The sequence below is a fragment of the Streptomyces sp. NPDC088197 genome, assembly GCF_044741185.1.
GTDB lineage: Bacteria > Actinomycetota > Actinomycetes > Streptomycetales > Streptomycetaceae > Actinacidiphila.
This window is the reverse complement of sequence record NZ_JBIUSD010000009.1, coordinates 283,362-339,460: the sequence shown is the minus strand read 5'-3', so window position 1 is coordinate 339,460 and position 56,099 is coordinate 283,362. Positions and strand designations below refer to the sequence as shown.

The 56,099-nt window shown below is 72.8% G+C and carries 50 protein-coding genes (2 of these 50 cut by a window edge); 19 read left to right on the top strand and 31 right to left on the bottom strand.

Annotated features, from left to right (window positions below; translation table 11 throughout):
- The 8 genes from ACIOC1_RS23330 to ACIOC1_RS23295 all read right to left on the bottom strand — a co-directional run.
- Window positions 1-639: the 5' portion of an NADP-dependent oxidoreductase gene (locus tag ACIOC1_RS23330; RefSeq protein WP_401856237.1), read on the bottom strand. 267 nt of this gene lie to the left of the window's left edge; the window shows 639 of its 906 coding nt (coding positions 1-639); its start codon is at window positions 637-639; its stop codon lies off the left edge, out of view.
- A gap of 189 nt (window positions 640-828) precedes the next feature.
- Window positions 829-1,416: a GNAT family N-acetyltransferase gene (locus tag ACIOC1_RS23325; RefSeq protein ID WP_401716394.1), complete on the bottom strand. Its 588-nt coding sequence runs from the start codon at window positions 1,414-1,416 to the stop codon at window positions 829-831.
- Between the two features lie 110 nt (window positions 1,417-1,526).
- Complete coding sequence (locus ACIOC1_RS23320) at window positions 1,527-3,269, bottom strand: amidohydrolase family protein (RefSeq protein WP_401856236.1); 1,743 nt, start codon at window positions 3,267-3,269, stop codon at window positions 1,527-1,529.
- 48 nt (window positions 3,270-3,317) lie between these two features.
- On the bottom strand, window positions 3,318-4,442 hold the full coding sequence (locus ACIOC1_RS23315; protein WP_391043245.1) for an LLM class flavin-dependent oxidoreductase: 1,125 nt from the start codon (window positions 4,440-4,442) through the stop codon (window positions 3,318-3,320).
- A 111-nt stretch (window positions 4,443-4,553) separates the two neighbouring features.
- The gene (locus ACIOC1_RS23310; RefSeq protein WP_355337686.1) at window positions 4,554-5,336 is read right to left on the bottom strand and encodes a glucose 1-dehydrogenase; all 783 of its coding nucleotides are present in this window, start codon (window positions 5,334-5,336) and stop codon (window positions 4,554-4,556) included.
- A gap of 56 nt (window positions 5,337-5,392) precedes the next feature.
- Complete coding sequence (locus tag ACIOC1_RS23305) at window positions 5,393-6,349, bottom strand: TIGR03619 family F420-dependent LLM class oxidoreductase (protein ID WP_391043239.1); 957 nt, start codon at window positions 6,347-6,349, stop codon at window positions 5,393-5,395.
- Window positions 6,350-6,352: 3 nt separating this feature from the next.
- The gene (locus tag ACIOC1_RS23300; RefSeq protein WP_355337681.1) at window positions 6,353-7,615 is read right to left on the bottom strand and encodes an amidohydrolase family protein; all 1,263 of its coding nucleotides are present in this window, start codon (window positions 7,613-7,615) and stop codon (window positions 6,353-6,355) included.
- 97 nt (window positions 7,616-7,712) lie between these two features.
- Entirely contained in the window at window positions 7,713-8,474 is a 762-nt protein-coding gene (locus ACIOC1_RS23295) for an AMP-binding protein (RefSeq protein ID WP_355337678.1), read from the bottom strand.
- 601 nt (window positions 8,475-9,075) lie between these two features.
- On the opposite strand from ACIOC1_RS23295, the gene ACIOC1_RS23290 reads away from it, so the two are divergent.
- Together ACIOC1_RS23290 and ACIOC1_RS23285 are read left to right on the top strand one after the other, a co-directional pair.
- On the top strand, window positions 9,076-12,009 hold the full coding sequence (locus ACIOC1_RS23290; protein WP_401856235.1) for a BTAD domain-containing putative transcriptional regulator: 2,934 nt from the start codon (window positions 9,076-9,078) through the stop codon (window positions 12,007-12,009).
- A gap of 157 nt (window positions 12,010-12,166) precedes the next feature.
- Entirely contained in the window at window positions 12,167-12,328 is a 162-nt protein-coding gene (locus tag ACIOC1_RS23285; protein WP_355337672.1) for a hypothetical protein, read from the top strand.
- A 352-nt stretch (window positions 12,329-12,680) separates the two neighbouring features.
- Here ACIOC1_RS23285 and ACIOC1_RS23280 read toward each other — a convergent pair whose 3' ends face one another.
- Window positions 12,681-14,399 (bottom strand): FadD3 family acyl-CoA ligase, encoded by a 1,719-nt coding sequence (locus ACIOC1_RS23280; protein WP_401856234.1) that lies wholly within the window; start codon window positions 14,397-14,399, stop codon window positions 12,681-12,683.
- 101 nt (window positions 14,400-14,500) lie between these two features.
- Here ACIOC1_RS23280 and ACIOC1_RS23275 point away from each other — a divergent pair, with 101 nt between their 5' ends.
- From ACIOC1_RS23275 to ACIOC1_RS23260, 4 genes are all read left to right on the top strand, one after another.
- The gene (locus ACIOC1_RS23275; RefSeq protein WP_401856233.1) at window positions 14,501-15,655 is read left to right on the top strand and encodes a lipid-transfer protein; all 1,155 of its coding nucleotides are present in this window, start codon (window positions 14,501-14,503) and stop codon (window positions 15,653-15,655) included.
- An 8-nt stretch (window positions 15,656-15,663) separates the two neighbouring features.
- Window positions 15,664-16,113, top strand: a complete 450-nt coding sequence (locus ACIOC1_RS23270; protein WP_355337663.1) for an OB-fold domain-containing protein — start codon at window positions 15,664-15,666, stop codon at window positions 16,111-16,113.
- On the top strand, window positions 16,110-16,886 hold the full coding sequence (locus ACIOC1_RS23265; RefSeq protein ID WP_401856232.1) for an enoyl-CoA hydratase/isomerase family protein: 777 nt from the start codon (window positions 16,110-16,112) through the stop codon (window positions 16,884-16,886). The genes ACIOC1_RS23270 and ACIOC1_RS23265 overlap by 4 nt, the downstream gene beginning before the upstream one ends.
- An 84-nt stretch (window positions 16,887-16,970) precedes the next feature.
- Complete coding sequence (locus tag ACIOC1_RS23260; protein ID WP_401856231.1) at window positions 16,971-17,540, top strand: hypothetical protein; 570 nt, start codon at window positions 16,971-16,973, stop codon at window positions 17,538-17,540.
- A gap of 12 nt (window positions 17,541-17,552) precedes the next feature.
- On the opposite strand, the gene ACIOC1_RS23255 is transcribed toward ACIOC1_RS23260, so the two are convergent.
- The 3 genes from ACIOC1_RS23255 to ACIOC1_RS23245 form a co-directional block, all read right to left on the bottom strand.
- Entirely contained in the window at window positions 17,553-20,186 is a 2,634-nt protein-coding gene (locus tag ACIOC1_RS23255; RefSeq protein WP_401856230.1) for a serine/threonine-protein kinase, read from the bottom strand.
- Between the two features lie 554 nt (window positions 20,187-20,740).
- Window positions 20,741-21,916, bottom strand: a complete 1,176-nt coding sequence (locus ACIOC1_RS23250) for an acyl-CoA dehydrogenase family protein (RefSeq protein ID WP_401856229.1) — start codon at window positions 21,914-21,916, stop codon at window positions 20,741-20,743.
- Window positions 21,913-23,061: an acyl-CoA dehydrogenase family protein gene (locus ACIOC1_RS23245; RefSeq protein ID WP_401856228.1), complete on the bottom strand. Its 1,149-nt coding sequence runs from the start codon at window positions 23,059-23,061 to the stop codon at window positions 21,913-21,915. Before ACIOC1_RS23245 ends, ACIOC1_RS23250 begins: the two co-directional genes overlap by 4 nt.
- A 177-nt stretch (window positions 23,062-23,238) precedes the next feature.
- Between ACIOC1_RS23245 and ACIOC1_RS23240 the strand changes: the two genes are divergently transcribed.
- Window positions 23,239-24,390 (top strand): acetyl-CoA C-acetyltransferase, encoded by a 1,152-nt coding sequence (locus ACIOC1_RS23240; RefSeq protein ID WP_401856227.1) that lies wholly within the window; start codon window positions 23,239-23,241, stop codon window positions 24,388-24,390.
- 6 nt (window positions 24,391-24,396) lie between these two features.
- On the opposite strand, the gene ACIOC1_RS23235 is transcribed toward ACIOC1_RS23240, so the two are convergent.
- The 5 genes from ACIOC1_RS23235 to ACIOC1_RS23215 form a co-directional block, all read right to left on the bottom strand.
- Window positions 24,397-24,906, bottom strand: a complete 510-nt coding sequence (locus tag ACIOC1_RS23235) for a VOC family protein (protein WP_401856226.1) — start codon at window positions 24,904-24,906, stop codon at window positions 24,397-24,399.
- Window positions 24,907-25,003: 97 nt separating this feature from the next.
- Window positions 25,004-26,077, bottom strand: a complete 1,074-nt coding sequence (locus tag ACIOC1_RS23230; protein ID WP_401856225.1) for an NAD(P)H-dependent flavin oxidoreductase — start codon at window positions 26,075-26,077, stop codon at window positions 25,004-25,006.
- Window positions 26,074-26,889, bottom strand: coding sequence for a CoA-transferase subunit beta (locus tag ACIOC1_RS23225; RefSeq protein WP_401856224.1), 816 nt, complete (start codon window positions 26,887-26,889; stop codon window positions 26,074-26,076). The genes ACIOC1_RS23230 and ACIOC1_RS23225 overlap by 4 nt, the downstream gene beginning before the upstream one ends.
- Entirely contained in the window at window positions 26,886-27,758 is an 873-nt protein-coding gene (locus ACIOC1_RS23220) for a CoA transferase subunit A (RefSeq protein WP_401856223.1), read from the bottom strand. The genes ACIOC1_RS23225 and ACIOC1_RS23220 overlap by 4 nt, the downstream gene beginning before the upstream one ends.
- The gene (locus ACIOC1_RS23215; protein WP_391043208.1) at window positions 27,755-28,504 is read right to left on the bottom strand and encodes an enoyl-CoA hydratase family protein; all 750 of its coding nucleotides are present in this window, start codon (window positions 28,502-28,504) and stop codon (window positions 27,755-27,757) included. Before ACIOC1_RS23215 ends, ACIOC1_RS23220 begins: the two co-directional genes overlap by 4 nt.
- A gap of 111 nt (window positions 28,505-28,615) precedes the next feature.
- Here ACIOC1_RS23215 and ACIOC1_RS23210 point away from each other — a divergent pair, with 111 nt between their 5' ends.
- Both ACIOC1_RS23210 and ACIOC1_RS23205 read left to right on the top strand, forming a co-directional pair.
- Window positions 28,616-29,398 carry an SDR family oxidoreductase gene (locus tag ACIOC1_RS23210; protein ID WP_401856222.1) on the top strand — a complete coding sequence of 261 codons (783 nt, stop codon included), beginning with the start codon at window positions 28,616-28,618 and terminating at the stop codon, window positions 29,396-29,398.
- A gap of 4 nt (window positions 29,399-29,402) precedes the next feature.
- A complete protein-coding gene (locus tag ACIOC1_RS23205; RefSeq protein WP_355337624.1) occupies window positions 29,403-30,050 on the top strand; it encodes a TetR/AcrR family transcriptional regulator in 648 nt (215 codons plus the stop codon).
- Between the two features lie 270 nt (window positions 30,051-30,320).
- Here the strand turns inward: ACIOC1_RS23205 and ACIOC1_RS23200 are convergent, their stop codons facing one another.
- On the bottom strand, window positions 30,321-30,806 hold the full coding sequence (locus tag ACIOC1_RS23200) for a nitroreductase family deazaflavin-dependent oxidoreductase (protein WP_355338068.1): 486 nt from the start codon (window positions 30,804-30,806) through the stop codon (window positions 30,321-30,323).
- Window positions 30,807-30,853: 47 nt separating this feature from the next.
- Entirely contained in the window at window positions 30,854-32,080 is a 1,227-nt protein-coding gene (locus ACIOC1_RS23195) for an acyl-CoA dehydrogenase family protein (RefSeq protein WP_355337621.1), read from the bottom strand.
- A 283-nt stretch (window positions 32,081-32,363) separates the two neighbouring features.
- Here ACIOC1_RS23195 and ACIOC1_RS23190 point away from each other — a divergent pair, with 283 nt between their 5' ends.
- The 3 genes from ACIOC1_RS23190 to ACIOC1_RS23180 all read left to right on the top strand — a co-directional run bounded on the left by ACIOC1_RS23190 (window position 32,364) and on the right by ACIOC1_RS23180 (window position 34,869).
- Entirely contained in the window at window positions 32,364-32,630 is a 267-nt protein-coding gene (locus ACIOC1_RS23190; RefSeq protein ID WP_355337618.1) for a hypothetical protein, read from the top strand.
- A gap of 53 nt (window positions 32,631-32,683) precedes the next feature.
- Window positions 32,684-33,862 (top strand): thiolase C-terminal domain-containing protein, encoded by a 1,179-nt coding sequence (locus ACIOC1_RS23185; RefSeq protein WP_401856221.1) that lies wholly within the window; start codon window positions 32,684-32,686, stop codon window positions 33,860-33,862.
- Between the two features lie 74 nt (window positions 33,863-33,936).
- Window positions 33,937-34,869: a trypsin-like serine peptidase gene (locus tag ACIOC1_RS23180; RefSeq protein WP_401856220.1), complete on the top strand. Its 933-nt coding sequence runs from the start codon at window positions 33,937-33,939 to the stop codon at window positions 34,867-34,869.
- A 27-nt stretch (window positions 34,870-34,896) separates the two neighbouring features.
- Here the strand turns inward: ACIOC1_RS23180 and ACIOC1_RS23175 are convergent, their stop codons facing one another.
- Window positions 34,897-35,367: a Zn-ribbon domain-containing OB-fold protein gene (locus tag ACIOC1_RS23175; protein ID WP_401856219.1), complete on the bottom strand. Its 471-nt coding sequence runs from the start codon at window positions 35,365-35,367 to the stop codon at window positions 34,897-34,899.
- Window positions 35,331-35,783: a DoxX family protein gene (locus tag ACIOC1_RS23170; protein WP_355337606.1), complete on the bottom strand. Its 453-nt coding sequence runs from the start codon at window positions 35,781-35,783 to the stop codon at window positions 35,331-35,333. Before ACIOC1_RS23170 ends, ACIOC1_RS23175 begins: the two co-directional genes overlap by 37 nt.
- Window positions 35,784-35,967: 184 nt before the next feature.
- Between ACIOC1_RS23170 and ACIOC1_RS23165 the strand changes: the two genes are divergently transcribed.
- The 4 genes from ACIOC1_RS23165 (at window position 35,968) to ACIOC1_RS23150 (ending at window position 41,577) form a co-directional block, all read left to right on the top strand.
- Complete coding sequence (locus ACIOC1_RS23165) at window positions 35,968-37,149, top strand: flavin-containing monooxygenase (protein WP_401856218.1); 1,182 nt, start codon at window positions 35,968-35,970, stop codon at window positions 37,147-37,149.
- Between the two features lie 311 nt (window positions 37,150-37,460).
- Complete coding sequence (locus ACIOC1_RS23160) at window positions 37,461-39,638, top strand: acetate--CoA ligase family protein (RefSeq protein WP_355337600.1); 2,178 nt, start codon at window positions 37,461-37,463, stop codon at window positions 39,636-39,638.
- A gap of 196 nt (window positions 39,639-39,834) precedes the next feature.
- Entirely contained in the window at window positions 39,835-40,695 is an 861-nt protein-coding gene (locus tag ACIOC1_RS23155) for an enoyl-CoA hydratase-related protein (protein ID WP_355337597.1), read from the top strand.
- A gap of 171 nt (window positions 40,696-40,866) precedes the next feature.
- Entirely contained in the window at window positions 40,867-41,577 is a 711-nt protein-coding gene (locus ACIOC1_RS23150) for a flavin reductase family protein (RefSeq protein ID WP_401856217.1), read from the top strand.
- Here the strand turns inward: ACIOC1_RS23150 and ACIOC1_RS23145 are convergent.
- Complete coding sequence (locus tag ACIOC1_RS23145; RefSeq protein ID WP_401856216.1) at window positions 41,567-43,063, bottom strand: MFS transporter; 1,497 nt, start codon at window positions 43,061-43,063, stop codon at window positions 41,567-41,569. The genes ACIOC1_RS23150 and ACIOC1_RS23145 overlap by 11 nt on opposite strands.
- A 19-nt stretch (window positions 43,064-43,082) precedes the next feature.
- Between ACIOC1_RS23145 and ACIOC1_RS23140 the strand changes: the two genes are divergently transcribed.
- Entirely contained in the window at window positions 43,083-44,078 is a 996-nt protein-coding gene (locus ACIOC1_RS23140) for a GlxA family transcriptional regulator (RefSeq protein WP_401856215.1), read from the top strand.
- Window positions 44,079-44,138: 60 nt separating this feature from the next.
- Here ACIOC1_RS23140 and ACIOC1_RS23135 read toward each other — a convergent pair whose 3' ends face one another.
- The 4 genes from ACIOC1_RS23135 to ACIOC1_RS23120 all read right to left on the bottom strand — a co-directional run bounded on the left by ACIOC1_RS23135 (window position 44,139) and on the right by ACIOC1_RS23120 (window position 48,280).
- Window positions 44,139-45,188 (bottom strand): Zn-dependent alcohol dehydrogenase, encoded by a 1,050-nt coding sequence (locus tag ACIOC1_RS23135; protein ID WP_401856244.1) that lies wholly within the window; start codon window positions 45,186-45,188, stop codon window positions 44,139-44,141.
- 127 nt (window positions 45,189-45,315) lie between these two features.
- On the bottom strand, window positions 45,316-46,197 hold the full coding sequence (locus tag ACIOC1_RS23130; protein ID WP_401856214.1) for an SDR family oxidoreductase: 882 nt from the start codon (window positions 46,195-46,197) through the stop codon (window positions 45,316-45,318).
- Window positions 46,194-47,360 carry an acyl-CoA dehydrogenase family protein gene (locus tag ACIOC1_RS23125; protein WP_401716461.1) on the bottom strand — a complete coding sequence of 389 codons (1,167 nt, stop codon included), beginning with the start codon at window positions 47,358-47,360 and terminating at the stop codon, window positions 46,194-46,196. Before ACIOC1_RS23125 ends, ACIOC1_RS23130 begins: the two co-directional genes overlap by 4 nt.
- An 8-nt stretch (window positions 47,361-47,368) precedes the next feature.
- Window positions 47,369-48,280 carry an SDR family oxidoreductase gene (locus ACIOC1_RS23120; RefSeq protein WP_401856213.1) on the bottom strand — a complete coding sequence of 304 codons (912 nt, stop codon included), beginning with the start codon at window positions 48,278-48,280 and terminating at the stop codon, window positions 47,369-47,371.
- 135 nt (window positions 48,281-48,415) lie between these two features.
- On the opposite strand from ACIOC1_RS23120, the gene ACIOC1_RS23115 reads away from it, so the two are divergent.
- Window positions 48,416-49,342, top strand: a complete 927-nt coding sequence (locus ACIOC1_RS23115; RefSeq protein WP_401856212.1) for a cyclase family protein — start codon at window positions 48,416-48,418, stop codon at window positions 49,340-49,342.
- A gap of 143 nt (window positions 49,343-49,485) precedes the next feature.
- On the opposite strand, the gene ACIOC1_RS23110 is transcribed toward ACIOC1_RS23115, so the two are convergent.
- From ACIOC1_RS23110 to ACIOC1_RS23090, 5 genes are all read right to left on the bottom strand, one after another.
- Window positions 49,486-49,899 (bottom strand): ATP-binding protein, encoded by a 414-nt coding sequence (locus ACIOC1_RS23110; protein ID WP_355337579.1) that lies wholly within the window; start codon window positions 49,897-49,899, stop codon window positions 49,486-49,488.
- A 375-nt stretch (window positions 49,900-50,274) separates the two neighbouring features.
- A complete protein-coding gene (locus ACIOC1_RS23105; protein ID WP_401856211.1) occupies window positions 50,275-51,300 on the bottom strand; it encodes an acyl-CoA dehydrogenase family protein in 1,026 nt (341 codons plus the stop codon).
- Window positions 51,285-52,505, bottom strand: a complete 1,221-nt coding sequence (locus tag ACIOC1_RS23100; RefSeq protein ID WP_401856210.1) for an acyl-CoA dehydrogenase family protein — start codon at window positions 52,503-52,505, stop codon at window positions 51,285-51,287. The genes ACIOC1_RS23105 and ACIOC1_RS23100 overlap by 16 nt, the downstream gene beginning before the upstream one ends.
- A gap of 7 nt (window positions 52,506-52,512) precedes the next feature.
- On the bottom strand, window positions 52,513-53,421 hold the full coding sequence (locus ACIOC1_RS23095; RefSeq protein WP_401856209.1) for an SDR family oxidoreductase: 909 nt from the start codon (window positions 53,419-53,421) through the stop codon (window positions 52,513-52,515).
- The gene (locus ACIOC1_RS23090; protein WP_391162446.1) at window positions 53,411-54,601 is read right to left on the bottom strand and encodes an amidohydrolase family protein; all 1,191 of its coding nucleotides are present in this window, start codon (window positions 54,599-54,601) and stop codon (window positions 53,411-53,413) included. The genes ACIOC1_RS23095 and ACIOC1_RS23090 overlap by 11 nt, the downstream gene beginning before the upstream one ends.
- A gap of 177 nt (window positions 54,602-54,778) precedes the next feature.
- On the opposite strand from ACIOC1_RS23090, the gene ACIOC1_RS23085 reads away from it, so the two are divergent.
- A protein-coding gene (locus tag ACIOC1_RS23085; protein ID WP_401856208.1) for a class I adenylate-forming enzyme family protein crosses the window boundary here: on the top strand, window positions 54,779-56,099 show its 5' portion. It continues 212 nt past the right edge of the window; 1,321 of the gene's 1,533 nt are visible here — the first part of the coding sequence; its start codon is at window positions 54,779-54,781; its stop codon lies off the right edge, out of view.

The window sequence follows — 56,099 nt, the reverse complement described above, 5'->3', positions numbered from 1 at the left end:
GGGGAGGGCGCCGCTCCCGGCGACGTCGAGGGCGGTGTCCACGCCGTCGGGGGCGAGCGCGCGGACGCGGTCGGAGAGACCGTCGCCGTACGAGACGGGTTCGGCACCGAGCGAGCGGAGGAAGTCGTGGTTGGCCGGGCTCGCGGTGCCGATGACGCGGGCGCCGCGCGCCACGGCGAGCTGCACGGCGGCGGCGCCGACGCTCCCGGAGGCGCCGTTGATCAGGACGGTGCCGCCGCGGACGCCGAGCTGGTCCAGGCCGCGCGCCGCCGTCTCGACGGCGGACGGCAGCGCGGCGGCCCCGGCGAAGTCGAGCGACGCCGGGATCGGCGCGTAGAAGGAGAGCACCGCCAGCTCGGCCTGCGCGGCGCCCTCGGCGCAGAGGCCGAACACGCGGTCGCCGACGGCCACATCGGTGACCCCTTCGCCGACCTCGTCGACGACGCCCGCCGCCTCGTACCCCAGGGTCTGCGGAAGCTCCTCGTCCATGAGGCCCTTCCGCTTCTTCCAGTCGCTCGCGTTGAGTCCCGCCGCGCGTACCGCGATACGGATCCGGCCGGGGCCCGGGTGCGGATCGGGAAGGTCCACGATCTCCAGGACCTCGGGTCCCCCGAACCGGCTGAAACGGGCCGCCTTCATCACTTCGCTCCGATCTCGGCGCACGGGGGCAGGAGGGCGGGAGCCAGGGGTGCCGCGAATGCCGCGCGTACGCGCCAGTCTGTCAGTCCCGCCGGGCCCGGGGCCCAGGACCGGAGTCCGACGCGACGACGGATGCGAAGACCGACGGGACGACCGACGCGACGACCGACGCGGACCGGCGGCCGTACCTCAGTGGTCCCACGCGCGGGGCCTGCTCAGCGCCTCCCACTCGGGGCGGAGCAGCGAGAGGACAGCGGCGTCGTGGCGGCGGCCCCGGTGCTGGCACCAGGAGCGGCGCACGCCCTCGTGGACGAAGCCGGAGGCGGCGAGTACGGCGAGCGCGGGCGTGTTGGTGGTGTGGGTGACGGCCTGGAGGCGGTGCAGCGGAAGGTCGCCGAAGGCGAGGTCGATCAGCGCGTCGAGGGCGGCGGTGGCGTGGCCGCGCTCGCGGTGGGCGGCGTCGAGCAACAGGTACAGCTCGGCGGTGCCGTCGGCGAGGTCCTGTTCGATCAGGGCGACGTGCCCGATCGGGGTGCCGTCCGGCAACAGGACGAGAAAGTCGTCGCGGTCGTTGTCGTCGATGTCGCGCTCCACGCGCTCGCGCAGCCAGGACAGCGGGCGCGGCCAGATGCCGATCTCGTGGGTGGCCACCGGGTCCGCCCGCCACTCGTGCAGCAATTCGGCGTCGTCCGCCTCCAGCGGGGTGAGCGCGACGCCCCGCCCGCGCAGCACGGGCACCCGCCGCCGCTCGCCCTCTTCTTCCCCGTCCTCGGTCACGCTCGCATGCTAGGGAGCCGACGATCGTGTCGGCGACGGGATTTCGGCCCCCGCGCACCGCCCAGCACGGCAGCGCCCAGCACGGCACCGGCCGCGCGGCCCCCCGCCGGTCAGGGGGTGGTTCGGACGGTTGCCGTGTCGCGGCCGGATCTCAGGACGGTGCCGGGGACGGCACCGGTGACGGTGTCGTCGCGGATCGTCTCGACGCCGTTGACGCGGACGCTGAGGATGCCGGTGGCGCGGGAGTCGAGGCGGGGGCTGTCGCCGGGGAGGTCGTGGAGGAGGGTGGCGGGGCCCGCGTCGATGCGTTCGGGGTCGAAGAGGACGAGGTCGGCGGCGTTGCCCGGGGCGATCACGCCTCGGCCGCGCAGGCCGAAGAGGCGGGCGGGGTCGGCGGTGAGCATGCGGACGGCGCGTTCCAGCGGCAGGAGTTGGCGTCCGCGCAGGCAGTCGCCGAGGAAGCGGGTGGTGTACGGGGCGCCGCACATCCGGTCGAGGTGGGCGCCCGCGTCGGAGCCGCCGAGCATGACGTCCTCGTGGTCCCAGGTGCGGCGGCGCAGCGCCCAGGAGTCGGGGTCGTTGTCGGTGGGCATCGGCCAGAGCACCGTGCGCATGCGGTCGTTGGCGCAGATCTCGACGATCGTCTCGAAGGGTTCCTGCCCGCGTTCGGCCGCGATGTCGCGGACGACCCGCCCCGAGACCCCCTGATTCGCGTCGCTGTACGTGTCGCCGATCACGTAGCGGCCGAAGTCGGCGAGGCGGCGGAAGACCCCGGCCTCGGGGCTGGCGGCGCGGCGCAGCATCTCGGCGCGTACGGCGGGCTGCCGCAGCCGCGCGATGCGTTCGGGGACGGGCAGGGCGAGGATGTCGCCCCAGCCGGGGATGAGGTTGAGGGCGCAGAAGGTGCCGAGCGACATGTTCATGGGGGTGAGGATCGGCATGGTGAGGGCGACGATCCGGCCGCCCGTCTTGCGGGCCCGCTCCGAGGCGAGGAGTTGGCGCGGGACGCGTTCGGGGACGGCGGCGTCGATGGTGAGGACGTTCCAGTTGAGCGGGCGCCCGGCGACGGCGCTCATCTCCACGAGCAGGTCGATCTCCTCGTCCGCGAACTGGTCGAGGCAGCCCGCCACGATGGCCTCGATCTGGGTGCCCTCGTGTTCGCCCACCGCCCGTGACAGGGCCAGGAGTTCGTCCGGCCGGGCGTGCCGGGACGCGACCGGCCGTCCGTCGCCGTCGGAGTGCGTACTGGACTGCGTGGTGGAAAGGCCCCAGCCGCCGGCTTCCATGGATTCGTGGAAGAGCCGCAGCATGGCGTCGAGTTGGTCCCGCGTGGGCTGTCCGCCGACCGCGTCGGCGCCCATCACGTGGCGGCGCAGGGCGCAGTGGCCCACCATGAAACCGGCGTTGACGGCGATCCGCCCCTCCAGGGCGTCGAGGTAGTCGCCGAAGGACGACCACGTCCAGTCGACGCCCTCTTCGAGCGCCGCCAGCGACATGCCCTCGACCTTGGACATCATCCGCCGGGTGTAGTCGGCGTCTTCGGGCCGGTCGGGGTGGAGCGGCGCGAGCGTGAAGCCGCAGTTGCCGCCCGCGACGGTGGTCACGCCGTGGCTCATCGAGGGCGTGGCGAAGGGGTCCCAGAAGAGCTGGGCGTCGTAGTGGGTGTGCGGGTCGACGAAGCCGGGGGTCAGGACGAGGCCGGTGGCGTCCTCCTGGGAGCGCCCGCTCTCGCCGAGGCCGCCGGGTTCGGCGACGGCCGCGATCCGGCCGCCGCGCAGCGCCACGTCGGCGGTACGGGAGGGCGCGCCCGTGCCGTCCACCACGGTGGCGCCCTTGATCACATGGTCGAACACGGGTGTGCTCCTCTCGTACGTCGCGCTGGCGCGTGCCGCCCGGTCGCGTTACGCCGCCGCCTGCCGGAACCGGGTCGTGCGGTGCACCGGATCGGTGTCGATGACGGGTATGACGTGCTCGCCGATCAGCTTGATCGTGTTCATCGTGTCCTCGTAGCCGATGCCGATCGGCAGCCCGAAGGTCAACTGGTCGGCGCCCGCCTGCTCCCAGCGCTTGCACTGCGCCAGCACCTCGTCGGGGTTGCCGCAGATCATCAGCTCCTCGGAGATGAGCAGATCGATCAACTCCTCGGTGTAGTCCGGCAGAAGCTCGGGCCAGACCGGGATGCCGTCGGGGCGCGGGAAGGTGTCGTGGTAGCGGAAGAGCAGCGACTGGAGGTAGTTGAGGCCGCCGCCCACGGCGATCTGCCGCGCCTTCTCGGTGGTCTCTGCGCAGATCGCGGTCGAGGTCACCATCACGTTGTCGTTGACGAAGTCGCCGACCGGCTCGGCCTGCCCGATCGCCGACTTGTACGACTCGACGACCCACTCCATGTCGGAGACCTTCTGCACGCTGAAGCCGAGCACGCCCAGGCCCTTGCGGGCGGCCATCGCGTACGAGGGCGGCGAGCCGGCCGCGTACCACATCGCCGGGTGGGAGCGGCCGTACGGCTTGGGCAGGATCTTGCGCGGCGGCAGCGACCAGTGCTTGCCGCTGAAGCCGGGGTACTCGTCCTGGAGCCACATCTTGGGGAACTCCGCGATGGTCTCCTCCCAGATCTCCTTCGTGTGGTTCATGTCGGTGATGCCCGGCATGAACCCGAGGATCTCGTGGCTGCCCGCGCCGCGCCCCGAGCCGAACTCAAAGCGTCCGCCGGAGAGATGGTCGAGCATGGCGACCTTCTCGGCGACCTTCACCGGGTGGTTGACCGGCGCGAGCGGGTTGAAGATGCCGGAGCCGAGGTGGATGCGCTCGGTGGCGTGGGCGAGATAGCCGAGGAAGACGTCGTTGGCCGACAGGTGCGAGTACTCCTCCAGGAAGTGGTGCTCGGAGGCCCAGGCGTACTTGAAGCCGGAGCGGTCCGCCTGGATGACGTACTCGGTCTCCTCGATCAGCGCGTGGTGCTCGGCCTCGGGGTCGGCCTTGGCCCGCGCGGCGGGCACATATCCCTGTACAAAGAGCCCGAATTCCAAGGGGTCACCATCCTCCGGTTTCTGACGCTCCGTCAGATCTGATCCGACTCTTCCACCGGCACGGTGGGGCGTCAATAGCTGATGGACCGTCAGATACGCTCGACGGCGGACTCAGAGCGCCGCGACTCCCGCCAGCCAGCCGCCGTCGATGACGAACGGCTGCCCGGTGACGTACGAGGAGTCCTCACTGGTCAAGAAGAGCGCGAGCCTGGCGATCTCGTCGGCCCGGCCCATCCGGCCCAGCGGCAGCAGCTTGCGGTAGAAGCGGGCGGTGGCCGCCGCCATCGCCTCCTGGTCGGCGGCCGGGTCGAGCACCGCGGGATTGGCCATCGGGGTGTCGACTGCGCCGGGGCACATTGCGTTCACCCTGATCCCGTGCGGCGCCAGCTCCAGCGCCGCCACCCGCGTCATGGCGACGATCGCCGCCTTCGTCGCCGCGTACGAGGTGAGCAGCGCCATGCCGCTGAGCGCCGTGTACGAGGCGGTGTTGACGATCGTGCCGCCGCCCGCGGCGGTCAGCGCGGGCGCGCAGGCCCGCATGCCGAGGAAGGCGCCCACCTGGTTGACCCGGACGACTTGGAGGTACTCCTCCAGCGGGGTGTCCGCCAACGCGTTGAAGCGCAGGATCCCGGCGTTGTTGACCAGTCCGTCGAGGCCGCCGAACTGCTCGTCGGCGTACGCCAGCGCCGCCGTCCAGTCGTCCTCGCTGCCGACGTCGAGCCGGGTGTAGCGGGCCGCGTCGCCGATCTCCTCGGCCAGCGCCGCGCCCTGGTCGTCCAGCACGTCCGCGAGCAGCACGCGCGCGCCCTCCGCGGCGAAGAGCCGGGCCTCCTGCTCGCCCTGGCCGCGCGCGGCGCCGGTGATCAGGACGGTACGGCCGTCGAGCTTGCCCATCCGGGCCTCCGGGGGTGGTGGGACAACGGGGGGGTCAACGGGGGGGTCAACGGGACTCACGTGTCGAGGTGCGGTGCCACATCGGCGGCGAACGCCGCCATCTGGTCGAGGAGTTCGGCCACGCCCCGGCTGCGTAAGCGCACCTGGATCTGGTCGACGCCCATGGCCCGGTAGGCGCGCAGGCTCTCCGCGAGCGCGTCCGGCTTGCCGTGCAGGGTGTACCGGCCGACGTGCCAGCCGGGCTCGCCGACGTAGAGCGGTTCCGTGATCGCGCCGATCTCGATCGGGTCGGCGATCCCGGCCTCGGCGCGCAGCCGCCGGACGCGGTCGATCTGGCCCGGCAGCCGGTCGCGCGGGTCGCCCTGCGGCAGCCAGCCGTCACCCCTGAGGGCGGCCCTGCGGACGGCGGCCGGTGACGAACCGCCGACCCAGACCGGCGGCCGGGGCGTCTGCACCGGGCGTGGCCGCTGCCCGAGACCGGCGAAGTCGTAGCGCTCGCCGTGGTGTTCGGGGAACTCGTCCTCGCCGAGCGCCGCCTTCAGCGCGTCGATGGTCTCGTCGAGTACACCGCCGCGCCCGGCGAAGTCCGCGCCGACCGCGTCGAATTCCTCGACCACGTGCCCGGCCCCGACACCGAGGATCAGCCGCCCGCCGGAGAGCCGGTCGAGCGTCGCGTACTGCTTGGCGGTGGCCAGCGGGTGCCGCAGTCCGACGACCGCGACATGGCTGAGCAGCCGTACGCGTTCGGTGACGGCGGCGAGATAGCCGAGGGTGGCCACCGGGTCGTACCAGGTGGTGGACATCGCGGCGGCCAGCCTGCGCGGCACCGCGATGTGGTCGCAGACGGCCACGTACGCGAAGCCGTGCCGGTCGGCGGCGCGGGCGACGGCGGCGAGTTCGGCCGGGCCCGCGTCGGCCTCCCAGCCCTCGGCGTACATCGTGCTCTGCGACTGGACGGGGAGTTGCATGCCGTAGGAGAGCCGCCCTGGCGGCAGCACGCGCGGGACGCCCATGGCCTACGCCCCCGCGCCGGGTCCCGGGACCGGCCCGGCGCTCGAACCGGGCCCGGGCCACAGGCCGTCGGGGGTCAGGCCGAGCAGGTCGATGGCGTTGCCGCGCACGATCCGCTCCACCACGTCCTGGGAGAGGTGGCCCATCTGCGCCTCGCCGACCTCGCGCGACGTGGGCCACGTGGAGTCCGAGTGCGGGTAGTCGGTCTCGTAGAGGACGTTGCCGACGCCGACCGCGTCGAGATTGCGCAGGCCGACCGCGTCGTCGAAGAAGCAGCCGTAGACGTGCGAGGCGAAGGTCTCGGACGGCGGGCGCCGCACCTTGTCGGCGACCCCGCCCCAGCCGCGGTTCTCCTCCCAGACGACGTCGGCGCGCTCCAGGATGTACGGGATCCAGCCGATCTGCCCCTCGGCGTACATGATCTTGAGGTTCGGGAAGCGTTCGAGGGCGCCGGACATCAGCCAGTCGACCATCGAGAAGCAGCAGTTGGCGAAGGTGATGGTGGAGCCGACCGCGGGCGGCGCGTCGGCGGAGGTGGACGGCATCCGGCTGGAGGAGCCGATGTGCATGGCGATGACGGTGCCGGTCTCGTCGCAGGCGCGGAAGAAGGGGTCCCAGTAGTCGGTGTGCACCGACGGCAGTCCGAGGTGCGGCGGGATCTCGGAGAAGCAGACCGCGCGTACGCCGCGCGCCGCGTTGCGCCGTACCTCGGCGGCGGCCAACTCGGCGTCCCACAGCGGTATCAGGGTCAGCGGTATCAGCCGCCCGCCCGCCTGCGGGCCGCACCACTCCTCGACCATCCAGTCGTTGTACGCGCGCACGCACAGCAGCCCGAGGTCGTGGTCCTCGGCCTCGGTGAAGGTCTGCCCGCAAAAGCGCGGGAAGGTGGGGAAGCAGAGCGCGGACTGCACATGGTTGACGTCCATGTCGGCCAGCCGCTCGGGCACCGAGTACGAGCCGGGCCGCATCTGCTCGTACGTGATCGCTTCGAGCCTGATCTCGTCGCGCGAGTAGCCGACGGCGGTGTCGAGCCGGGTCAGCGGGCGGCGCAGGCCCTCGTACAGCCACCAGTCGGCGAGCGGTCCCTCGTCCCCCGGCTCGCCCATCGTGGGCGCGAACCGGCCGCCGAGGAAGGTCATTTCCTTCAGGGGCGCGCGCACGATGCGCGGCGCGGTGTCGTGGTGTTTCGACGGGAGCCGGTCCCGCCAGACGTTGCCGGGCTCCACGGTGTGGTCGTCCACCGAGATGATCTTCGGGAAGGTCTCCATGGGCACAACGGTAGCGCCGATCTGACGATCCGTCAGCTAACGTGTCGTCACATCGTCGGCACTACGGGCCTCCGGGGCTCCCCGGCTGCGGCGGCCGTCAGTCGGTCACCCGCACCGGCAGCAGAATCCGCCACACCGCGTCCTCCACGCCGTGCACGGCCGCGATCCAGCCGACGTTCTCCTCGTCGGTGCCCAGCCGTACCGCCTGCGCCAGCTCCCCCATCACCTCGGTGAGATCGGCGTGCGCCATCGCGGGCTCCAGCCGCCCGCCGACCACGCCGTCGTCGTAGTAGCGGTGGTACGCGGGCGCGCTGCGCAGGACGCCGACCGGCCGCCAGTTCTGCGCCAGCCGCCACACGGGCTCGCCCGCGACGCGGACGCCGTCCGCCTCCATCACCTGGGTACGGGTGCGGTCGACGGCCAGCGCGGACCAGCCGTCGGAGCCGGTCAGCACCAGGTCGGGGTCGCAGCGGCGGACCGCGCGGGAGACCGCGTCGTTGGCGCCCGGTCCCGGCAGCACCAGCGGCACCGCGGCCATCCCCGCGTACAGGCAGCCGAAGAAGGCGCCCGCGAGGTCCGGGCCCTGCGGATAGGCGAGCAGCACGCGCGCGCCGGGAGCCAGCAGGCTGCCGAGCCGGGCGGCCACCGCGCGGGCCCGCCGGTCGAGTTCGGCGAAGCTGCACCCCGCGGTGCCGCTGACGGTCGTCCGCGGATACGGCAGCGCGGGCACGGCCTGCGGGGCGCGCTCGGCGCGGCGGCGCAGCAGTTCGCCGGGCAGCCGTCCGGCGTCCCCGAGCCGCCGCGTGCCGCCGTTGCCGCCGCCCCCGCCGCCGGGCCGCTCCCGGCCCTCGCCGCTCATCGCGGGCCCCGCGGCCGGGGCCGGCATCCGTCGTACGGATCCGGCCGGGCGCACCGGGCGCACCTCGCGTACCGGAGCCCGGAACAGCTCGGACCCGGCGGCCGACGGCAGGTGCCTCGGCCTGACAGGCAGTGACCCGATCGGCCCGTCCGGCTCACCGGCACCTGCCGCATGACTCGTGCACTCAGCACACATGAAACGCCCGCTACCTGTTCTTTCGCAGGACACACACCGGCATGGACCAGTCCCACACAGCACAACCTCCGCGCACGCACAGACGGAACCTCAAATTCCAGCCCAACTTTTGCTGCAAGTCCGGTTCGGGTCCTTGCACGGGGTGACCCCGGCGGCCCGACACGGCAAACTGGCACGGACGGTGCCGAACCCTCGGTCCCGTGCGCCATGCGGACAACTGTTCCGTCCGGCGATGAACGATTGATATACGTGCGGGCGACGGGCCGCGGGGGCGCCCGGCTTCGCGAATAATCGGGTCACGCACCATTCAGCGCCCGGCGGCCGACCACCGCCGGTGGCTGGCACAAGCAGTGCGCCGCTCCAGGCGCGGGTACACAATGAGCAGGTCCACGTTCAGGGGGCAGAGATGGAAAGCAGGACGGAACCGGGCAACAGCCTGCGGTTCGCGGTCCTCGGTCCGGTGCGCGCCTGGCGAGACGACGAGCCGATCGTCACCGGCGCACCACAGCAGCGCGCCTTGCTGGCCGCGCTGCTGCTGCGCGGCGGGCGCACGGCGACCGCGTCGGAACTGCTCGACGCCGTCTGGGGAGAGTCGCCGCCCAACACCGCGCTCGCCGCGCTGCGTTCGTACGCCTTCCGGCTGCGCAAGGCGCTCGGCCCCGAGGCCCTGGTCACCGACTCCGGCGGCTACTCGTTGCGGGTCGCCGACGACGCGCTGGACTGCGCCGTCGTGGAGCGGCTGGCCGCCGAGGCCGACAAGCAGCGCGCCGTCGACCCGGTCCGCGCCCGCGAACTGCTGGGCACCGCGCTGGAGATGTGGCACGGCGAGCCGCTGGCCGGCCTTCCGGGGCCGCACGCCGAGACGCAGCGCAACCGGCTCGCCGAATGGCACCTCGGCCTGATCGAGACCCGTCTCGAACTGGACCTGGAGCTGGGCGCGCACGCCGAGGCCGTCTCCGAACTCACCGCGGTCTCGGCCGAACACCCGCTGCGCGAGCGGCTGCGCGCCCTGCTGATGCTGGCCCTCTACCGCAGCGGCCGGCAGGCCGAGGCGCTCGGCGTCTACGCCGACACCCGCCGCCTGCTCGCCGAAGAGCTGGGCATCGACCCGTCGGCCGAGCTGAAGGACCTGCACCAGAAGATCCTGGAGGCCGACCCCTCGCTCGCCGCCCCGGCCGGTTCCGCCGCCGGACCGGCCGAGATCGTACGGCCCGCGCAACTGCCCGCGACCGTCGCGGACTTCACCGGCCGCCGCAATGTGGTCAGGGAACTGAGCGAGCAACTGGCCCAGGCGTCGCAGGGCAGCGGGGTGATGGCGGTCTCCGCCGTCGCGGGCATCGGCGGCGTCGGCAAGACCACGCTCGCCGTCCATGTCGCCCACGCGGCCCGCGACTCCTTCCCCGACGGGCAGTTGTACGTCGACCTCCAGGGCACCGACCCACGCCCGGCGGAACCCGAGGCCGTACTCGGCTCGTTCCTGCGCGCGCTCGGCACCCCGGACTCCGCGATCCCCGAGTCGCTGGCCGACCGCGCCGCGCTCTACCGCTCCACCCTCGACGGCCGCCGCGTGCTCGCGCTGCTCGACAACGCCTACGACGCCGCGCAGATCCGCCAGTTGCTGCCGGGCACCCCCGGCTGCGCCGCCCTGGTCACCAGCCGGGTGCGGATGGTCGACCTGGCGGGCGCGCATCTGGTCGACCTCGACGTGATGTCGCCGGAGGAGGCGCTCCAGCTCTTCACCCGGATCGTCGGCGAGGAGCGCGTCACCAGCGAACGCCAGGCCGCCCTCGACGTCGTGGCGGCCTGCGGCTTCCTGCCGCTGGCCATCCGGATCGCCGCGTCCCGGCTGGCCGCCCGCCGCACCTGGACCGTCTCCGTACTCGCCCACAAACTGGCCGACCAGCGGCGCAGGCTGGACGAACTGCGGGCCGGGGACCTCGCGGTGAAGGCCACCTTCGCCCTCGGCTACGGCCACCTGTCGGCGCCGCAGGCCCGCGCCTTCCGGCTGCTCTCGCTCGCCGACGGCCCGGACATCTCGCTGCACGCGGCGGCGGCCACCCTCGACCTGGACCCGTACGAGGCCGAGGAGCTGCTGGAGGCGCTGGTCGACATCAGCCTCATCGAGTCCGCCGCGCCCGCCCGTTACCGCTTCCACGACCTGCTGCGCCTGTACGCCCGCGAGTGCGCGGAGCGCGACGAGACAGCGCGGGAGCGCTGCGCGGCGCTGTCGCGGGTGCTGGACTTCTACCTCGCCTCGGCCTCCTGCGCCTACGAGTTGGAGAACCCCGGCGACCGCGTCCTGGACCACCTCGCCCTCACCGCGCACTCCGGCCTGACCTTCGGCGCCCCGGACGAGGCCCTGGAATGGCTCTTCTCCGAGGCGCAGAATCTGCTGGCGGCCGTCCAGCAGGCCGCGGACGGCGGCTGCGAGGGCCCGATGCGCCGCGCCGTCGACCTGCTGCTGGTCGCCCAGGACCTGATGGAGTCCGGTGTCTACGCGCGGCAATACGAGCAGGCGACGCGGACACTGGTGACGACGGCGCACGACTGCGGGGACACGCTGGTGGAGGGGCGCGGGCGGATCTGGCTCGGCCAACTCCTGCGGATGTCGGGCCGGTTCGAGGAGGCCGAGACCGAGGCCAAGCGCGCCCTGGTGCTCGGCCTGGCCGCCGAGGACCCGATGACGTCGAGCTACGCGCCCAATCTGCGCGGCAGCATCGCCCACCAGGGCCAGCGCTTCGAGGCGTGCGCGGAGTACCACACCACCGCCCTTGAGGCTTTCCGCGCCGACGGCAACAAGCACGGCGAGGCGGCGGCGCTCAGCAATCTCTCCCGCGCGCAGATCGAACTGGGCGACATCGCCGCCGCGGTGGCGGCGACCGAACGGGTCGTCGCGATCTACCGCGAGTTGGGCGCCGGCTTCCGGCTCGGCAACGGCCTGTACGCGATGGGCATCGCGCTCACCGCGGAGGGCCGCCTCGACGACGCGTTGAGCTGCCTCACCGAGGCACTGGGCATCTTCCGGGAGGCGCGGCAGCAGTTCTGGGAGGGCATGACGCTCTTCCGGCTCTCCAAGGTTCACCTCGCGGGCGGCAGTTGGCGGCAGGCCGCCGCCCACACCGAGCAGTCGCTCGTCATCCTCCGCGAGGTCGGCGGCGAGTGGCGCACCGCCAACGCCCTGACCGTACTCGGCAGCGCGCTCGACGGCATGGGCCAGCCGGTCCGTGCCCACGCCTGCTGGCACGACGCCCTGGCCGTCTTCACCGCGCTCGGTTCGCCCGAAGCGGCCGATGTACGGCGCCTGTTGGGGGACGAATCATCCCCCTCTGTCGCGGTATAAGCCCAGGTCGATTCGCTCAACGCGCCCGTTTATCAGTTGATTATCGGTGGATGCCACGATTCCATCACTGCACGAGCTGCCCGCTCGGTGGTGTACGGGGGTCGCCACCGGGCGGGCTTTCACGACAGCACGTCCCCAAGCACACAGGGAGAGCACCATGAGCACCGAAGTTCCGAAGCTTCCGAAGACGGACCCGCCGGTCGACCCGGACAACTTCCACACCGACGGCACCGAGCAGACGGCTCCGGACGGGCTCCTCACGCCGAAGAAGCCCGTCGTCAAGCCGGACAACTTCCACACGGACGGCACCACCAAGTAGCTTCCGTACCCCGCTCTGGGGAGGGCGGGCCGCGGAGGACCCCAAGGGGACCGCAGGGGGACCCACGGGGTTGATCAGGGGAAAACAGCACGGGGCAACAGGGGAACACGGGGGATCGGGGAACCTCGGTGGGGGCCGAGGGGGACCGGTGAAAGCCGCCCAAGGGGGGGCCGGGTGACTGCGGGGGGTTCCACAGCACGCACCCGGGGGCGCACCAAAGACTGACCGCGGCGCGGAGGGGGCGCCGCGGTCAGTCCGCGTCCGGGTCCGGCGCCGGGCGCGGGTCAGTCCGCTTCCGCGGGCCGGGGCCGCTCGCAAATCAAGCCTCGTCAGGGGCCGGGCCGCGCGCAGGTCAGTCCGCGGCCGTACGCAGCTCGTTCTTCTTGACCTTCCCGCCCGCGTTGCGCGGGAGTTCGGGGACGAAGCGGACGCCGCGCGGGACCTTGTAGTTGGCCATTTCGCGGCGCGACCACGCGATGAGGTCGTCGGCGGTGAGGGTGGAGCCGGGGCGGCGGACGACGTAGGCGCGGCCGACCTCGCCGAGGCGGGGGTCGGGGACACCGATGACGGCGGCGTCGCGGATGTCGGGGTGGCGCAGCAGCAGTCGCTCGATCTCCGCCGGGTAGGCGTTGAAGCCGCCGACGATGTACATGTCCTTGAGGCGGTCGGTGATCCGCAGATTCCCCTCGGGGTCCAGGACGCCGATGTCGCCGGTGTGCAGCCAGCCGTCGGGGTCGACGGCGCGGGCGGTGCCCTCGGGGTCCTCGAAGTAGCAGGACATGACGTGGTAACCGCGGACCAGGACTTCGCCGGGCGCTCCGGGCGCGGCGTCGACCCGTACCTCCGTGTCGGGGATGGCGCGCCCCGAGGTGACGGCGACGGTCGCGGCCGGGTCGCCCCTGCGGCACATGGTGACGGTGCCGGACGCCTCGGTGAGTCCGTACGCGGTCAGGACGGTGGCGATCCGCAGTTCGGCGCGCAGCCGTTCGACGAGTTCCAGCGGGATGACGGCGGCCCCGGTGACGACGAGCCGCAGCGCGGACAGGTCGTGGGCGGCGCGCGCCGGATGGTCGAGCAGCGACTGGTGCAGGGTGGGCGGGCCCGGCAGTACGGAGATCCGCTCGGCGGCGATGTTGGCGAGGACGGTGTCCACGTCGAAGACGGGCTGCGGCACGATCACGGCGCCGCGCATCAGGCAGGCGATGACGCCCGCCTTGTAGCCGAAGGTGTGGAAGAAGGGGTTGACCACCAAGTAGCGGTCCCCCGCGGTCAGTCCGGCCAGCGCGCTCCAGACTCCGTACACGCGCAGTGTCTGGGCGTGCGTGATGACGGCGCCCTTGGGGTGTCCGGTCGTGCCCGAGGTGAAGATGATGTCGGAGGGGTCGCCGGGCGCCACGGCGTCGGCGCGGGCGCGTACGGTCGCGGCGGGTACGTCGGCGCCGGCCGCCACGTAGCCGTGCCAGGACAGGAATCCGGTGGGCGGCGCGTCGTCGCCGAGGACGACGACGTCACGCAGGTGCGGCAGACCGGGCAGCGGTCCCTCGCCGTCGCCCTCTCCCGCGGCGCGGCGCAGCGCGGCCACGTACGACGTGCCGAGGAAGGTGCCGGTGACGAACAGCAGCCTGGCGCGGGTGCGTTGGAGTATCCAGGCCGCTTCGGCGCCTTTGAAGCGGGTGTTGAGCGGGACGAGGACGCCGCCCGCGCTGACCGCGCCGAGCGCGGCGACGATCCAGTTCAGCGAGTTGGGCGCCCAGATCGCGACCCGGTCGCCGGGGCGCAGTCCCGAGGCGACGGCCGCGGCGGCGGCGCTTTCCACGCGGGCGCCGAGTTCGGCGTAGCTGACGCGGGTGCGGCCGTCCACGACGGCCTCGTGCTCGCCGTGGGCGCGGGCGGCGGCGCGCACCAGGCGGGGCAGGGTGCCCCAGCGGAGGTCGGCGCGGGGATCGTCGGCGGGTGAACCGGCCGTGGATGAGCCGTCGTTGGAGGCACCGCCCTCGGATGAGGCGTCGCCGTACGAGGCGTCGCCGTACGAGGCGTCGCGCGGATCGTCGTCCCGCAGGTCCACATCCATGACGTCCCCTCCCGTAGCTGACTACCCGTCAGATTAACGGTAGCCTGACGACCTGTCAGCAGTTCGTCAGTGCATCCGGGGACCCGCGGAGGTGTGTGCCCATGGGCGGCGCTGCCCTGAAAGACGCGACGGCCATCGTCGGGATAGGCCAGACACCGTTCGCCAAGTCGCTCCCGGAGTCGGAGAGGACGCTGGCGTGCCGGGCGGTGCTCGCCGCGCTCGACGACGCGGGCATCGACCCCGGCGAGGTCGACGGCTTCGCCTCGTACACGATGGAGGACACCGACGAGGTCGAGCTGGCCAAGGCGATCGGCGCGGGCGATGTCACCTTCTTCGCCAAGTCCGGTTACGGCGGCGGCGGTTCGTGCGCGACCGTCGCGCACCTCGCGGCGGCCGTCGCCACCGGTCAGGCGTCGGTCGGCGTCGCCTGGCGGTCGCGCAAACGCGGCTCGGGACCGCGCCCGTGGAGCAGCACCACCGTCCAGCTCCCCACCCCGGCGCAGTGGTCCCGGCCGTACGGTCTGCTCCGCCCGGCCGACGAGATCGGCATGCTCGCCCGCCGCTACATGCACGAATACGGCGCCACCCGCGACCACTTGTTCAATGTGGCGCTCGCCTGCCGCAACCGCGCCAACCAGAATCCGGCCGCCCTGATGTACGAGCGCCCGCTGACCCGCGAGATGTACATGACCGCGCGCTGGATCAGCGAACCGCTCTGCCTGTTCGACAACTGCATGGAGACCGACGGGGCCCTGGCCTGCGTCGTGGTCTCCGCCGAACGCGCCCGCGACTGCCGCCGCAAGCCCGTCTACGTGCACTCCGCCGCGCAGGGCCTGCCCGCGCAGCATCACGGCATGGTCAACTACTGGACCGACGACCCGCTCACCGGACCGTCCTGGACCGCCGCCCGACACCTGTGGAAACAGGCCGACTTCGGGCCGCAGGATGTCGATGTCGCCCAGATATACGACGCCTTCACCCCGCTGATCCCGCTCTCCCTCGAGGGCTACGGCTTCTGCGGACGCGGCGAGGGCGCCGCCTTCACCGAGGGCGGCGCCCTGGAGACCGGCGGACGGCTGCCGATCAACACCGGTGGCGGCGGCCTGTCCGAGGCGTACGTCCACGGCTTCAACCTCATCACCGAGGGCGTCAGGCAACTGCGCGGCACCTCCACCGCCCAAGTTCCCGACGCCGCCACCTGCCTGGTCACGGCGGGCGAGTGCGTCCCCACATCCGCTCTGCTGCTGAGGAGTTGACAGCCGCGATGCTGCTGCCGGTCATCGACGAGGACGGCGCGCCCTTCTGGGAGTACGCGCGCCAGGGCGAGTTGCGCGTCCAGGCGTGCGCCGACTGCGGACGGCGGCGCTTCCCGCCGCGCCCCTGCTGCCCGTACTGCCGGTCCTTCGGGTCCCGCTGGGAGCGGATGAGCGGACGCGGCCGGATCTGGTCGTACGTCGTCGCCCACCCCCCGCTGCTGCCCGACTACGCCGAGCAGGCCCCGTACAACGTGATCGTGGTGGAACTGGCCGAGGAGGCCACCCCCGAGGGCGGCCGGATCCGGCTGGTCGGCAACCTCGTCGCCCGCGCCGACGCGCGCCTTGACTCCGTGGACCCGGCGCGGCTGCGGATCGGCGCCGCCGTGAAGGTGGCCTTCCCCGACCCGGCCGCCACGGACGGCGTCGTCGTACCGCGCTGGCTGCTGGAGCGGCCATGAGCGTCCGGCGCACGGAGGCCGGTGACGGGGTCGCGCTCGTCACCCTCGACCGGCCCGAGCGGCACAACGCCCTGGACGGCGCGACCGTGGACGGGCTGCGCGAGGTGTGGCGCGACCTGCGCTTCGACGACGCGGTACGGGCGGTGGTCCTCACCGGCGCGGGCGACCGGGCGTTCTGCACCGGCGTCGACCGCGGCCTCGACGTGCCGCAGCCGTCGTCCCCGTACTGCGTCGACGACCCCCTGCTCACCGCGGGCCCCAAGGCCAACGACCTGTGGAAGCCGGTCGTCGCCGCCGTCAACGGCATGGCCTGCGGCGGCGCCTTCTACCTCCTGGGCGAGGCCGAATTCCTCATCGCCGCCGAAGACGCCACCTTCTTCGACCCGCACACCGCCTACGGCATGGTCAGCGCCTACGAGTCCGTCCTCATGGCGCAGCGCATGCCCTACGGCGAGGCCATGCGCATGTCCCTCATGGGCACCGCCGAACGGGTGAGCGCGCGACGGGCCTACGAGACCGGTCTCGTCTCCGAGGTCGTGCCCGGCCCCGACCTCCTCGCCACCGCCCTGCGCGCCGCCGCCGTCCTCTCCTCCTACCCGACCGAGGCCGTCCAGGGCACCGTGCGCGCCGTGTGGTCGGCCCGGGAGGCGGCCCGCGCGCACGCCACCGCGCTCGCGCCGCACCTCATCGCCCTCGGCAATCTGCCGCCGGAGCGGCAGGCGGCGCTGTTCACCGGGCGCGCCCGGGGGCCCGCCGCCTTCCGGTTGAGGTGAGCGCGGCTCACGTGGCGGGTGCGACGGTCGCGGCGTAGCGTCGGCCCCGAGGGGGCTGAGCGAGCGAAGCGAGGCGACCACGAGATGTTCCGCACCGTCGTCGGGTCGCTTCTCGCCCTCATCGGAGCGGCGGGCGCCGTCTGGAGCCCCTTCCGTGCCTGGTACGGCGGCCGCCACGGCTCCGGCATCCGGGTCGACGACCTCTTCACCGGGGTCGGCGTGACGCCTGACAAGGCGGCCCTCCTCGGCTCCCTCTTCCTCCCCATGGCCTTCGCCGCCCTCCTCACCCTCCTGGGCGTCCTCCTCCGCTCCCGCCTCACCCTCGCCCTCGCCGCCCTCCTCGTCCTCGGCATCACCATCCTCTGGATGGTCCGCCAGGGCCAAGCCTCCGGCTCCCTCACCGCCGGCGGCAACGGCCTCGACTACGGCGTCGCCACCGCCTTCGCCTCCGGCCTCCTGCTCCTCCTCGCCGCCGCCGTCCTCCCCGGCCGCCACCGGCCGCGCCGAGCCACGCCGGTTTTCGAGGAGCCGCGGTACGACGAGCCGACGTATGGCCGGTACGACGAACCACGCTACGAGGAGGAGGAGACGGGGCGGGGTGCCCCAACAGAAACCGGCGGGCCACTCCCACCCATCAGCCCGCCCGGCGTTTGAGGGCCCACGGGCTCACGCCCGACGCGAAGTCGCCCCGGTCCCCTTCGTCGCGTCGAGCGCGTACACGCACCGGTCCTTCGAGCACGCGTACACCACCCCCTCCGACGTCACCGGCGACCCGGTGATCTCCCCGCCGGTCTCAAGCCGCCACCGCAACTGCCCCCCGGCCGCGTCGACCGTGTACAGACAGTGGTCCTTGGACCCGAAGTGCACCCGCCCGGCCGCCACGGCGGGCGAGCCGACGATCTCGTTCTGCGCCGCGAAGCGCCACCGCGGCGCACCACTGACGGCGTCCAGCGTGTAGAGCGCGCTCCCCGCGCCGAGGTGCAGCGCACCATTGGCGACGATGACGGGTTCCAGCGACTGCCGCGGCTCGGTGGCGACGCGCCAGCGCGCGTGCCCGTCGGCGGGATCGAGGGCGTAGACGGTGCCGAGGTGGTCGGCGACGTACACGCCGCCGCCCGAGACGCCGGGCCCCGGCACGTGCGCGGGCGGCGAGAACATGACGGCGGGGGCGTCGAAATGCCAGCGCTCGGCGCCACTGCGGGCGTCGAGCGCGACGACCCGCGTCCCGGCGGTGAGGTGCACAATGCCGTCCGCGACGACCGGCCGGGTGGGCACGGAGCCCGCGACGCCGGGTTCGCCGACCGGGTACGACCACATCTCGGCGCCGGTGAGGGAGTCGACGGCGTGCAGGTGGCCGCCGCCCTGGTAGTAGACGGCGCGGCCGAGGACGGTGGGCCCGGAGTCCGGGGACTCGAATTCGGTCTGGGCACCCGACCGCTCCCAGCGCAGTCCGCCGCGCGCCGCGTCCCACGCCTGGATGCCGCCGCCGCGGGTGGCGGTCACGACCGTGCCGGAGTCGGCGCGCAGCGCGTACACCCAGCCGTCGATCGCCGTACGCCAGCGCTCGCCGCCGTCGACCGCGTCGAGCGCGAAGAGGCTGGGGCCGTCGGAGGCGTGGATACGGCCGCCGTCGACGGCCATCGTCCAGGCGACGTCGCGGGTCTTGAACTGGCGGCGCCCGCTGGCCACATCGAGCGCGTGCACCTCGAAGGAGGTGACGTAGAGGAGTCCGCCGGAGACGACGGGGGTGCCCCACACGTCGTTCGACATGCGGAAACGCCACGGCCGCCACTCGCCGGGAGCGGCGGCCTGGGACTGGAGGCCCGACTGGGCGGCGTGCTGGGCCTGCTGTGACTGCGGCTGTGATTGCTGCTGCTGTGACTGCTGCTGTTGTGACTGCTGCTGTTGTGACTGCTGCTGTGACTGCGGAGCCTGCTGCGCTTGCTGGCCCTGCTGCGCCGGGAGGGCGGCGGGGGCCTGGGCCGCGCCGCCGTTCGCCACGGCACCGGCGTTGGCGCCCGCGTTGGCGTTCGCGCGGTGCGCGCCCGCGCGGCGGCGTACCCAGTCCGTACCGGGCGCGGCCCCCGCCTTGTGGTCCGCCGCGTCCGCGACCCGCATCCCGGGACCGATCGGCGCGGAACCGGCGAGCTGTACGGGAACGGCGGAGGCGGGACCCGAGGTGGGACCGGAGCCGGGGCCCGCCGCGGGTCCGGCCGCGGGGCCGGGTACGGGTACGGGCGCGCGGTGGTTGCCGCGGCCGTCGGGCGCGCCCGCGTGCGCCGGTGCGTTGTTCGGCGGCTGCTGCGGCCGGGGCGGGGAGTTCGGCGGGAGCGGCGGCGCGTTGCCGGGCAGTTGCGGGCCCGCGGCGTGCGCGCCCCGGCTGCCGCCCGCGGCGACGGCGGGCCGTCCGCTGCGGCGCTGCTCTATCAACGCGACCGCGCCGGGCGGCAGCCAGGCCGACGCCGTACCCGTGTCGTCGCCGCCGGTGGAGTACAGATGCGGTGCGAGCTGCGCCTGGAGGTCGGCGGGGGTGGGCCGCCGGTCCGCCTCCATCCGCATGCAGGACTCGATGAGCGGGCGCAGCTCGGGCGGCAGGCCGTGGAGATTGGGGCCCTCGCGCAGCAGCATGAAGACGGTCTCGACGGGGTTGGCGCCGTGGAAGGGCGCGTGGCCGGTCGCGGCGAACACCAGGGTGGAGCCGAGCGAGAAGATGTCGCTCGCGCCGCGCACGCTGCGGGAGTCGCGGGCCTGCTCGGGCGACATGTAGGCGGGCGTGCCGACGGCCACGTTCGTCATGGTCAGGCGGGTGTTGGAGACGCCGGACGCGATGCCGAAGTCGATGACGCGCGGCCCGTCCTCCACGACGAGTACGTTCGACGGCTTCATGTCGCGGTGCACGAGACCGGCGGCGTGGATCGACTGCAACGCCTCCGCGATTCCGGCGGCCAGCCACCGTACGGCCTGCGCGGGCATCGGGCCCGCCTCGTTGACGATCTCCTCCAGCGACGGGGCCGGGACGTAGGCGGTGGCGAGCCACGGGACGGCGGCGCGGGGGTCGGCGTCGACGACGGCCGCGGTGTAGAAGCCGGAGACCGCGCGGGCGGCCTCCACCTCACGCGTGAAGCGGACCCGGAAGAGCTGGTCCTCGGCCAGTTCGGCGCGCACGGTTTTGATCGCCACGCGGCGGCCGGAAGCCGAGCGGGCGAGATAGACCAGCCCCATGCCGCCGGCGCCGAGCCGCGCCAGCACCTCGAAAGGGCCGATCCGTCTCGGGTCGTGCTGCGTAAGCTGCTCCACCACTGCCCTGCCACCTCCCCGTGCCCGCGTTGCCCGCGCTGTCGCGGCCTTACCCCGTGCTGCGCGCCGTACCGTCGTTCCGTTGTCGCTCTGCCGTCGTGCTGTTGCGCTGTGGTGCTGTGGTGCTGTCGTGCTGTGGTCGCTCTGCCGTTGTCGCCGTGCTCGTGCCGTGCTGTCGTGATCGAGCGCTTGCGCCCGCCTGTACTGCTTTGCCCGCTCTGCGCGCTCCGTACCCCGTTCGACCGGCCCAAGCGCCAGGGTACGGGCCTGATTCTTCCTGGGATGGGCGCCGGTTGCGAACCCGGGGCCGCCGCGACACGCCCGGAGAGCGAACTCGTTATCATCCGCCATTCGCACCGTCTCCGGCGCGCGGCGCGCCGAACGAGGCGTCCGGGAGGGAGGCATGGGACGCACGTGGCGCACCGGCGGCGTCCAAGTGCCGTACGGGGCGGGCGAGTCGGGGCTGGCGCCGGTGGACGGGGGGCCGCGCGGGTCGGTCGCGGCTTGGTGCCAGGGCGGTCCCGGGGCGGTCGCGGCTCGGTCCCGGGGCGGCGGGTTCAGCGCGGCGGGCAGGACGGGGACGGGCCGCCCGGCGCGAAGAGGTCGGCCGCCACGGCGGCGCGATGCCGGGTGGAATCGCCCCACGCGGCGGAGAGCGCCCACACCCGGCGCAGCCAGAGCGAGAGGTCGTACTCGTCGGTATAACCGATCGCGCCGTGCACCTGGAGGCACCCGCGCGCCGCTTTCCCCGCCGCCTCGTTAGCGAAGACCTTCGCCATGGCTGCGTCCCGCGCCGCACTGGGCAGCCCGTGGTCGTACGCGTACGCCGCCCGCGCCACCACAGGCCGCGCGAATTCCACGGCCAGCAGGACGTCCGCCAGCCGGTGCTTCACCGCCTGCCGCTCGCCGATCGGCGACCCGAACTGCACGCGGCCCTTGGCGTAATCCACCGTCCGCTCCAGCATCGCCGCCGCCGCGCCCACCAGGTCGGCCGCCGCCCCGATCGCCCCGATCCGCGCCGCCATCCCGGCCGCCTCCCCCCACTCCCGCGCGAGCACCCGCCCGCCACCTTCCGCCACACGCGCCAGCCCCCGATTCGGGTCGACCCCGGCAACGGGCGTACGCGGCCCGGCCCCCGCCTCCCGCAGCTCACCGTCTTCCGTGACCACCAGCACGTGATCGGCGTGGGCGGCGTGCGCGACAACGGGCTGACCTGCTGGTTCGGATACGGATACGGATGCGGACGTGGGTACGGGTCCCGGCGCCGGGTCCTGCGCGGGGAGGGACACGGCAACGGTCACCGCGCCCTCCGCCAGCCCGCGCAGCAGATCCGCCCCTTCCGGCAGCCCCCCGAGCAGTTCCGCCGCGACCGCCGCCTCCAGCAACGGCTCGGGCAGGCACGCGCGGCCCGCCTCCTCGGCGAGCGCGACGAGCGCCTGCGCGCCCAGGGGCGGCTCGTCGAGGCGCCGCCCTCCGAGGTGCTGCCTGCCGGAACCGTGGCCGCCGGGACCGTAGCTGTCGGGACCGTAGCCGTCGGCACCGGGACCGGAACCGAGACCGAGGCCGCCGTACTCCTCCGGGACCAGCAGCCCGGTCGCCCCGATCCCGGCGAGCGCCCGCCAGCGGTCCCGCGAGAACCCGGCGCGCACGTCGGCCGGGGTGCAGCGCGCCGCCAGCAGCGCGCGGGCGGTGCGGGCGAAGAGGTGTTCGTCGGGCGTGGGCGCGAGTCTCATCGGCGGGGCTCCCGGGGGAGGCCGAGCAGCCGCTCGGCGATCACATTGCGCTGGATCTCGTTGGTGCCCGCGTAGATGGGTCCGGCGAGCGCGAAGAGGTAGCCGTCCAGCCACGGCCCGCACCGCTCCGCCTCCGCGCCGAGGACGCGCAGCGCGATGTCGTGCAGGTCGAGGTCCAGTTCCGACCAGAAGACCTTGTTCAGCGAGGAGTCCGGCCCGCTCTCCTTGCCCTCCCGCATCCGCGTCACCGTCCGGTAGGTGTACAGCCGGTACGCCTCCGCCCGCATCCACACGTCCGCCACCGCGTCCCGGTGCGGCGCCGCCTGTTCCGGGCGCAGACGGCACAGGTCGAGCAACCGGTCGGCCGCCGCCAGGAACCGTCCGGGGCTCCGCAGACTCAGCCCCCGCTCGCTCCCGGTGGTGGACATCGCGATCCGCCACCCCTCCCCCGCCTCCCCCAGGACGTCCCGGTCGGCCACGAACACGTCGTCCAGGAACACCTCAGCGAATCCGGCCTCCCCGTCGAGCTGCCGGATCGGCCGTACCGTCACGCCCGGCGCCGCCAGGTCGACCATGAAGTACGTCAGGCCGTGGTGCCGCCGCGAGTCGGGGTCGCTCCGGAAGAGGCCGAAGAGCCGGTGCGCGTAGGCCGCCCGCGAACTCCACGTCTTCTGCCCGCTCAGCCGCCACCCGCCGCGCGCCTCGTCCCGTACCGCCCGCGCCCGCAGATTCGCCAGGTCGGAACCCGCCTCCGGCTCCGACCAGCCCTGCGCCCACACCTCCTCCCCGCTGGCCATCGGCGGCAGCACCCGCGCCCGCTGCTCCTCCGTACCGAAGGCGAAGACGGTGGGCGCGAACAGGAAGATCCCGTTCTGCCCGACGCGCCCCGGCGCGGCCGCCCGCCAGTACTCCTCCTCGAAGATCAGCCACTCGTCCAGGCCGAGGCCCCTTCCCCCGTACTCCTCCGGCCATCCGACGACCGCCCACCCGGCCTCGTACAGCGTCCGCTCCCACTCCTGGTGCGCGCGGAAACCGTCCGCCGTGTCCATCGACGGCAGCGGCTCACGCGGCACCCGACGGGCGAGCCAGTCCCGTATCTCCCGCCGGAACGCGTCCTGTTGAGCACTGAAGGAAAGGTCCGTCACCGCGCTAGGATAACCGACTATCTGACGGATCGTCAGATCTCGGTACGGCCAGGACGCACCTCATCGCACGCCACCGCGCCCTCACCTCAAGGCACGTCACCTCACATCGCCTCACCTCTCTCATCACCCTCACGTCACCTCTCGTCACCTCCCAGCCCTGCGAGAACGGAGCCCCCGATGCCCGATGCCTACATCGTCGAAGCGGTACGCACCCCCGTCGGCCGCAAGAACGGCGCGCTCGCCCCCGTCCATCCCGCCGACCTCGGCGCCCATGTGCTGACCGCCCTGGTCGAACGCGGCGGCTTCGACCCCGGCGCCGTCGAGGACGTCGTCTTCGGCTGCGTGGACGCCATCGGCGGCCAGGCCGGTGACATCGCCCGCACCTGCTGGCTGGCGGCCGGACTGCCCGAGCACGTACCGGGCGTGACCGTCGACCGGCAGTGCGGCTCCTCCCAGCAGGCCGTGCACTTCGCGGCGCAGGCCGTGCTGTCCGGCACCAGCGACCTGGTCGTGGCGGGCGGCGTCCAGAGCATGTCCCGGATACCGATCGGCGCGGCCATGGTGGTGGGCCGCGAGTACGGCTTCACCGATCCGTTCTCCGGGTCCACCGGCTGGCGCGCCCGCTACGGCGACCAGCCCGTCAGCCAGTTCGGCGGGGCCGAACTCATCGCCCGCGACTGGGACATCAGCCGCGAGGACATGGAGCGCTTCGCGCTGGAGAGCCACCGTCGCGCCCTGCACGCGCTCGACAGCGGCTGGTTCGCCCGCGAAACGGCCGCCCTCCCCGAACTCGCCACCGACGAGGGCCCCCGCCGCGACACCTCGGCGGAGCGGATGGCCGCCCTGCCGTCGATCGTGCCCGGCGGCCGGCTCACCGCGGCCCTGTCCTCGCAGATCTCCGACGGCGCCGCCGCGCTGCTCGTCGCGAGCGAACAGGCGGTGCGCGACCACGGCCTGACCCCCCGCGCGCGGATCCACCATCTGTCCGCCCGCGGCTCCGACCCGATCCGCATGCTGACCGGGCCGATCCCCGCGACCGAACACGCCCTGGCCAGGACGGGCATGTCCATCGGCGACTTCGACGCGGTGGAGATCAACGAGGCGTTCGCGTCCGTGGTGCTGGCCTGGCTGAAGGAGACCGGCGCCGACCCCGATGTGGTCAACCCGTGCGGCGGCGCCATCGCCCTCGGCCACCCGCTGGGCGCGACCGGCGCCCGGCTGATGACCACCCTGCTGCACCACCTGGAGCGCACCGGTGGCCGCTACGGCCTCCAGACCATGTGCGAGGGCGGCGGCCAGGCCAACGTCACCGTCATCGAACGGCTCTGATCCGGCTCACGCGCCGGGTATCGAGCCGCTCCTCCGCGTCACGTCGATGATCGCGAACCTCGCGCCCTGGTCGTCGGCGACGACGGCCATCCGTCCGAACGGCGAGTCCTCCGGCCCCATGACGACCCGTCCGCCGAGCCGGCCCACGGTGTCGGCGGCGGCGTCGCAGTCCGCGACCACGAAGTAGACCTGGAAGGCGGGCGGCTCGTCGCCGCCGCCGGACGCGCTGTTCATCCGGCCGGCGAGCTGGCCCTCGGGGTCGCCGGGGCGGGACCACACCTTGTAGTCGAAGTGGACGCCGTCACCGACCTGCACGCCGTCGTAGCCGAACACCGTCTCGTAGAAGGCGTCGACCGCCGCCGCGTCCCGCGTGTGGTTCTCGGTCCAGCAGTAGGCACCGGGCACGTTGACCACGTCGAATCCGGGGTGGCCGCGGAGCTGGAAGGCGCCGAAGAAGGAGCCGCCCGGCCGCGAGGTCGGGAAGCGAGACGTCGGCCCAACAGGGAGCGCCTTCACCGAATGCGGACATGAGCTGGTTCCTCTCGCGAATGTCTGGAATGCCACCGTAACCAGTGATCTTCCCGCCCGCACGAGAGAGAATTCGAACATATGGTCAATTCTTGAGACGGCCCAGGACTTCCTCGGTTTCGGCCATGATCCGGTCCACCAGCTCCGCGCACGAGGGCAGGTCGGCGATCACTCCCGCCACCTGCCCCGAGGCCATGACGCCCAGGTCAGCGCGCCCTTCGACCATCGCGGCGCGGAGCAGCACCGGGGTGTTCGCGGCCATCAGGACCTGCGGCCAGCTCAGCTCGCGGGCGCCGCGCATCGCCCGTCCCTCCCGGAGCATCGCGCGCAGCGGCGTCCCGGACAGCCGGGAGAAGCGGACGGCGTTGCGCAGCGCGCGCGGGTAGCGGACGAGGGGGCCGCCGCGTTCCAGCGAGCGGACGAATTCGGTGGCGAGGACGCGGTGCGGCACGCCGTCGACCTCGATGGTGACGAGGGTGCCGGTGACGTCGGCCGCCAGGTAGCGGTCCTGGACGGCGCGCGGCACGGGCGCGTCGGAGGTCAGCAGGAAGCGGGTGCCCATCGCGATGCCGTCGGCACCGTAGGCGAGGGCCGCGACGAGGCCGCGCCCGTCGAAGAAGCCGCCCGCGCCGACCACGGCCACCCCGCTGCCCCGCAGCGCGTCCACCACCTGCGGCAGCAGCAGCGTGGTCGGCACCCGGCCGGTGTGCCCGCCGCCCTCGCCGCCCTGCACGATCACCGCGTCCGCGCCCCACTCGGCGACCTTCTCCGCGTGCCGCCGCGCCCCGACCGACGGCACCGCGACCATCCCCTCGTCGTGTGCGGCGCGGATCAGCTCCCTGGTCGGCGCCTGGGCGAAGGACGCCACCCGTACGCCCTCGCGGCCCATCAGCGCGATCCGCCGTGCCGCGTCCGGCGCGTCGGCCCTGAGGTTGACCCCGAAGGGCCGTCCGGGGGCCGCCGCCTTGACCTCGGCGACGGCCGCGGTCAGTTCGTCGTACGACAAGGTGGCGGCGGCCAGTACGCCGAGGGCCCCGGCGTTGGCCGCGGCGGCGACGAGGCGGGGGCGGGCGACGTATCCCATACCGGTCTGCACGATGGGGTGGCGGATGCCGGTGAGGTCGGTGAGGCGGGTGCTCAGCGGACCGTCGGCGGTCATGCGGGGACCTCGCGGTCGCGGGCGGAGCGCGGGTCGAGGACGTCGCGCAGGACGCGCAGTTCGGCGTCGGTGGGCTGTCGGGTGGTGGGGACGCGGGCCGGGACGGTGAGGCGGAAGCCGGTCGCCGCTACGACCTGCTCCAGGGTGACGCCGGGGTGCAGCGAGGCGAGCCGCATGTGGTGGCCGGGTCCGCCGAAGTCCAGGACGCACAGATTGGTGACGACCGTGCGCAGACCGTGGAAGCGCGCGGCGCGGCCGACGGCGGCGGCGCGGTCGTAGCCGATGCCGCAGACGACGTCGACGCGCTCGACGAAGGCGCGCGGGGCGTGTCGGGGCACCCAGTAGCTGGTGGTGTGGTTGACGGTGTTGCCGGGGGCGCCGCGCGCGCCGAGGAGCTGCCGGGTGGGGCGGGCCCAGGGGCCGATGCAGGAGATGTTGGCGTTGCCGTACGCGTCGATCTGGCTGGGGCCCATCATGACGTGGCGCCGCCCGCGCGCGGCCAGGTCGAGGACCGCGCGGTAGGGCAGCCAGCCCTCGACGGTGAGCGCGTCGGGTGCCGCCCCGAGGGGGATGTCGCCGGCCAGCAGATAGGCCAGCCCGTCGCTGAGCACCAGGTCGGGGGCGAAGGTGGCGCGGGCGAGGCGGGCGCCGAGGGTGGGCACGACGCCCATGGGGCTGGCCAGGATCTCGCCGTCGCCGCGCCAGGCGTCGGCGCAGGCGGTGACGCAGATCTCGGCCCTGGTGGCGGGGGCGGTCGCCGCGGCGGTCGAGTCGTTCGGGGGCGCGGTCGGGCCGGTCGGGGGCGCGGTCATCGGGTCGCCTCCTCGTGGAAGTTATCCACAGCCTGTTGATAAGACGATTCATCCATATGGCTGAGGAAGCGTTCGGCGAAGGCGGCCCAGGCCGCCGGGTCGGCCGCGGCGGTCGCGTAGGCGCGCTGGAACGGCTCGTCGCGGCCGTATTCGGGTGGGCACTCGGTGAAGTGCGCGCCGCGCGGCGCCTCGATCACGCCGTGGGTGAGGTAGCGGTGCAGGACGAGGGCGTGCACGCACCCCGCCTCCTTGAGCAGGTCCGCGGTGGGCACGACGCGTTCGGCCGACACATAGGCGGCGTCCGCGGCCTGGCAGAACAGGTCGTCGAAGAACTGGTCGGGCCCGGTGAGCGCGGCGCTGCCCGCGGGGTCGGCGAGGTTGGCGTGCACCAAGGCGGCGTCCAGCCGCAGCGGCGGTACGGCGACCACCTCGTCCCCGGTGCCGTAGGGGTCGGGGAGCACCCGCAGCTCGGGCGCGTACCGCAGCACGTCGGCGCCGAGCCCGGCGCGTACCGGCATGAAGGGCAGCCGGAGGGCGGCGGCGCGCAGCCCCGCCAGGAACATGCCCTCGTCCATTTCGAGCGCCTTGACGGTGCTGTTCTCGCGGGCGGCGCGGAAATGCGGCTCCAGGGGGACGGAATCGAGGGTGACGAAGCCGTAGACGACCTTGCGGACCTTGCCCGCCGCGCACAGCAGGCCGACGTCGGGGCCGCCGTAGGAGACCAGAGTGAGGTCGGTGAGCGGGGAGCGGAGGATCGCGCGCACCAGGGCCATCGGTTTGCGGCGCGAGCCCCAGCCGCCGATGCCGACGGTCATGCCGTCGGCGAGGTGCGCTATCGCCTCGTCGGCGGTCATGCGCTTGTCCGTCATCCGGCGCCTCCCTCGGTGAAGGCGTCGCGCAGCCGGTCGCCGACGCCCGCCAGGTTGAGTTCGAAGGTGAAGCCCTGCTCGTAGCGGTAGGAGCGCTTGACGTCGACCGGGTCGATGCCGTTGAGCGACTGTTTCGCGGCCCTGACCACCTGCGGGTCCTTGGCGGCGACCGCGGTGGCGATCTCGACGGCTGCGTCGCGCAGACGATCCCTGGGGGTGAGCGCGAGGACCGTGCCGTAGCCGTGCAGCTCGGCGGCCGTGGCGTTCTGCGACGTGTAGACCATGTGCCGCATGCGCTGCTGCGGTACGAGCCTGGCCAGGTGCGTGGCGGCGCCGAGCGCGCCCCTGTCGACCTCGGGCAGGCCGAAGTACGCGTCATGGGAGGCGATGACCAGATCGGCGTTCCCGGCCAGGCCGACGCCGCCGCCGAGGCAGAAGCCGTGCACGGCGGCGATCACGGGGACCGGACAGTCGTAGACGGCGGAGAAGGCGGCGGCGCATCCGGCGTTGGCGCCGAGCAACGCGTCGAATCCGGCGGTGCTCTGCATCTCCTTGAGGTCGACCCCCGCGCAGAATCCGCGGCCCTCCGCGCGCAGGACCACCGCCCGCACCTCGGGGTCCGCGCCCTGCGCGGTGAGCGCGTCGGCGAGTGCGAACCAGCCCTTCACGTCGATCGCGTTGACCGGCGGCGCGTCGATCACCACTTCCGCGACGCCGGTCCCGGGACGTGCCACCTGTATCGCCATGCGCCGTCCTCCGCCCGCTCGTTGGCCTTTTACGGATGTACGGATCCGGATCCCGACCGATGTCCGGCACAGATCTGACGGATCGTCAGTTCCTCTGGCACGATAGCCCACGTGACGGACGACCTGGAAGGGCGAGTGGCGGTCGTGACCGGCGGCACGCGCGGCATCGGCCGGGGCATCGCCGAGGCGCTGGCGGCGGCCGGCGCCCGGGTGCTGGTGTGCGGGCGCACACCGCCCGCGGACCTGCCGCCCGGTGTCGCCTTCCGGGCGGCGGACGTCCGCGACCCCGAGGCGGTGCGGGCGCTCTTCGCGCACGTCGCCGAGGCGTACGGGCGGCTCGACCTGCTGGTGAACAACGCGGGCGGCTCCCCCGCCGCCGACGCCGCCACCGCCTCGCCGCGCTTCTCGCGGGCGGTCGTCGAGCTGAATCTGCTGGCGCCGCTGTACTGCGCACAGGCCGCGTACGCCCTGATGGCCCGCCAGCCGGACGGCGGCTCCATCGTCAACATCGGCAGCGTCAGCGGCAGCCGCCCCTCGCCGGGAACCGCCGCATATGGCGCCGCCAAAGCGGGCCTGGCCTCTCTCACCCGCTCGCTGGCCGCCGAGTGGGGCCCCGCGATCCGGGTGAACTGCCTGGTCGTGGGCTTGGTGCTGACGGACCGCTCGGCGGCGCACTACGGGGAGGGCGACCCCGCCGTACAGCGCGCGGTGGCAGCCGCCATACCGCTGGGGAGATTCGCGGAACCGGCCGACATCGCCGGTCCCGTCCTCTTTCTGGCCTCCTCGTCAGCACGCTATGTAACCGGTGCTGAGCTGCATGTTCATGGTGGCGGTGAGCTGCCTCCCCATTTGCAGGCGGCCGAATCGCGCGCTGATCACCCGTCGGTAAACTGACGGCATGACAGGACAAGTTCGCACCGTCGACGGCCGTGTTGCCGGTCGCCGCGGGCAGGCGACGCGGCAGAAGCTGCTCGACTGCCTGGGCGAGATGCTCAGCACGTCGCCGTACCGGGACGTCAAGGTCATCGACGTCGCCCGGATGGCGGGCACCTCCCCCGCAACGTTCTACCAGTACTTCCCCGACGTCGAGGGCGCCGTTCTCGAACTCGCCGACGAGATGGCCAAGGAGGGGGCGGGCCTGACCGAATTGGTCGCGGGCCGCTCCTGGGTCGGCAAATCAGGCGCCCAGGCGGCCGAGGAACTCGTCGACGGTTTCCTCTCCTTCTGGCGGAAGCACGACGCCATTTTGCGCGTCGTCGACCTCGGAGCAGCGGAAGGGGACAAGCGGTTCTACAAGATCCGCATGAAGATCCTCAACGCCGTCACCAATTCCCTGACCGACTCCATCAAGGACCTTCAGAGCAAGGGCAAGGTCGACAAGGAGGTCAGCCCGGCGGCCGTCGCCGGATCGCTGGTCGCCATGCTGGCCGCTGTCGCCGCTCACCAGAAGGGCTTCACGAGCTGGGGCGTCAAGCAGGCCGAGCTGAAGCCGAATCTCGCGCTGCTGGTCCACCTCGGTGTGACCGGAAAGAAGCCCGCCAAGTAGCGGACGCGGCACGCACCGCTTTTTCGCGTTGACGTTTCGCCGTCCTGCCAGAAAGTCACGCCCTGACGCGGGCGCCGCACAGTCCTCGGGGGAGGTACGCGGCGCCCGCGTCTTCGTGTGGGTGACGGCACGGATTCCCGGCTTCGTGTACACACTTCCGTGTGCACGCCTCCGTGTTCACGCTCCCGTGCGCGCGACTTCTGCCCGCGTCTTCGTGTGGGTGACGCCCCCCTATCCGCGTCTTCGTGTGGGTGACCCTTCACCCCCGCCTCACTCGCGCGGCGTCAGCCGGAACACCCGGATCTCGCGCGTCACGCGGGAGGCGTAGACCGCGTAGGGCGGCCAGAAGGCGACCAGCGCCTTCCAGGCGGCGGCGCGGTCGTCGCCGGTCAGCAGGCTCGCGGTGACCTGGAGGTCGCGGCCCCGGCCGCTGACCACGGCGTCGGGATGCGCCAGCAGATTGGCCGACCAGGCCGGATGCCCCGGACGGCCGAAGTTGCTGCCCACGAGAACGAGGGTGCCGCCGTCCTCCGGCATGCACGCCAGCGGCGTACGCCGCGGCAGTCCGCTGCGTGCGCCGGTCGCGGTGAGGACGACGCCGGGCAGCAGGCTCGCGCTGACCAGGAACCTTCCGCCGGTCAGCCGGTGGACCGCGCTGTCCATGACCGGCACCACATGCGGCGCGATCTTGGCGAAGGCCCGGGTGGCCGACACCTTCTGCACGGACCTGCCCAGAACGCCGGTCCTGCTGACCACACCGCGCCCGCTGACGGCGCCCTTCACGTCGACGTCGGCCGCGCCGCTCACGCCGCGCTCCTGACCACCGAGAGCGCGAAGAGCCCCGCCCGGTCCGCGGCGTGCGCGCGCAGGGCGTCGACCGGTCCGAAGAGCAGTCCGTCGGCGGTGGCCCGCTTGAAGTACAGATGCGCGTGGTGCTCCCAGGTGAAGCCGAGGCCGCCGTGCAACTGGATCGCCGCGCCCGCCACCATGCGCAGCGTTTCCAGCGCCTGGGCGAGGGCTACGGGCGCGGCCAGCTCGAATTCGGCGCTCGCCTCGGTGTCGTCCGCCCCGGAGGAGGCCCCGGCCGCCCAGGCGGCGTAATAGGCGGCGGACCGCGCCGCCTGAAGCTGTACGTACAGGTCGGCGAGCCGGTGCTTGACCGCCTGGAAGGAGCCGATCGGGCGCCCGAACTGCTCCCTGACCTTCACGTATTCCACCGTCGAGGTGAGCGCGTGATCGGCGGCGCCCACGGCTTCCGCGGCCAGCGCGGCGGCGGCGAGGCGGCCGGCGTCGGCCAGGGCGGCGGCGGGGGCGCCGCCGAGCGCTTCGGCGGGAGTGTCGCGCAGCTCGACGCGGGCCAGGGGCCGGGTCTCGTCGAGCGCGGTCAGGCGGGTGCGTACGAGCCCCGGTGCGGTGGATTCGACGAGGAAGAGCCGGGTACGGGTGGCCGCGTATCCGCCGGTGTGGGCCGCCACGATCAGCAGGTCCGCGCTGTGCGCGCCGAGCGCGCGGTCCGCCTGCCCGTAGAGCAGGTGCCGTCCTGGCGGCCCGTCGGCCGCCGCGCGGGCCTGGACGCCGCCCGCCCGGCCGCCACCCGCCCAGTCGCCGTCATTGGGCCCGGTGAGGGCCAGCGCGGTGGCCGGCGGGCCAGCGGTGACCAGCGCGGCGGTCAGGGTGCCGTCGGCGATCCGCGGCAGCAGGCGAGCCCGCTGCTCCTGGTTGCCGAGGGCCGCAATCAGGGGCGCGGCCAGGACGGAGGTGCCGAGCAGCGGGGACGGCAGCAGCGCCCGGCCGGTCTCCTCGCAGGCGAGGACCAGTTCGGTGGGGCCGCAGCCGACTCCGCCGACCGCTGCGGGCAGCGCGAGCCCCGGCAGGCCGAGCGTCTGCGCGAGATGGCGCCACAGCGCCTCGTCGTGCCCCGCCGCCGTGGCGACGGCGGCCCGCACATCGTCGGGACCACAGCGTTTGTGCAGCAGGTCCCGCAAAGTGCGCCGGATTTCGGCCTGCTCGTCGGTGAACGCGGCGTCCATCGGCCGCTCCTCCCTGCCGCGACTGCGATCTGACGGGCCGTCATCTTAGGTGCCCCCCGCCACGATGCCCAGGCCCGTGCACCGCCGATACGCGAGCCGGCGCCAAGGCCAGACCTGGTGGCGGGCGCCACACCAGCGCCCGGGCGGATACACCAAGCCGCGGCACCCCACGGCCGCCACCCGTGCGCGGCCCCACAAGAGCGCCCGCCTGGGACCGTAAAGCCGACCCACCCCGGACCCCCGCGCACCGACGCGCGCGCCCCGGCGGGGCATCATGTCCCGCATGACCAGCAGCAGCCAGCCGCCGGGGGCGCCGCGGCGCAGCGCCCTCCGCCGCTTCCTCTCCCCCGGCCCCGACTCCTCGACGACCCAGCTCAGGGCATACGCGTGGACGTGGGCGATCTTGCTGGTGGTGTGGATCAGCGCGCAGTTCTGGGCGCATCCGGACGGGCTGCGCAGGGCGCTGTACATCCTGCTGTCGCTGGTCTCGATCACGCAGGCACTGAGCGCGCTCGCACTGCTGAGCAAGCGGTCGGACAGGCGACGCTGAACCCGTACCGGGACCGTATCGCCGCCACCCGAATCTGATGTACCGTCAGATTCATGGCTCAACGCCCCCGTGGACAACGTGCTGTGGCGGTCGTCGGTGTCGCCCTGTCGGACTGCGGACGGGTGGACGACGCCACCGCGTACGCGCTGCACGCGCAGGCGGCCAGGCGCACGCTCGCCGACTCCGGTCTCGACCGGGCCGTGGTGGACGGCCTGGCCTCCGCCGGGCTCGGCACGCTGGCGCCGGTCGAGGTGGCCGAGTATCTGGGGCTGCGGCCGACCTGGGTGGACTCCACGGCCGTGGGCGGCTCGACGTGGGAGGTGATGGCCGCGCACGCGGCGGACGCCATAGCCGCGGGCCACGCCAACGCCGTGCTGCTCGTCTACGGCTCCACCGCCCGCGCCGATCTCAAGGCGGGCCGCCGTACCGCCAATCTGTCCTTCGGAGCGGGCGGCCCGCTCCAGTTCGAGGTCCCCTACGGCCACACGCTGATCTCCAAGTACGCGATGGCCACGCGGCGCCACATGCACGAGTACGGCACCACCTTGGAGCAGCTCGCCGAAGTCGCCGTCCAGGCGCGGTCGAACGCGGCCCGCAATCCCGACGCCATGTACCGCGCGCCCATCACCGTGGACGAGGTGCTGTCGGGGCCGATGATCGCGGACCCGTTCACCAAGCTGCACTGCTGCCTGCGCTCCGACGGCGGCGGCGCCGTATTGCTGGCGGCCGAGGAATATGTGCCGGATTGCGCCAAGCCGCCGGTATGGGTGCTGGGCAGCGGCACGTCGGTGTCGCACACATCGATGGCCCAGTGGCCGGACTTCACCGTCTCCCCCGCCGCGGCCTCGGGACGGCTGGCCTTCGAGCGCGCGGGGGTGACGCCCGCGGAGATCGACCTGGCGGAGATCTACGACGCCTTCACCTATATGACGCTGGTAACGCTGGAGGATCTGGGGTTCTGCGCCAAGGGCGAGGGCGGCGCCTTTGTGGCGGACGGGCGGCTGACGGTGGACGGCGCACTGCCGGTGAACACCGACGGCGGCGGCCTGTCCGCCTGCCACCCCGGTATGCGCGGTCTTTTCCTGCTCGTCGAGGCCGTACGGCAGTTGCGCGGCGAGGCGGGTGAGCGGCAGGTGCGCAAGGCGGGCGGGCGGCTGCCGGAGCTGGCCGTCGCCTCGGGGACGGGCGGCTGGTTCTGCTCCTCCGGCACGATGGTGCTCGGCCGGGGCTGAGGCCGGGCGGTCCGCACCGGTCAGCGCCGGTGTCCCGGCCGTACGCGGCCGGGTGCGCCCGATACCCTTCCCGCGTGCTGCGACGCCTCCTGCTGCCCGCCGTGTGCACCGCCGCGCTGGTCCTGGTGTCGGTGCTGCTGCCCGGTGCCGGACGCCCGCGTACGGCGCCGCACTGGACGAACAGGGCCGCCGCGCGCTTCTGGACCCCCGAGCGGATGGCCGACTCCATGCCGTCGTCGGTCCGGCAGCTCGGCCCGGCAGCGGAACCGGGCACCGTGCCGGGACCGTTCACCCGCTCCGAGACCGCGACGCACTTCGGGGGCGTCCCGACCGTCGGCATGCTCTTCTCGGTCGACGGCGACATGACCGCGCACTTCTGCACCGCGAGCGTCGTGCACAGCCCCGGCCGCGACCTGATCCTGACCGCCGCGCACTGCCGACCGGGCGCGAACATCGGCTTCGTACCGCAGTTCCGCGCGGGTGCGGCCCGGCAGCCGTACGGGATCTGGGCCGTCTCGCAGGTCTTCACCGACGCGCGCTGGGCACCCGCGGACGACGCCGAGTCCGCCTACGACTTCGCCTTCGCCCGGGTCGCGCCGGACACGGACGGGCGGCGGATCGAGGAGGTGACGGGCGGCAACCGCCTGATCCGTACGCCCGGCTTCCACAATCGCGTCACCGTCATCGGCTACCCGCGCACCTCCGACGACCCGTCCGACCAGGCGATCACCTGCACGACGACCACCTCGCGGCTCGAAGGGCTGCGCCAATTGCAGCTGGTGTGCGCGGGTTACTTCGCCGGCACCTCCGGCAGCCCGTGGCTGCTCGACTACAACACCCGCACCAAGAGCGGCAGCGTCATCGGTCTGATCGGCGGCGAGGACGAGGGCGGGCTGTCCGACCGGATCTCGTACAGCCCGTTCTTCGACGACGCGATCCAGGCGCTGTACCGGAAGGCGGTACGGGCCCGGTCGCATACGCCGCACATGGTGACGGCCAAGCGCTGACGCCCGTCTCACGCGGGCGGCAGGGGTTCAGGCCGGGCGGAAGACGGGGATCGCGGGCTCGTCCTCGGGCGGGGTTCCCGCGTCCGCGCCACGGCGGAAATCCACCCTCAGCGGCATGCCGATCCGTAATCCCCGCGCTGCGCAGTCGATGACTTCCGTCATCATGCGCGGCCCTTCGGCGAGATCGACGACGGCCGCCGCGTAGGGGAGCCGGTCGCGGAACGGCGGCAGGTCGTTGAGGTGGACGACCGACCAGGTGTAGAGGGTGGCGAGGCCGGAGGCGGTCTCCCAGACCACGTCCTCGCTCCAGCAGTGCGGGCAGAATTCGCGCGGGTAGTGGTGCGCGGCGCCGCATCCGTCGGCCCGGCAGCGCCGGATGAGCAGCCGCCCCTCGGCCGCCGCGTCCCAATAGGTCCGGGTGAAGGCGTCGGTTCGCGGCAGGTCGAACCGCGCCGCGCCGCTCACCGGAACAGCCCGAAGGCGTCGTCCAGCGACCATGTCTGCCAGCTCACGGCGAAGAACGCCACGACCGAGATCAGCGCCATCATCGCGTTCTGTCCCTGCTCGGCCCAGTCGTGGATCATCAGGACGAGGTAGAGCAGGTTCAGCAGCAGGCCGCCGACGAGGGCGACGGGGGTGAGCAGGCCGGTGATCAGCCCGAGCCCGAGGGCGAGTTCGGCGTAGACGACGACGTACGCCATCAGGCGAGGGCGCGGGGCGACGACCGCCGCGAAGCCGGTGCGCACGAAGGGCCAGCGGTGCCGCTCGGCCACGTCGGCGGCCCAGGCGATGCCCGTACCGCGCGCGAACCACGCCTTTTTGTCCTTGTGCCGCCAACTCTCCAGCCACCACAGCCCCAGCCCTATGCGCAGTACGGCCAGCCATTCCGGGCCGCTGAGCCAGATCGCGCGCATGCCGGACCTCCTCCAAATCTGACGGTACGTCAGTTCAGCGGACGGCGGGCGGTATGCGCAAGAGGCCGGACCGAACCTCGCCGACCGATCCGTTCCGGGCTACGCTCACACGCGCGCGAGCAGTTACCTTCCGGTACCGCCGCAACTCGTTTCTCGTACGACTTTCAGGCCCCGGGAGTTCTCCATGTCCCACCCCAGCAACGCCGGTTCGGGCACACCCGCGAGCAGCGCGACCGCCGAGCCGGACGCCATCGTCATCGGCGCGGGACCCGGCGGCCTGGCCGCCGCTGCCGCGCTCAGAGCGCGAGGGGTGCGCCCCCTGGTACTGGAGCGCTCGGAGCACCTCGGCGCCTCCTGGCGCGCCCACTACGACCGGCTGCGCCTGCACACCACGCGCCGGCTGTCCGCGCTCCCCGGTCTCCAGATCCCGCGCGCGTACGGCCGTTGGGTCGCCCGCGACGACGTGGTGCGCTACCTGGAGCAGTACGCCGAGCACCACGACCTGGACATCACCACCGGCATAGCGGTGGAGCGCGTCGACCGCGCGGCGTCGGGCGCGGGCTGGGAGCTGCCCGCCAACGGCGGCCGGGTGCTCACCTCCCCCGTGGTCGTCGTCGCCACCGGCCACAACCACGCGCCGCACATACCGGACTGGGAGGGCCGCGACACCTTCCCCGGCGAACTCCTGCACTCCGCCGCCTACCGCAACGCCGCGCCCTACGCCGGGCGCGACGTGCTCGTCGTCGGCGTCGGCAACAGCGGCGCCGAGATCGCCGTCGACCTCGTCGAAGGCGGCGCCGCCCGGGTACGGCTCGCCGTCCGCACCCCGCCGCACATCATGCGCCGGTCCACGGCGGGCTGGCCCGCGCAGGCCAGCGGCATCCTGTGCCGACGGCTGCCGACCCGCGTCGTCGACCGCGTCGCCCCGTACATCGAGCGGGCCAGCGTGCCCGACCTGTCGGCGTACGGCCTGCCCCGCCCGGAGACCGGCCTGTACGCGCGCGTGCTCGACGGCTCCATCCCCGTGCAGGACGTGGGCCTGATCGACGCCGTACGCGCCCGGCGGGTCGAACCCGTCGCCGCCGTCGAGCGCTTCGACGGGGACAAGGTGCACCTGGCCGACGGCTCGCAGATCAGCCCCGAGGTCGTCATCGCCGCCACCGGGTACCGGCGCGGCCTCGAACCGCTCGTCGGCCACCTCGGCGTACTCGACGGGCGCGGGCGCCCGGTCGCGCACGGCGCCCGCTCACCCAAGGGCGCCCCCGGTCTGTACTTCACCGGCTTCACCAACCCCATCAGCGGCATGTTCCGCGAAATGGCCATCGACGCCCGCCGGATCGCCCGGAAGGTGTCCCACACCCGCTGACCCGTACGCGCCCGCTTCGTACGTACCGCCGCGGCACCCGGGCGTGCGCGCGCTGCCGCACGCCCGCTCCCACACCCCCGCTCCCACATCCCCCTCTCTCCATACGCAGGCGGCCGACCCGCTGGGGACGCCGGAACCCCGCGTCCCCGCGTCCCCGCGTCCTCGCGAGCGAACCGGACGCCGCGCGTCCGCACCCCGCACAGGGCCGCACATTTCTTTTCCGTGACCCGACTGTTCCTGACAGGTCGTCAGTTCAGTAATCTGACTATGCGTCAGTTCTGTAGACCCAGCAGCAGGAGGGGGCGAGACCGATGCTCGGATCCACGTTCAGCACCCGCAGTCCCGGCCCGGGGCCCGTCGCGCGCGGCGGGTCGGACACCGATGTCGGCGGCCGTCCGCTGCACGCCCCCGTACCCGACCTCGACAGGTTCTTCCGGCCACGGACGGTGGCGGTGGTCGGCGCGTCCGACACCGAGGGGCGGCCCAACACCGGCATCACGCGACAGCTCCTGACCTGGTCGCAGCGGGTCGGCGCCCAGTTGCTGCCGGTCAACCCCGGCCGGGAGACCGTCTTCGGCCTGCCCTGCCACGCCTCGGTGGCCGATCTCCCCGAGGACGTGGACCTGGCGGTGCTGCTGGTCGCCGACCCGCTGCCCGTGATCGAGCAACTGGGCGAGGCGAAGGTCTCCTTCGCCGTGGCCTTCGCCTCCGGCTTCGCCGAGACCGGCGCCGAGGGCGCGGCGGCCCAGACCCGGCTGGCCGAGGTCGTCGCCCGCTCCGGCATGCGGCTGCTCGGACCGAACACCAACCTCAACGCCTTCGAGGAGTTCCGCGAGGACCTCACGGGACCCGCCATCGCGCTGATCACCCAGTCCGGCCACCAGGGCCGCCCCCTGCACTCCCTCCAGCAACTCGGCATCCGGCTCAGCCACTGGGCGCCCACCGGCAACGAAGCGGACCTGGAGACCGCCGACTTCATCTCCTACTTCGCCGGGCAGCCCGAGGTCGGCGCCATCGCGGCATATGTGGAAGGGCTCAAGGACGGCAGGTCGTTCTGCCTCGCCGCCGACCGCGCCGCCCGGCGCAAGGTGCCGGTGGTGATGGTCAAGGTGGGCCGCACCGACGCCGGGGCCAGGACCGCCGCCTCGCACACCGGCAAGCTCACCGGGACCGATTCCGTGATCGACGCCGCCCTGCGGCAGTTCGGCGTGATCCGCGTCGACGGGCTCGACGAACTCCAGGACACCGCGGCCCTGCTGGCCCGCGCCCGGCCGCCCGCCGCGGACGGGGTCGTCGTCTACTCCATATCCGGCGGCACCGGCGCGCACTTCGCCGACCTGGCCACCTCGGCCGGGCTGCGGCTGCCCGCGCTGTCGGAGGCCAAGCGCACCGAACTCCACCAGTGGATCCCGGACTACCTGAACGTCGCCAACCCGGTCGACAACGGCGGCCACCCGGTGGGCGACTGGCGCGGCCGGAAGATCATCGACGCGATCCTGGCCGATCCGGCCGTCGGCGTACTGATCTGTCCCATCACCGGCCCCTTCCCGCCGATGAGCGACAAGCTGGCGCGCGACCTGGCGGACGCGGCGGAGGAGACGGACAAGCTGATCTGCGTGGTGTGGGGCTCCCCGGTCGGCACCGAGGACGCCTACCGCACCACCCTGCTCGGCTCCTCCCGGCTGGCGACCTTCCGCACCTTCGGCAACTGCGTCACCGCCGTGAAGTCCTACCTCGACCACCACCGCTTCACCGCCGCCTACCGCTCGCCCTTCGACGAAGCGCCGCGCACACCGTCGTCCTCGGCGCGCAAGGCGCGCGGCCTGCTGCGCGCGGGCCACCAGCTCAGCGAGCACGCGGCCAAGCAACTGCTGCGGGCGTACGGGATCCGGGTGCCCCGCGAGCAGTTGGTGACCAGCGCGGCGGGCGCCGTCCGGGCCGCGGGCCTGGTCGGCTACCCGGTGGTGATGAAGGCTTCCGCGGCGCAGCTCGGGCACAAGACGGAGCTGGGCCTGGTCAGGCTCGGCCTCACCTCGGCCAGCCAGGTCAGGGACGCCTACCGCGAACTCACCGACACCGCCCGCGCCGCCGACATCGACCTGGACGGCATCCTGGTCTGCCAACTCGTCGAGCGCGGCGTGGAGATGGTGGTCGGCATCTCGCCCGACCCGCTCTTCGGCCCGACCGTCACCGTGGGACTCGGCGGAATCCTGGTCGAGGTCCTCGCCGACACCGCCGTACGCGTGCCGCCCTTCGGGCCGGACACCGCGCGCGGCATGCTGGACGACCTGCGGGGCCGCAGGATCCTCGACGGGGTCAGGGGGGCGCCGCCCGCCGATACCGACGCGCTCGTCGACGTGGTCATGCGCGTGCAGCGGATGGCGATGGAACTGGGCGACTCGCTCGCCGAACTCGACATCAACCCGCTGATGGTGCTGCCGCGCGGGCAGGGCGCGGTCGCGCTCGACGCACTGGCCGTCTGCTACTGACCGCGCCGACCCGTACGCCGACGATTCGCCCCTCCCGGGTCCGTGCCGGAACGGTCCGCGCCGGAAGGGCGCACGCCGACACGACCCGCTCCCGGACGCCGCGCACCCCCATGCCCAGCCCTCGAACACCCCGTGCCCGCGTGCCCCGTGCCCGCATACCCCGTGCCCGCTCTTCCCGCTCCGACCGAGGATTCCCATGGCCGACTCCCCCTCCACCGACTCCGACAACACCGCCGCCGACTCCGCTGAGTCACCAGACGATTCCGCTGAGTCAGTTGTACGTCACGCCACTGACAACGGGGTCTCGTGGATCACGCTCGACCGCCCGCACGCCATGAACGCCCTGACCTGGGACCAGCGCGAACGCCTGATCGGCCTGCTCGAAGCGGCCTCGGCGGAACCGGACGTGCGGGCCGTCGTACTGACCGCGACCGGCCGGGCGTTCTGCGCGGGCGCGGATCTGAGCGGAGGCGCGAGCGCACCGGCCGAGCGGGTGCCGGGCGATGTGGCGCGGACGATCAGGCGCGGCGCGCAGCGGCTGATCGCGGCCGTGCTCGACTGCGAGAAGCCGGTCGTCGCGGCGGTCAACGGCACCGCCGCCGGGATCGGCGCCCACCTCGCCCTCGCCTGCGACCTCGTCCTCGCCTCGGAACGGGCCACGTTCATCGAGGTGTTCGTCCGGCGCGGCCTGGCCCCCGACGGCGGGGGCGCGTATCTGCTGCCGCGGCTGATCGGCCCGCAGCGCGCGAAGGAACTGCTCTTCTTCGGCGACGCGCTGCCCGCCGCCGAGGCGGAACGCCTCGGACTGGTCAACCGCGTCGTACCGGCCGCCGAGTTGGACAAGACCGCGCGCGCCTGGGCGGACCGCCTGGCCGCCGGGCCCACGCGGGCGACGGCGCTGGCCAAACAGCTCGTCAACGCCTCCCTCGACACCGACCGCGCCACCGCGTTCGCCGCCGAGGCGGCGGCGCAGGAGATCGTCATGACCACCGCCGACGCGCTGGAGGGCGTCCGCAGCTTCACCGAGCGGCGGCAGCCGCACTTCCGGGGCCGGTGACCCGATTCCCGACGTCCGGCGCTCGCCACCCGCCACCCGCCACCGGCCACCGGCCGACAAGCACGCCCCCGCCGAGAAACCCGGTTCCCGCCGATCGACAGCGCCCCGACCTCACCTCGGCCTCACCTCACCCTTCCTATCTGACGGTCCGTCAGATTCAATGGAGGGGTGATGGGACACGCGGGAATGGCGGAGACCGCCGTGCGGTACCTGAGGTCGGTCGGGGCGGCGACGGCCGCGGCGCCGGGCGCCGGAGGTCCGGCGGCGGCGCCCACGGCGCTGCCGGGCGCCGCACCACTGGCCGGGGCGCGCGCCGCGCTGCGGGCGGTGGGCCCGGACGAGCGGGCACCGGTGGACCAGGGTGAATTCCGCGGGGTGCTCGGCCGTTTCGCGACCGGCGTGACACTGGTGACGGCGGCCTGCCCCGACGGGCCGGCCGGCTTCGCCTGCCAGTCGTTCGTGTCGCTGTCGCTGGATCCGCCGCTGGTGGCGTTCATGGTCGGGCGTACGTCAACGACCTGGCCGCGCATCGCCCGTGCGGGCGTTTTCTGCGCCAACGTACTGACGGCGGGGCAGGCCCCGCTGTGCAGGCAGTTCGCGGTGAGTGGCTCGGACAAGTTCGCGGACGTGGACTGGACGCCCGCGCCCGTTTCGGGGTCGCCCCGGATCGGCGGCGCGTCCGCGTGGATCGACTGCGCGATCCACGCGGTGCACACCGGGGGCGACCACCTCGTGGTGGTGGGCCGGGTGGTCGCGCTGGGCGCGACGGGCGGCGACGACAACCCGAACGCCCCGGCCGGCCCCGAGAACCCTTCCGGACCTTTGCTGTTCTACCGGGGCGGATTCGGAACTTTCGCTCCTTTCGGCCCGTTCACCCCGTAACCGCCAACGCCGGTACCGCGGCGACCGGTCGGCGGCGGATGACGAGGGACATCAGCGCGGCCACCGCGCACAGGGCACCGGAGGAGTACCAGACGACGTCGTACGAGCCGAACGCGTCACGCGCGACACCTCCCAGATAGGCGACGAGGGCGGCGCCGATCTGGTGGGAGGCGAGGACCCAGCCAAAGACGATCGCGCTGTTCTCGCCGTAGTGCTCGCGGCACAGGGCGATGGTCGGCGGGACCGTGGCGACCCAGTCGAGGCCGTAGAAGACGATGAACAGCACCATCGGCGGATGGACGCTGTCCGCGAGCAGGATGGGGAGGAACATCAGGGAGAGTCCGCGCAGGCCGTAGTAGATCGCGAGCAGGCGGCGCGGTGATACGCGGTCGGTGAACCAGCCGGAGGCCACCGTGCCCGCGATGTCGAAGACGCCGATCACGGCCAGCAGGGAGGCGGCGGCGGTGACGGGCATGCCGTGGTCGTGGGCGGCGGGCACGAAGTGGGTCTTGACCAGGCCGTTGGTGGACGCGCCGCAGATCGCGAAGGTGCCCGCGAGCAGCCAGAACGGTCCGGTACGCGCCGCCTCGCGCAGGGCCCGCAGCGCCCGGCCCGCGGCGCCCGCGACCGGTGCGGGCTTGGGGGTAAACTCGGCGGCGCCGTAGGCCGCGAGGCCCACGTCGGCGGGATGGTCGCGCAGCAGGAACCAGACGAAGGGGACGACGGCGAGCGCGGCGCAGGCCACCACCGCGGCGGCCGGGCGCCAGCCGTGGTGTTCGGTGATCCAGGACAGCACGGGCAGGAAGACCAGTTGTCCGGCCGCGCCGCCCGCGGTGAGGATGCCGGTGACCAGGCCGCGGCGGGCGACGAACCACCGGTTGGTGACGGTGGCGGCGAAGGCCAGCGCCATCGAGCCGCTGCCGAGGCCGACGAGCACGCCCCAGCACAGCACGAGTTGCCACACCTGCGTCATGTAGACGGTCAGTCCCGCGCCGAGCGCGATGGTGACCAGCGCGCACGCCACCACGCGCCGGATGCCGAAGCGGTCCATCAGCGCGGCGGCGAAGGGCGCGGTGAGCCCGTACAGCGCGAGGTTCACCGAGACCGCGAAGCCGATCATGCCGCGCGACCAGCCGAATTCGGTGTGCAGCGGGTCGATCAGCAGTCCGGGGAGCGAGGCGAAGGCGGCGGCGCCGACGAGGGTCACGAAGGTGACGACGGCGACGGCCCAGGCGCGGTGCGGTCGTACACGGGCACCGGGGCGGGGACCGAGGTCAGGAACAACGCCGGATACGGCACCAGGCGCGACACCGACACCGGGTACGGCACCCGGCACGACACCCGGCGCGGCGGCCTCGCCAGGCGTGGCGGCCGGCCCTGGTGCGGCGGTCACAGTGTCAGGGACCTGACCGGCGGAGTGCGATGTCTGCGTCACTCGAACAGTCTCCGGAGATCGGTACCACCGGACGAGTGGCCCGATGGCCATGATGTGAAAGGATCGGGCCATGGCCGTTTTCCAGCACCCCGACCGGCACAAGGTCGCCGTCTTCGCGCTCGACGGCGTGATCCCGTTCGAACTGGGCATCCCGCTGCGGATCTTCGGCGCCGCACAGGGCGTCGAGGACGGCAGGAAGCTGTACGAGGTCGTGACGTGCAGCGTCGCCCCCGGCAGCGTCCGTACCGACGCCGATTTCAGCGTCGTCGTCGGGCACGGGCTCGAAGCACTGGCCGAGGCGGACACGGTGGTCGTGCCCGCCTCGCACGAGTTGGGGACCGTCTACACCGAGGGGGTGCTGACGCCCGCGCTGGCCGCCGCCTTCCGCCGGATGCGGACCGGCACGCGTACGGTCTCGATCTGCACCGGCTCCTTCCTGCTCGCCGCCGCGGGCCTGCTCGACGGCCGCCCCGCGACCACCCACTGGAGCAGCGCGGACCACTTCCAGCGGCTCTTCCCGCAGGTCAAGGTGGACCCCGATGTCCTCTACGTGGACGACGGCGACGTCCTGACCTCGGCCGGGGTCGCCGCGGGCATCGACTTGTGCCTGCACATCGTGCGCCGCGACTTCGGTACGGCGGTGGCGAACGGGGTCGCGCGCCGCACCGTCGTCCCGCCGCACCGGGAGGGCGGCCAGGCGCAGTACATCCGCAGGCCGCTGCCGGAGCCGCAGTTGGCCAGTACGGAGCGGGCGCGCTCCTGGGCGCTGGACCGGCTGCACGCGCCGCTCACACTGCGGCAGCTCGCCGAGCGCGAGTCGATGAGCGTACGCACCTTCACCCGGCGGTTCCGCGAGGAGGTGGGGATGAGCCCGGGACAGTGGCTGACGCAGCAGCGCGTCGAACACGCCCGCCACCTGCTGGAGTCCACCGATCTCGGGGTCGACCAGATCGCCGGGCAAGCGGGTTTCGGCACGTCGGCGTCGATGCGTCAGCACCTCCAGGCCGCGCTCGGGGTGTCACCGACGGCGTACCGCCGCACGTTCCACAGCGCGGCCGGACGGTAGGCCCCGAGGGTCAGGAAGGTGCGGAGGGCCCGTAGGACTCGGACGGCCGGGAGAGAGGGCTCAGAAGGTGAGCACGCCGCGCGCCACCCGCCCGTGCGCGGCGTCGTCCACCGCCTTGGCGAAGTCCTCCACCGGGTAGGTCTCGGTGACGAGTTCGTCCAGCAGCAGCCGCCCCTGCCGGTAGAGGTCGGTGTAGAGGGCGATGTCGCGCTGCGGGCGCGAGGAACCGTATCGGCAGCCGAGGATCGCCTTGTCCAGGAACATCGAGGAGACGCGGAACGACGCCTCGGCGTCGGCCGGCGGCACTCCGAGCAGCAGCGCCTGGCCGTGCCGGTCGAGCAGGTCGATCGCCTGCCGGATCAGGGCGGTGCGGCCCACGCACTCGAAGACGTGGTCGGCGCCGTCCGGCAGCAGGTCGCGTACGGAAGCGGCGTCGGCGACGAAGTCCGTGGCGCCGAACCGCCGGGCCAGCGCTTCCTTGCCCGGGTTGTTGTCGACGGCGACGATGCGGGAGGCTCCCGCGATCCGCGCGCCCTGGAGGACGTTGAGGCCGATGCCGCCGGTGCCGATGACGACGACGCTCTCACCGAGGCCGACGCGCGCCCGGTTCAGGACGGCGCCGACGCCGGTCAGCACACCGCAGCCGATCAGGGCGGCCGACGTGAGCGGGATCTCCGGTGCGATTTTCACCGCCTGGACGGCCTTGACCACGGTCAGCTCCGCGAAGGCGGAATTCGAGGCGAAGTTGAAGAGCGGCTTCCCCTGCCGGGTGAAGGGCTTTCCCGGGCGGCCGATGGCCTGACGGCACATCGTGGGGCGGCCACGGTCGCACTCGGGGCACGTCCCGCAGTTGGCGAGCGTCGAGAGCGACACATGGTCGCCGACCACCACGTGGGTCACCCCCGCGCCGACCGCCTCGACCGCTCCCGCGCCCTCGTGGCCGAGCACGACCGGCACCGGGAACGGGATCGTCCCGTCGATCACCGACAGGTCGCTGTGGCACAGCCCGGCCGCCGCGATCCGTACCCGCACCTCACCGGGCCCCGGCGCGCGGACCTCCAGGTCGTCCACGACCTGCGCCTGCTTGCCGTCGAAGACGACGCCCCGCACACGTCCCCGGACGTCACCATAAGTGCCGTCCAGCGCGGCGCCCCCCTTGGTGCCGTCCGCGTGCGCGTCACCATTAGTGCTGCCTACCGTGCCGCCGTGCCCGCTCATGTGCGCCCCCTCAAGGGTGTCAAGGGTGTTGGGACGAGACGGAGACCACCTCGCCCGTCAGATAGGAGCTGTAGCCGCTGGCCAGGAAGACGATCGCGTTGGCGACCTCCCAGGGCCGCGCGGCCCGCCCGAACGTCTCGCGCGCGGTCAGCTCCGCCAGCAATTCGTCACTGGTGACCTTCGCGAGGTTGGCGTGCATCGCCAGCGACGGCGCGACCGCGTTGACCCGTACGCCGAACTCGGCCGCCTCCACGGCCGCGCACCTGGTCAGCGCCATCACGCCCGCCTTGGCCGCCGCGTAGTGCGCCTGTCCGGCCTGGGCGCGCCAGCCCAGCACGGACGCGTTGTTGACGATCACCCCTGTGCCGCGTTCCCGCATGTGGCGCAGGGCGGCGCGGGTGCAGCGGAAGGTGCCGTTCAAGGTGACGTCGAGGACGGTCGACCACTGCGCGTCCGTCATGTCGACGAGCGCGGCGGTGCCGCCGAGGCCCGCGTTGTTGACCAGGACGTCCAGGCCGCCGAACCGCTCGGTGACGGCCGCGAAGAGCCGCCGCACATCGTCCTCGACAGTCACGTCGCACGGCACGGCCAGCGGCGCCTGGCCGGTCAGCTTGTCCAACTCCGCGGCCGCCTCGGCCAGCCGCCGCTCGTGCCGGTCGCTGATCGCCACGACCGCGCCCTCCTCGGCGCAGCGCCGCGCGGTCGCGAAGCCGATGCCGCTGCCCGCGGCGGCCGTGACCAGGACCGTACGGCCGCGCAGGAGGCCGTGCGCGGGCTCGTAGGGCGGCTCGCGCCCAGGGCCGTGCGGGGGATGCGGGGTGTGCTGGGGGTGCGGGGGGTGCGGGGCGTGCGGGGGAGACGCGCTCACCCTGATGGCCTCTTCCTCCTCGGACGCGCTCACCCTTTCGGCTCCCTCGGCAGCCCCAGCGCCCGCTCCGCGATGATCGTGCGCTGCACCTCGTCCGAGCCGCCGTAGATGGTGTCGGCGCGGGAGAAGAGGAACAGGTGCTGGGCGGCGTCGAGTTCGTACGGCGCGGCCGGTGTCCAGTCGCGCGGACCGGTGGCGGCGGACGGCCCGCGTACGGTCATCGCCAGCTCGCCGAGCCGCTGGTGCCAGGCCGACCAGAGGAGTTTGGCCGCGCTGGGCGCGGCGAGGTCGGCGGTACCGAGGGTGCGCAGCGCGTTCCAGCGCATCGTCCGCAACTCCGCCCACAGCCGTATCAGCCGCTGCCTGATCATCGGATCGGTGTCGGCCCCTGTGCGCCGCGCCGCCTCCGTGACCTCCGCCAACTCCCGCCCGAAGCCGATCTGCTGGACCAGTGTGGACACGCCGCGCTCGTGGCCGAGGAGCGCCATGGCGACCTGCCAGCCGCCGCCTTCCGCGCCGACGACCCCGACGGCGCGGGCACCGTCGAAGAACACCTCGTTGAAGTCGGCCGCGCCGGACATCTGCCGGATCGGGCGCACGTCGATCCCCGGCTGGTCCATCGGCAGCAGCAGGAAGCTCAGGCCGTGATGGCGGCGCGAGCCGGGCTCGGTGCGCGCGAGCAGAAAGCACCAGTCGGCGTCACGCGCCAGTGACGTCCAGATCTTCTGCCCCGACACCCGGTACGAGCCGTCCGCCGGATCGCGTACGGCCGCCGTCCGCACGCCCGCCAGGTCGGAGCCCGCGCCCGGCTCGCTGTACCCCTGGCACCACAGCTCCTCGCCGCGCGCGATCGGCGGCAGGAAGCGCTCGCACTGCTCGGGTGTGCCGTGCGCCTCCAGGGTGGGCGCGAGCAGCTTCTCGCCGATGTGTCCTGTTCGTACGGGGGCGCCCGCGCGGGCGTACTCCTCGCCCCACGCGACCTGTTGCGCGAGTGTCGCGCGCCGGTTGCCGCCGTATGTTCCGGACCAGCCGAGGCCGATCCAGCCCGCCGCGCCGAGGGTACGTTCCCAGGCCCGGCGGTCGGGCGCGGCGCGCATGTCGGTGGCGGCCGGGGTGTCGGCGGGGGCGTTGGCGGCGAGCCACTGGCGGGCCTCCGCGCGGAAGGCGTCGACCTCGGGTCCGAAGGTGAAGTCCATGGCGCTCCCTAGGCGTTGGGGCGGTCCTTGGCCGCGGCGGCCCTGCGCATGGCGTCGAGCTGTTCCAGCATGGGCATGGGGTCGGTGCCGATGGTGGCCGGGATGACGTCGGCCAGCCGTTCCGGCGTCCAGGGCCCGTCCTGCGACCAGGCGGAACGTATCTCCCTGGGCTGCGCCCACAGCGCGATCTTGGGGCCCGCGACCGTGTAGACCTGCCCGGTGGTGTCGGCGGCGCGGTCGGAGAGCAGGTAGACGACGAGCGCGGCGACGTCCTCCGGCTCACCGATCTCCTTCAGCTCCATGGGCACGCCCGCGGACATCCGGGTACGGGCCACGGGGGCCACGCAGTTGGCGGTGACGCCGTATTTGTTCAGGCCGAGGGCGGCGCTGCGGACGAGCGAGATGATGCCGCCCTTGGCGGCGGAGTAGTTGGCCTGCGAGACGCTGCCCTGGTGGTTGCCGCTGGTGAAGCCGATCAGCGTGCCGTGGCCCTGGCGGCGCATGACCGCGCTGGCGGCCCTGAAGAGGGTGAAGGTGCCCTTGAGGTGGGTGGCGATGACGGGGTCCCACTCGTCCTCCGCCATGTTGAAGAGCATGCGTTCGCGCAGGATGCCGGCGACGCAGACGACGCCGTCGAGCCGTCCCCAGCGGTCCGTCGCGGCCGACACGATCCTTTCGCCCGCCGCCATCGTGGACACGTCGTCGGCCACGGCGACCGCCTCGCCGCCCGCCGCCTCGATCTCCTTCACCACCGACTCGGCCACCTCGCCTGCCGGTTGGCCCGCGCCGTCCATGGCGACGCCGTAGTCATTGACGACGACTTTCGATCCCTGCGCGGCGCAGGCGATGGCGACCGCGCGTCCGATGCCGCGCCCGGCGCCGGTGACGGCCACGACTTTTCCGGCCAGGAAGTTGCCCACGTCCCGCCCCTTCTCATCGTTTCTGACGGACCGTTAGATTTGACGGGTCGTTAGATATTACGAGTGCGGACCCCGTCCAGCACAAGACCCGTACACGACCGCGTACGCGACCCCTCACACGATCTGGAGATTCCGGTGGCCCTCCCCGACGCGTTCCTCGACATCGCCCGCCGGGTCAACAACTGGGGCCGCTGGGGCGCCGACGACGAGATCGGCACCCTCAACCTGATCACGGACGAGGTGGTGCGCGCCGCCGCCGCGACCGTACGCGGTGGCCGCCGCGTGCCGCTCGCGCTGCCGCTGCGGCAGGACGGCGTACAGACCGGGCTGATCCCCGGCCGGGTCAATCCGCTGCGCACGATGGTCGCGCTCAACCAGGAGATCTTCGGGCCCGGCACCATCGCGACCAGCGACGACGTGGTGACCCTCGGCCTTCAGGCCGGGACGCACTGGGACGGCCTCCCCCACGTCTCGCACTCGGGCCTGATCTACAACGGGCGCCCGGCCGACTCGGTGACCGCGCACGCGGGCGCCGCCTTCAGCGGCATCGAGAAGGTGACCTCCGTGGTGTCGCGCGGCGTGCTGCTGGACGTGGCCCGCGCGCTCGGCGTCGACCGGCTGCCCGGAGACCACGCCGTGACCCCGGAAGACCTCTGCGCGGCGGAGGAGTTGGCGGGCACGGCGGTACGGGCCGGGGATGTGGTGCTGGTGCGGACCGGCCAGATGCGGGCGTATCTCGGCGGCGACAAGGAGGCGTACGCGTATCCGTCGCCCGGCCTGTCGATCCGCACGCCGGAGTGGTTCCACGCGCGGGATGTGGCGGCGGTCGCCAACGACACGCTGACCTTCGAGATCTTCCCGCCGGAGGTCGAGAATCTGTGGCTGGCGGTGCACGGGCTCGACCTGGTCGAGATGGGCATGCTCCAGGGCCAGAACTGGAATCTGGAGGGCCTGTCGGCGGCCTGCGCCGAGGAGGGGCGTTACGCGTTCTGGCTCGATGCCACGCCGGAGCCCTTCGTGGGCGGGACGGGCGCGCCGGTGGCTCCGGTGGCGGTGTTGTGAGCGGTGCGGCGGCCCTGACCCTGACCGTGGCTCCTGGGATGGCACGGGGCAGGCGGGGGTGCTGACGCTGGCGCTGGTTCTACGAATCGGCCGCGCGGCGCGGCATCTGTACGGCGGGGCGTGCGGTCCGACGCCCCCGCGTCCTAGGTGAGGACCGTGGCCTGACGCCGGTCGACCTCGCACCAGATCTGCTTGCCCGCGCCTTCCGGCTGCCAGCCCCAGCGGTCGGCGAGGCCGTCGACCAGCTCCAGGCCGCGACCGCCGGTCTCGTCGCGGTGCGCGTGCCGGGGGGCGGGCGGGGCCTCGCTGCTGTCGGACACCTCGACCCGTACCGGAGAGGCGGGCGCCGAGGGGAACAGCATCCGCAGGACGGCGGGGCAGCCGGTGTGCACCACCGCGTTCGTCACCAGCTCGGAGATGAGCAGGATCAGCGTCTCCGCGACCGGCTCGTCGGCTCCTATACCCGAACCCACGAGCCGGGACCGCGCCCAGCGACGCGCCCGTCCCACCTCCGCGGGGTCCACACCGACCTCAAGCTGCACCTGAAGCACCTGCACCGCTCACACCATCCGAACCGGCGGACACAACGCCTCGCTTCTGCCCGAGATCACCGTGCGTGACCCCGGCACAACACAGCATGATTGACCTACAGTCACGCCAACAAGCGCTTCGGGCATATTCCAGCGCAACGGAGTACGCGTGCTGCATACTGTGCGGCACTTCCGACGGGGATTCGAACACCCAGCCGTGACGCCCGTCCGACTCAGCCGGACGGCGCCTCTGGGCAGCCTGGAACCAACACGCACCCGATGGAGCGTACCCGAGGTGTTCGCCGACTCCACTGCGTGGCAAGTCACGCATCGGACACAACACCGTGCGGACACTCCGTAATCGGAGGGTCAGCGAACGGCCACGGTGTGTGCGCAGCGTTATCACAGCAGCCATTCGGCGAGCATGTCCTCGTCAGCCGCTGACTCCTGGCCGCACACGGAGGGTATCCAGGAGCGCTTGATGTGCAGCTGTACATCCGCCTCCCAGGTGAAGCCCATGCCGCCGAAGACCTGCAGGCAGTCGCGTGCGTTACGGGTCGCCGCCTCGTCGGCGAGCAGGCGCGCGGCGGCGGTCTCGTACGGGTCAGCGGTGACGGCCGCCGCGTAGAGCGCGGTACGGGCCAGTTCGGCGCGGACCAGCATCTCGGCGCAGAGGTGCTTGACCGCCTGGAAGGAGCCGATCGGTCGTCCGAACTGCTCGCGCTCCCGGGCGTGTTGCACTGCCATACGCACCATCCGCCCCGCATTCCCCACCCGTTGCGCGGCCTCCAGCACGGCCGCCTCACGCCGTAACGCGACGGCCCGCACGGGCACGGTCCCGCTCACCGCTATTTCCGATATGTCCGCCATGGCGAGCAGATGCAGCGGGGTCAGCGGGTCCACCGACCGCAGCGGCTCGGCGTGCCGCCGTACGGCGGACGCCTCGGCGACCATGACCGTGACCTCGGCCTCGGCCGCGGCTTGGGCTGTAGCGCTGCCGGTGCCGGTGCCGGTGAGGACGAGGACGGCGTCTGCCGCGTCGAGGTGGGCGACGGAGTGCGGGCCCGCTCCCCTCGCGTCGAGCAGGGTGACCACGGCCTCGCCGGTCGCGGCCCCCGGTACCACTCCCGCCGCGAGGTGGGTGGCGGTCAGCGGGCCGGGCACCAGCGCGCCGCCCGCCTCCTCGAAGAGCAGCGCGGCCTCCGGCAGCCCGAGCCCGACGCCGCCGTCCGCCTCGGGCAGGCGCAGCCCGAAGAAGCCGGTCTCGGCGAGGGCTCGCCAGATGTCCCGTGGCGGGATGGCGGTACCGCCTTCCGCCTCGGCCGCGTCCACGGCGGCGCGCAGGGCGGTCCGGTCGAAGCGGGCGGCCAGCAGGTCCCGCAACGCGCCGACCAGGGCGCGCTGGTCGTCGGTCAGCCGGAAGTCCATGGCGGTGCGCTCCTCTCCGGTAACCCTCTCGGCTCCTTGGGCAGGCCGAGGAGGCGTTCCGCGACGATGTTGCGCTGGATCTGCGAGGTGCCCGCGGCGATCGTGTAGGACAGCGAGCTGAGGCGTTCGGCCGTCCACGGGTGGTCGGCGTCGGGGGCGAGGGGGCCGAGGACGGTGGCGGCGGTGTCGTAGAGGAGTTGCCTCGCCTGCGAGTAGCGGAGCTTGAAGACGGAGGCGCCGGTGCCGGGGACGGCGCTTCCGCCGGTGCGCAGGGCGTGCTGGGAGACGCTGACGTTCCACTGGGTGAGGCGCCACAAGACGGAGAATTCGGCGGCGAGCCGGCCGAGCGCGCGGCGGACGGCGGGGTCGTCCCATGTGCCGTTGGCGCGGGCCGCGCGGGCGACCTCGCCGAGGGTGCGGCGACAGGCGACGACTTCGCCGACGAACGCGGTGCCACGCTCGAAGGACAGCGTCACCATGGTGACCCGCCAGCCGTCGTCCTGCGCCCCCAATCGGTTGCCGACCGGCACCCGTACCTCGTCCAGGAACATCTCCGCGAATTCCGTCGATCCGGCGAGTGTCCGCAGCGGCCGTACCCGTACTCCCGGCGCGTCCATCGGCATCGCCAGCCAGCTGATGCCGTGGTGCTTGGGCGTGCCGTCGGCGCGCGGGGTGGTGCGCACCAACAGCTCGCACCAGTCGGCGACTTCGGCGTGCGAGGTCCAGATCTTGGAGCCGGTGACGACGTACGCGTCGCCGTCGCGGACCGCGCGGGTGCGCAGGGACGCGAGGTCGGAACCGGCGTCCGGCTCGCTGAACCCCTGGCACCACACCTCCTCGCCCCGCAGGATCGGCGGCAGCCAGCGGCGGCGCTGCCGCTCGGTGCCCTCTGCCGCGATGGTGGGCCCGGCGTGCAGCAGCCCGACGAAATTCGCGCCCACGTACGGCGCTCCGGCCCGCTCGGTCTCCTCCAGGTAGATCAGGTGCTGGGTGGGGGTGGCGCCGCGGCCCCCGGCGTCCTTGGGCCAGTGCAGTCCCGCGTATCCGGCGTCGTACAGCAGCCGCTGCCAGCCCGTGTCGTACGCGCGCCGTCCCGGCCAGTCGCGGGGGTCGGGCGGTGGAGGCAGGGTGGGCAGCACTTTGCCGAGCCAGGCGCGCAGTCGGGCGCGGAACTCCTCTTCCTCGTCGGTGTATGCGAGGTCCACGGTCCGCTCACCCCGTTCCGTAGACGGGTTCCGGCGGGGTCGCCTCGGCGAGCAACGCGCGGACCACGGGACCGAGTTCGACCGGCCGCCAACGGCGTCCCACGTCGGTCCGCGGGCCGTGCCGCCAGCCGTCGGCGACCGATACGGCGCCGCCCTCGACCTCGAAGACCCGCCCGGTGACCTCGCGTGCCTCGGGTCCCGCGAGCCAGACGACCAGCGGGGAGACGTTGGCCGGGTGGTAGACGTCGAAGCCGGTGGCGGGCCGGGTGACCAGGTCCGGCATCGCCTGCTCGGTCATCCGCGTCCTGGCGGCGGGCGCGATGGCGTTGACGGTGACGCCGTAGCGCGCCAGCTCCACCGCCGCGACCTGGGTGAGCGCGGTGATCGCGGCTTTGGCGGCGGCGTAGTTGGCCTGGCCGACGCTGCCGAGCAGCCCCGCGCCCGAGGTCGTGTTGATCACGCTCGCGTTCACTTTCTCACCCGCCTTGCTCCGCTCCCGCCAGTGCGCCGCCGCGTGCCGCAGCGTCGCGAAGTGCCCCTTGAGATGGACCTGTACGACCGTGTCCCACTCCTCCTCCGTCATCGAGACCAGCATTCGGTCCCGCAGCACCCCCGCGTTGTTGACCAGCACGTCCAGCCGGCCCCAGTGCTCCACCGCCGCGTCCACCAGCGACCGCGCGCCCGCCCACTCCCCGACCGACCGCTCGTGCGCGACCGCCTCACCGCCCGCCGCCCGGATCTCGGCCACCACCTCGGCCGCCGACTCCACGTCGTTGACGACGACCCGGGCGCCCTCGGCGGCGAAGGCCAGTGCGTGCTCCCTGCCGATCCCGCGCGCGGCCCCGGTGACGGCGACCACCAGGCCGTGGGCGATCCCGGCACCGCCGGCGGCTTCGCCAACTGCCTCACCGGTCAAGGTCGAGGCCCAGCATCCGGATGGCGTTGCCGCGCAGCAGCTTGTACGTGACCTCGTCGGACAGCCCCGCCATGTGGTCGGCGGCTACCTGCTTGGTATGGGGCCAGGTCGAGTCGACGTGCGGGTAGTCGGTCTCGAACATCGCGTTGTCCTCGCCGATGGTGTCCAGCGAGGCGACACCGTGCATGTCGCGGAAGAAGCAGCAGTAGATCTGCCTGCGGTAGTACGTGGACGGCGGCTCCGGTATCAGGTCCTTGACCCCGCCCCAGGCCCGGTGCTCGCGCCACACGTCGTCGGCCCGCTCCAGCGCGTAGGGCACCCAGCCCATCTGGCCCTCGCTGTAGGCCAGCGTCAGGCGCGGGAACTTCACCAGCACTCCGGAGAAGAGGAAGTCCATCATCGACGCCATCGCGTTGTTGAAGCTCAGACTCGCCTGCACCGCCGGAGGCGCGTCCGGTGACGCGGCGGGCATCTGCGACGACGACCCGATGTGCATGTTCACCACCGTGCCGGTCTCCTCGCAGGCAGCGAAGAACGGGTCCCAGTAGCCCGAGTGGATCGACGGCAGCCCCAGATACGTCGGGATCTCGCTGAAGGTGACCGCCCGCACCCCCCGCGCGGCGTTCCGGCGGATCTCCGCCACCGCCAACTCCACGTCCCACAAAGGGATCAGGCACAACGGGATCAGCCGGCCCCCGCTGTCACCGCACCACTCCTCCACCATCCAGTCGTTGTAGGCCCGCACACACGCCAGAGCCACCTCCTTGTCGTGCGCCTCCGCGAACGTCTGCCCGCAAAAGCGCGGGAACGTCGGGAAGCACAACGACCCCTCCACATGATTGAGATCCATGTCCTTCAACCGCTCGACCGGGTCCCAGCACCCGCGCCGCATCTCCTCCCGCGTGATCCCGTCCAGCGTCATCTCGTCCCGCGAGAAACCCACCGCCGCGATGTTCCGCTTGTACGGGAACTTCAGGTCCTCGTAGATCCACCAGTCGGCGGGCGGTCCATCCGGATCCATCGTGATCCGGTACTTCCCACCGATGTAGGCCAGTTCACCGATCCCCGCCGTCAGCGGCTGCGGTCCCCGCTCGCGGAACTTCTCCGGCAGCCAGGTCGAGAAGAGATGCGCGGGCTCGATCACATGATCGTCCACGCTGATGATCCTGGGCAGTTCCATCGGCCACTCCCTCACTGCATCCGGATGACGCTTCCGATCGCCGATCTGACGAGGCATCTGATCTGATGGACCGTCAGATCTACCGTATCGACCCACCTCTGGACCGACAAGCGGCGGCGACTTACCCTTCTGAGAAATCTGACGCTACGTCAGCTATGGTGCCGGGAGGCGATCGGCATGGATCCGACCATCGCGACACTCAGCGACTCCCGGACCCTGTGGGAGCTACTGGACCGCCGCGCCGCCCTCAGCCCCGACGCCCCCGTGCTGTTCGACGCCGAGGACCGCCGCGTCACCTTCGGCGAACTGCGCGCACGGGCGCTGCGCGTCGCCGCCGGCCTGTACGGACTCGGGGTGCGGCCCGGCAGCCGCTTCGCCTGGCAACTGCCCACCCGCGTCGAGACCGTCGTCCTCTCCCTGGCCCTGGCCCGGCTCGGGGCGGTGCAGATCCCGGTCATCCCCATCTACCGCGACCGCGAGGTCGGTTACGCCCTCAGCCGCACACGGGCCGAGTTCTTCGCCGTACCCGGCACCTGGCGCGGCTTCGACTACACCGCCATGGCCGACCGCCTCGATCTCGCCGACCGCCCGTCCGTCCTGGTCGCCTACGACTCCCTTCCCGAAGGTGATTCCGGCACCCTGCCCCCGCCGCCGTCCGACGGAACCACCGTCCGCTGGATCTACTGGACCTCGGGCACCACATCGGACCCCAAGGGTGTGCTGCACTGCGACCGCGGTCTGATCGCGGGCGGTTCCTGTCTCGCCCACGCGCTGGAGATGCGGCCCGAGGACATCGGTTCCATCGCCTTCCCCTTCGCTCATATCGGTGGACCCGACTATCTGGTGATGCTGCTGCTGTACGGCTTTCCGGCCCTGCTCCTCGAACAGTTCACCCTCCCCGCCTCTCTGGACGCCTACCGGTCCCACGGCGTCACCATGGCCGGCGGCTCCACCGCCTTCTACTCGCTCTTCCTCACCGAGCAGCGCAAGCGGCCCGGCCGCACACTCATCCCCACCCTGCGGTTGCTCTCCGGAGGCGGCGCCCCCAAGCCGCCGGAGCTCTACCACGAGATCGTCCGGGAACTCGGCTGCGATCTCGCCCACGGTTACGGCATGACCGAGGCACCGATGATCACCATGGGCTCCCCCCGTGACACCGTCGACCAAAGGGCCACCACCGAGGGCCGCCCGCCCGCCGCGATGGAGATCCGGATCGCCGACGACGGCGAGGTGCTGCTGCGCGGTGAGGCCGTGTGCCTCGGCTACACCGATCCCGCCTTGACCGCCGAAGCCTTCGACACCCAGGGCTACTTCCACACCGGTGACCTCGGCCGCCTCACCGAGACCGGTCATCTCGTCCTGACCGGGCGCCTGAAGGACGTCATCATCCGCAAGGGCGAGAACATCTCCGCCAAGGAGATCGAGGAACTCCTCTACCAGCACCCGGCGGTGGGCGATGTCGCCGTCATCGGCCTGCCGGATCCCGACCGTGGTGAAC

What these genes read in the sequence shown, in the direction of transcription:
- ACIOC1_RS23310 (WP_355337686.1), bottom strand. Translation starts at nt 5,336, where the DNA reads ATGGGCAAGCTCGACGGCCGTACCGTCCTGATCACCGGCGCCGCGCGC.
- ACIOC1_RS23305 (WP_391043239.1), bottom strand. Translation starts at nt 6,349, where the DNA reads ATGGGCGTCCCGCGCGTGCTGCCGCCAGGGCGGCTCTCCTACGGCATG.
- ACIOC1_RS23300 (WP_355337681.1), bottom strand. Translation starts at nt 7,615, where the DNA reads ATGGAGACCTTCCCGAAGATCATCTCGGTGGACGACCACACCGTGGAG.
- ACIOC1_RS23295 (WP_355337678.1), bottom strand. Translation starts at nt 8,474, where the DNA reads ATGAGCGGCGAGGGCCGGGAGCGGCCCGGCGGCGGGGGCGGCGGCAAC.
- ACIOC1_RS23290 (WP_401856235.1), top strand. Translation starts at nt 9,076, where the DNA reads ATGGAAAGCAGGACGGAACCGGGCAACAGCCTGCGGTTCGCGGTCCTC.
- ACIOC1_RS23285 (WP_355337672.1), top strand. Translation starts at nt 12,167, where the DNA reads ATGAGCACCGAAGTTCCGAAGCTTCCGAAGACGGACCCGCCGGTCGAC.
- ACIOC1_RS23280 (WP_401856234.1), bottom strand. Translation starts at nt 14,399, where the DNA reads ATGGATGTGGACCTGCGGGACGACGATCCGCGCGACGCCTCGTACGGC.
- ACIOC1_RS23275 (WP_401856233.1), top strand. Translation starts at nt 14,501, where the DNA reads ATGGGCGGCGCTGCCCTGAAAGACGCGACGGCCATCGTCGGGATAGGC.
- ACIOC1_RS23270 (WP_355337663.1), top strand. Translation starts at nt 15,664, where the DNA reads ATGCTGCTGCCGGTCATCGACGAGGACGGCGCGCCCTTCTGGGAGTAC.
- ACIOC1_RS23265 (WP_401856232.1), top strand. Translation starts at nt 16,110, where the DNA reads ATGAGCGTCCGGCGCACGGAGGCCGGTGACGGGGTCGCGCTCGTCACC.
- ACIOC1_RS23260 (WP_401856231.1), top strand. Translation starts at nt 16,971, where the DNA reads ATGTTCCGCACCGTCGTCGGGTCGCTTCTCGCCCTCATCGGAGCGGCG.
- ACIOC1_RS23250 (WP_401856229.1), bottom strand. Translation starts at nt 21,916, where the DNA reads ATGAGACTCGCGCCCACGCCCGACGAACACCTCTTCGCCCGCACCGCC.
- ACIOC1_RS23240 (WP_401856227.1), top strand. Translation starts at nt 23,239, where the DNA reads ATGCCCGATGCCTACATCGTCGAAGCGGTACGCACCCCCGTCGGCCGC.
- ACIOC1_RS23230 (WP_401856225.1), bottom strand. Translation starts at nt 26,077, where the DNA reads ATGACCGCCGACGGTCCGCTGAGCACCCGCCTCACCGACCTCACCGGC.
- ACIOC1_RS23225 (WP_401856224.1), bottom strand. Translation starts at nt 26,889, where the DNA reads ATGACCGCGCCCCCGACCGGCCCGACCGCGCCCCCGAACGACTCGACC.
- ACIOC1_RS23220 (WP_401856223.1), bottom strand. Translation starts at nt 27,758, where the DNA reads ATGACGGACAAGCGCATGACCGCCGACGAGGCGATAGCGCACCTCGCC.
- ACIOC1_RS23215 (WP_391043208.1), bottom strand. Translation starts at nt 28,504, where the DNA reads ATGGCGATACAGGTGGCACGTCCCGGGACCGGCGTCGCGGAAGTGGTG.
- ACIOC1_RS23205 (WP_355337624.1), top strand. Translation starts at nt 29,403, where the DNA reads ATGACAGGACAAGTTCGCACCGTCGACGGCCGTGTTGCCGGTCGCCGC.
- ACIOC1_RS23195 (WP_355337621.1), bottom strand. Translation starts at nt 32,080, where the DNA reads ATGGACGCCGCGTTCACCGACGAGCAGGCCGAAATCCGGCGCACTTTG.
- ACIOC1_RS23190 (WP_355337618.1), top strand. Translation starts at nt 32,364, where the DNA reads ATGACCAGCAGCAGCCAGCCGCCGGGGGCGCCGCGGCGCAGCGCCCTC.
- ACIOC1_RS23185 (WP_401856221.1), top strand. Translation starts at nt 32,684, where the DNA reads ATGGCTCAACGCCCCCGTGGACAACGTGCTGTGGCGGTCGTCGGTGTC.
- ACIOC1_RS23175 (WP_401856219.1), bottom strand. Translation starts at nt 35,367, where the DNA reads ATGGTCGCTGGACGACGCCTTCGGGCTGTTCCGGTGAGCGGCGCGGCG.
- ACIOC1_RS23170 (WP_355337606.1), bottom strand. Translation starts at nt 35,783, where the DNA reads ATGCGCGCGATCTGGCTCAGCGGCCCGGAATGGCTGGCCGTACTGCGC.
- ACIOC1_RS23165 (WP_401856218.1), top strand. Translation starts at nt 35,968, where the DNA reads ATGTCCCACCCCAGCAACGCCGGTTCGGGCACACCCGCGAGCAGCGCG.
- ACIOC1_RS23160 (WP_355337600.1), top strand. Translation starts at nt 37,461, where the DNA reads ATGCTCGGATCCACGTTCAGCACCCGCAGTCCCGGCCCGGGGCCCGTC.
- ACIOC1_RS23155 (WP_355337597.1), top strand. Translation starts at nt 39,835, where the DNA reads ATGGCCGACTCCCCCTCCACCGACTCCGACAACACCGCCGCCGACTCC.
- ACIOC1_RS23150 (WP_401856217.1), top strand. Translation starts at nt 40,867, where the DNA reads ATGGGACACGCGGGAATGGCGGAGACCGCCGTGCGGTACCTGAGGTCG.
- ACIOC1_RS23145 (WP_401856216.1), bottom strand. Translation starts at nt 43,063, where the DNA reads ATGGCCATCGGGCCACTCGTCCGGTGGTACCGATCTCCGGAGACTGTT.
- ACIOC1_RS23140 (WP_401856215.1), top strand. Translation starts at nt 43,083, where the DNA reads ATGGCCGTTTTCCAGCACCCCGACCGGCACAAGGTCGCCGTCTTCGCG.
- ACIOC1_RS23125 (WP_401716461.1), bottom strand. Translation starts at nt 47,360, where the DNA reads ATGGACTTCACCTTCGGACCCGAGGTCGACGCCTTCCGCGCGGAGGCC.
- ACIOC1_RS23105 (WP_401856211.1), bottom strand. Translation starts at nt 51,300, where the DNA reads ATGGACTTCCGGCTGACCGACGACCAGCGCGCCCTGGTCGGCGCGTTG.
- ACIOC1_RS23090 (WP_391162446.1), bottom strand. Translation starts at nt 54,601, where the DNA reads ATGGAACTGCCCAGGATCATCAGCGTGGACGATCATGTGATCGAGCCC.